This window comes from Rhizobium sp. 768_B6_N1_8 (genome assembly GCF_051811225.1).
Classification (GTDB): domain Bacteria; phylum Pseudomonadota; class Alphaproteobacteria; order Rhizobiales; family Rhizobiaceae; genus Rhizobium.
The window spans coordinates 2009983-2066814 of record NZ_JBPWPV010000001.1 but is presented as its reverse complement, the minus strand read 5'-3'; the positions used below and the strand labels follow the sequence as shown (position 1 = coordinate 2066814).

Sequence of the window (56832 nt, the reverse complement as noted above, 5' to 3'; positions counted from 1 at the left end):
TAGCGCTGCCATCACCGCAGGCGACCCCGCTCATCGGATATCTCACCCGTCCGCCGGGCGACGGGCCGTTTCCGGCCGTGGTGTTGATGCACGGATGCGGCGGCATCCATGCCCATGTGAAAGAGGTCTGGCCGGAGCGGCTGGTCTCCTGGGGTTATGTCACGCTCGTGGTCGACAGTTTCACCACCCGCAACATCGAGAATAGCTGCAAGACCTATCTTCCCGATCGGGTGTTCGATGCCTATGGGGCGCTGGACTTCCTGACGAAGAGCGGCTTCGTCGATGCCAGGCGCGTCGCGCTGATGGGCTTTTCGGCGGGTGGGATTGCGACGCTGGAGGCGACGAAGATCGAGGGCAATGAGCAGCTGATGGACGAGAAATTCAGGGCGGCGGTTGCCTATTATCCGGTCTGTGCACCGCATGAGAGCGACGCGACGGTGCCGACGCTGATCCTGAACGGCGATCTTGATGACTGGAGCCCGGCGGAGCGCTGCCGGCAGCGGGTGTCGCGGCTCAGCGGCAAGGGGCCACCGGTCGAGCTGCATATCTATCCCGGCGCGCGTCACGATTTCGATGATGAGGCCATGATCAAGCCGAAGACGGTGTTCGGGCATGTGGAGGAATATAACGCGGCTGCGGCGGAACAATCGATCGCCAGCATTCGCGGCTTCCTGCAGAAATATCTGGCGAACTGAAGCCAGGGCGCCAACTATTTCTCCCGCAAACCCGCCGACGGCGCAGGAAAAAAGCCCGGCGGGGTTTTCCGGGCCTGAGGTCGAATGTGGGCGTGGCGGATCGTTTCCGCTGCGCCTCTTTATTCGGCCTTTGCCCCTCTGGCCGTTTCGAATGAAGCGGTCACCGGCCGAACCGATTGAAGCTTAAGATGGCGCACGCTCGGAGATTGAAAAGGGGAAGGGAGCGCGGCAGGTGAAAATTGCCGGGAACAATCTCGGCCACGCGCGGTTCCCTAGAGATCAGCAACCGAATGCTCTCAGGAGAAGACCAATGCGCATGAAAATTGTCGCAGCGTCGCTGCTTGCCCTCGGCATGGCCACATCCGCCTTCGCCCAGTCCAACCCGGCCCCGACGGCCCACACGATGGACAAGAGCACCGTCGATTCCGGCGGCGGCGCCGGCACGACGCATACCAAGAAGCCGGTGATGGACAAGACGACCACCGGCAGCACGAAGGCCGGCAGCGCCATGAAGATGAAGAGACCCGACTGCCCCGGCGGAGCCGCCAGCAGCAGCGGCACCGGCCCCGGCAAGTTGCAGACCCAGGGCGGCACCAGCAACGCCACCCCGACGGACGAAGCCTGCGCGGCCCACAATAATTGATCCCCATCGCCTGACACGGCGCGGGTCGAGGATGCCTGGTCATCATGGGTGGCCGGGAGTTTTCTCGTGGGGGTGGTTTGCCAGGATGGTAGTCGCAGCGGAGCTGATGGGTGGCGCGCGAGCAATCCTCTCCTCTGTCATTCCTGTGCTTGTCACAGGAATCCAGCCGGCTTGCGTCCGCAAGCCGAAAGGACTCTTATCGGTGCGGCGATCTCATAATCCCATCAAATGCCAGGAAATATCCTCCCATTCCGGATTATTCTCCTCGATGAGATTGAGCTTCCACTGACGTGGCCATTTCTTGATTGTCTTCTCGCGGGTGATCGCGGTCGTGACGAGATCATACTCCTCGAACCAAACGAGCGTCTTGACGCCGTATCGAGAGGTAAAACCCGGCGTCAGCTCGTTTTGATGCTCGTATAGCCGGCCTGGAAGATCACTCGTCACGCCGGTGTACAGCGTGCCGTTTCTCTTAGACGCGAGGATGTAGACGTAGCCCTTCATGGTTGAAGAGTGGACTGTCTCGGCGCTGTTTTTCAAGAGTCTTTTCGGCTTGCAGACGCAAGCCGGCCGGATTCCTGTGACAAGCACAGGAATGACGGAGGAGAGAGAGGCGTCAAGGCCTCAATCGACGCCGATCACCCCAAACCACCCATGGCAACCCGAAAATATCCAGCTATGCTGCTCCCAACACCGAAGCTGACCTGGGAGCAGAACCCGCGTGCCGCATATCTACATCGTCACCGATTGCGAATTCGACGGCCCGATACCGGGTACGCATTCGATGCTGTCCTTCGCCTCCGTCGCCGTTTCCGAGACCGGCCAGGCTCTCGGCGAGTTCGAAGCCGTGCTGCAGCCGCTCGAGGGTGCCGGGCGCGACCCCGTGACGACGGCCTTCTGGCAGGCCCATCCGCAAGCCTTTGCGGCAGCGACTGAAAACCCCGAGCCGGCTGCCGAGGTCATGGCCCGCTTCATCGCCTGGGTGAAAGCCTTCAAGGCGGAGCCGATCTTTGCCGCTCATCCCGTGGCGCTCGATGGTCCCTGGCTCGATCACTACCTGAAGCGGTTCAGCGGCCGGCCGCTGTTCCAGGGGCCGTGGATTGCCGATCGCCTGTTTCGCCATCCGCCGCTCTGCATCCTGTCGCTGGTGGCGGGTGCGACGGGCCGCAAGCCGTGGGAATGCGATATCGCCCATTATCCGCGCGAATGGCTGGGCAATGTGCCCCACACGCATCGCGCCATCGACGATGCGCGCGGCTATGCCAACCTGCTGCATTTCTTCCTGACCCGGCGCGAGCCCGGCGGCGGCTACCGGCCGCTTCTGTCGTAGCCCAGGTCTAGGTCAGCTGTACCAGGCCGGCCTCCGTCGGCCTGAAGCCGCAGGCGCGGTAAAAGCCATCAGATGCGGCTCGAAATCGACATGCAGCCATTCGGCCCCGCGCTCCCGGGCAATCCGCACCGCCCCCCATGAAAAGATCAGTGGCAATATGGGCCGCACACATGGCGCACATAACCGTTGCTTCCGAGGGCATAGGCGGAGTTAAGGTCGTTGCCTACGCTTTCGTCGCGTCTTCTTCCGTGGCGTGGATGGGTTGCGGGACTGCTGCGTCGGTGTTCACCGGCTTGGGCTTGTCCAACAACGGAGGCAAGACGGGCGTGGCGGCAACGTCGATCAGAATTGGCTGGTTGCTGTCAAGGACTGCTGGAGCTTCCGGTCGAGGCGGCTCGACAGCTGTTACACGTGCTTCAAGCCCTTCAAGCCTGCGCTCCAGTGCCTGCCGCTCTTCGTCGGCCCTGTCGGCTTTCCTGGCATCAGTCCACCAATCCACGACGCTTATCGCGAAAGTCAGCACAACTGCGGCCAACGCGATCTGTTGCGACAAATGCTGCGGGAAGGTGATGGTGGGCATTTGGTCGTAGACTGGCAGCAGGAGGACGACAGTCGCGAGCACCTGCAGAACCGGAATATAGAGTCTGAGCGTTTTCGGCCATGCGAATTTCTTGGGTACACGTATAGGCATCTGGGTCTCCTTTTTCTCGTTACGGCTGTAGCGATCTCGCGTTACAATCGTCTTAAGAGATATGGAAAAGGAGACGTATCGAATTGAGTCGGGATTTGGATCGATCAGCACTTGCGCCATTGATCGGCGTTGCCGGGTAGCGCCCCGTGCTCTCCGCCCTGGCGGCGGTGGCTCATTCGCAGTTCTTCGCCGTGCCGGTCACCGCCTTCCCGCTACCGCGCGAATGGCTAGGCAATGTGCCTCACACGCACCGCGCCATCGATGATGCGCGCGGCTATGCCAATCTCCTGCATTTCTTCCTGACCCGGCGCGAGCCTGGCGGCGGCTACCGGCCTCTGCTGTCTTAAAGCCGGATCAGCCCGGCCTCCGTCGGCCGGAAGCCGCAGGCGCGGTAAAAGCCGGTCAGATGCGGCTCGAAATCGACATGCAGACATTCGGCCCCGCGCTCCCGGGCAATCCGCACCGCCTCCATCACCAGCGCGGTCGCAATACCCTGCCGGCGCAGATCCGGATGCACTGAAGTATCGAGGATGAAGGCGTGGATGCCGCCATCCCAGGCGACATTGACGAATCCGATCAGCCGGCCCTCGTGGTAGGCGCCGAGATGGGCAAGGCTGCGCGGCAGGATGCGGGCCAAATCCGGCGCCTGCGCGCCATCCCAGGCGGCGGCCCAGAGAGCGCCGAATTCATCGGGCGTGGGGAATGGGTCGATGCGGATGTCTGGCATTGCTTGTTGTCCGGGGCTGGTCGGTGGCGTTTTTGTCGATTCACGCTACAGAAAATGCAGCCGCTCGGCCATGCCGGCGCGCATGGTTCGGGCTTTCCGAGCCTGCCTTGCCCAACGAAACCGCCGCGCCCGCACGGCTCAATCCTCCCCATCCGCCTCTCTTCCAGCGATCTTTCTGTTGTGGTCGTCACGGGCCAGTTCCAGCTCTTCCATTGTCGGGAGCGGGCCGCTCGCCGGCGCGTTGTTGTCTGCCTGGCCTTCACCGGGCTTTTCCACTGCAGCCGCCTCATCGCCGTCCGCATCCAGCGTGGCGCGGGCGGTTTCGGCTTCGGCGATCATCTCGCCTGCGGAGGGGCTTCGGGCAGGGCGGTTCTCATTGGCAGTCGCATGCCGGCCTGTGGCGGAAGGGGCCGGTCTGGTGATCTCGTCGATTTTCTTGCGCATGCTTATCCATCGATCGTGTGGGGCCGATCGCAATCGGTCGTGTGTGAGGGAATCGGTTTGGGCTTGCGCCCGGCAACGTGGAACCCGGCGCTGGGGCCGGGCTCCTCGCCTCCGGCCTGCGTTCGAGCGTTGCCGGAGGTCGGCGCGCAGCCGCGCCGAGACGAATGGGTGCGCTAAAGATCCCGCGACAGCTCGTTGTGAACGCTGCGCACGCCGCGTGTCCGCAGGGTCACCTGCTCGGCGAGCGAGATTTCCTCGCTGACGGAAACCCAGCCGGCGAGCGTGACGTCGCTGCCGCGCGCCGTCACGAAAATATAGCTGGGGTCGAGATCGCCCGCATGGGCAAGCGCATCGTAGACAGCCGTTTCGAGATCGACGTCTTCGGGTTGAGCACGCGGGCGTCTGCCCACCACGCTCAGATGTTTTCTGTCGACTGACATGTCTCATCTCCGTGCCCGGTTCATCCCGGGCGTGAAATTGAAGCGTGTCGCGATCTCCAGGATTCGTTTTCCACGCTTTAAGTCTTCGTTTTACGCATGTCGTCGTCGCAAACCGCTGTACACTTTTGCGCGATATGCTTTAGCGGCGGATATCCTTCTCCGTCAGCGTATACCGGTCCTTGCCGCCGCGGCCGTAGACACCGGATGCCGCCTCCAGAATGGCGGGGCGCGCCGCATCGAAGGCGTTGAGGCATTCGGCCTCCGTGCGACCCGTCTGGGCGATGGAGCGCAACGCGCTCGCCTCGATCAGAAACCGCACCTCGAACATGCCGTCATAGCCGGAGAAACGAACCCCATCGCGGCCCTCGTCGAAACTGCGGCTTCTATTGGGGAAGATCAGGGACATCGAAGTTTCTCCAGAAATTGGCGCCTCCGGCTCCTGCCAGGGACTCATAAGCGGCCACGCCTGATACCAGGCGGGGATATGCACGGCTCATCATCGAATGCGTCAGAGGTCTTTTTCAGCGCGGTCTTTTAAGTGTCTGGGCGTATGAGAGACATTGCTCTTTGCCGGCCCTTGCGGGCGCGGCCATGCTGCTCAGGATGCTGCGAAAAAGCTGTTCTGCAGAGTGTCGGAAGACAGCGCGTCTTCCCTTGAGGGCATCGGGTAAACCGATGCAAAAGGCGGTTTTATTCCATATGCCGCCATACTGGGGATATGGGGCGCGGGCCGGCCATTACAATGACCGGGCGCTAATAAACCCGGCTCGTTTCAGAGGGTGCTGCCGCCCAAAGGCAGGTTTGGCGGCAATGACATGCCGCGCGCTCAAGGCCGCCTATTGCGCGTCGCCGAGCAGCCCACTGAGGCTCCACGGCTCTTCGCCCTGCTGGTCGGCAATATCCTCCACCTTCCAGCCGCCGTGTTCCTTTACCAGCGTGTAATAGAGCGTCACCTCTTCGCCATTGCGGAACTGCACCTCCAGCTCCGCCCGGTCATCCAGCAGGATCGGCTGGCCGATGTTCAGGCCGCTCGCCTCGCCATCCTGCCCGGCAATGACGGGATCGAAATCGATGGCCCCGACTTCGCCATCAGGCGTGTTGTCGCGATCCGTCTGGAGCATCTCGTTCAGGTGGTCGGAGAAGAAAGCTGAATAGGGAGAGGGGCTGTCGTCTGAGGCGAGGTCGGTGTTGAAGCTGTAGAGGGCTTGTAGGAGGGCTTTCGGGGTTTTGTAGGTCGCGGCGAGAACGGGAGAGGCGATGAGCGCCGACAGAGCAAGGCCGAGGATGAAGGTGGGCAGGCGCATGTGGGCTCCTTCTCGTGAGGAAGGGATGTGTAGCAAGAGTCGCGGGTGTAGGCAGAGGATATCTTTGGGCTATGTTTAGAGAGGCTGATATCTAATGTTCAATCACTACGGAGCCTAGATTTTAAGGGTAGTACTATGGCTTAAGTAATCAAGCCAGCAAAGCATATCTCCGCTCCCTTCGCACGAACGCATCAGTTCCACCTTCAAGAATTCGGCAGGTTCTTTCGCGAATACCATTGCCATCAGGTAGAGTGTTTTCTAAGGCGCTTGATGAATAGCTGATGCTGGGTAGGCCGTTTTCGCCGAATTTCGCTGATGCGATAATTACCTGTTCGGAATCACCGTTCACGACAAGGTTGGGATTGTGCGTGATCAGGATAATTTGCCGTCGTTTCTTGGCAGATCTGAAGTACTCGGTGAGCAGAGAAAAAATGGATTCATTATCGAGATTTTCGTCTGGTTGGTCGACTATAAGTGGACGGGTATCACGTTCGTCCAGCCCTAAATATAGGATGAGCAATACAATCCCTTTTGTACCAGGTGAAAGTTTTTCAAGGTCTGTACCACGGTATTTCAGGCCATAGCTGAGCTTCACCTGATCAACATCGTATAGCCAAGACAAGAGGTCAGCGAGAGTACTTCCGGTTCTTAAATAGGACGACGGAGATAGGCTTGAGAAGGCCTCAACAAATTGCCCGTGCGCCTCCGCGATCTTATCTGTATCGCCGGACATCCAAGCCGGAAGCAACGAACGACGCGCCTCGTTAGCAATCTCCTGCATCGTGCCATATGGCAAAGTTCTTCTTTGATCGAGGAGCATCCCGCCGCGAGCGAGCCAGCCATTTAGATCGATCTCCCATCTGATCGAAAATTGCAAATCTTGCTCATGTTCCCGATTGGCAAGCTTGTCGTGAACAGGTTGATATAAACTTTCTAAAGCCCTCTGTTCATCACTGAGATTTTCGAAGAATGCTTTATAGGCGTTCACTCGACGCTCTCGGACTTTGTTTAGCTCATTTCTAATGGCAGGTCCTTCATCGATTTCGTCCTGGACTCGCCTAACTTCAACCTCGATCGCGGCTAAGCGGGTCTGAATAGCCTTGATGCGATCATGTCGAGCTTTGTCGACAGACTCCTTTTCTGAAAGAGCTGCAATCTGCTTCTGAACGGAGCTGCATGTGCCATCCTTTGGATTTACCTCATCTCCCTCGAGCTTTTCTATTTCGAGAAGAAGTTCACTGTCCCTACGCGTTAGAACGGTCTCATAGTTATTGTGAAATTTTGGTACGAAGGCTTCCCAATCCGCTTCGACTATTGCTGCTATGCTCAAGAGCGGAGTTAATTCATCCTTGTAACGTTCGATTTCTCGGGAAATTCCTTGAACTTTCCCCCGGATATCAACAATACGTTGCCGTTTTTGCTTCAGTTCCCCTACTGAGTTCTGCAGTCGGCCGAGTTCCATCCGAGCCTTTTGAAGCGCGCCAATAGTCGCTGCCTCCTCATCGGTTGACGGCTTCGGAATCTGGGCCGTTAGGCCAGCGGCCTCAGTGAGCAGTTTGCCTTTGTTCTGTAGTTTCTCGGGAATCTTATTTAACGCCGCTCGTAGTGTGATATCAGCGCGGATTAGTTGATTGATTTCGCCTCGCAATTGGTCGCCGTTGTCAATCATAGATGCAGTTCGAATATGACGCAGTTCCTCAAAATCTGAGGCGTTCAAAGTGTCGGTTGGATCGAGTGCGTCAAAGATCACCGCTTCGATCTCTCTCACGAGGTCGTCGCCAAGACGATCGTCGGCACAAAGCCTTTCAACAAATCTTTGCGATAAGAATCTAACTCTTCCGTTATCCGGAGGAGACTCGCTGAGGGGCGCAACAATTTCTGATCCGTCCGCCCATTGAAGTTCGATGACCAGATCATCGAGGTGTGCACCTGCGCGACGGATGAAGCTCCCTTCTCCCGACTCCCAGCTTCCGGCGGCAAAAGCGATTAATTCCGCGAGGGCGGATTTCCCTGAACCCTTTTGTCCAATTATGGATACCAAGCCCGCATTCAAAGGAATTGGATCGCTTGCGAACCATTCCCCGCCACTCTTCAGTGTAACCTTGTCGATTACGCGGGCCTCATCGTGATACACGGGAGGAGTTGGACCGATAAATACACGCTCACCTGGCTCCAGAATAATCTGCTTTAGGCCTTCAAAGTTAGTGTCGGCCTTAATCCAGCAGAACCGATCATTATCAGGTTTGAAGAGTGATTTTATCTCATGTGCATCTGATCCATGAATACAAGGTTTTGGACCACCCAGCTTCATCATGGTCTCGATCTTTTCTTTGGGTTGGCCACGGCCAAGCCAAAAGTCAATTTCGCCAGGCCGGCCAGAGAAGATAACATCGCTGAGCCTTGTGATTTCTTCTCGCATTGCCGCCCAGCCACCCCCTGTAAGAAAACCGGAAAGGCCGTCCTTGTTTCCTGACACTGCGACCAGCGAATGCGCTCGTAACCAAGTCTCTTGTTGATACCAGTCCCGAAACTTGCTGAAATCGATTTTGAATTGCTCAACTCCCTTATTTCGTGCAGCCCGTTGATCCCGCAAACTTGGATCTATTGCCTGTCCAAGTTCAGCTAATTGGTCAGGTGTGCACGAATAGAGGTGCTTGTTGTACCCCCAATGAAGTCTAGCGAGGGCGTTATTAATTTCTGTGATATGTTTCGGATCGTCAGGCGATACTAATAAATGGATATTTACAGGTGTATCTTTATCGGTCGGCGGAGCTAGGCGAAATTCGATATTTGGAAGAATGAAATCAATGTTTTGGATTCTTCCACCGTCGCGGAACTGTTTTAGCGTCGCGTAATTATCAAGAAGCAAGTAATCGGTAACGCCGAGAACGCGCACATCTGGGTTTGCTTCGATCGCGGCTAGGTAGTCATCCCAGGTATCGAAACGATCTTCCATTGCCGTTTCGGGCGTGTGAACGTGCAAATCCCAGCGACGCCATACCGAACCTCGCTCCAGCATTGAACCTCCCAACTACATCAGTTTTTACACATTGTAGTTGTGCCTTTGTCAAATACGCAAGCGAAAATTTGGCGGCGTAACGAAGCTACTTGGCGAAATACTTTCGGCTGAGGTAGAGTCGCACGCGTGCGGACATTCTACCGCCCCGGCCGCCCCGTCTTGCCCTTCGTCCGGCTTTTGCGTTTCTGCTCGCCCGGATCCTCATAGCTCCCGACACCCGTCTTCCCGCGCACCAGCGGCCGCACATCATCGCGCTCCTGCTGGCCCTCCAGCAACGGTGAAAACCGCTGCGTACCCTTGGCCGCATCCGGCTTCTCCGGCACATGCCCCGTCACCGGCTTTTCCGTCCGGCCCACGGTCATCTCATCCAGCGTGTTGCGGCGGAAAAGGGTCTTGCCGTTGGCGTTGCGGCCGCCCATGTCGTCCAGTTCCGGCTTGGCGAAATAGGAGGGCGTGGCATTCTCATCCGCCCTGCCGTTTGATTTCTCTCCCTTCGAGGGAAGGGACTCGCTGGTGGCCTTGGCGTTGCGGCGGATGCCTTCCATCGACTTGGCTTCCTCGCGGGCCAGCGGGTCGTCCATGGCGGCGAGTTCGACGGCTTTGAGGCGTTTGATTTCGTCGCGCAGGCGGGCGGCCTTTTCGAAGTCGAGGTCGGCGGCGGCGTCGCGCATGCTCTTTTCCAGCGCGTTGAGATGGGTCTGCAGATTGTTGCCCACGAGGTTGCCGCCATCGGCGAAGCCCTTGCCGGAGGCGCCGGAGATATCGGCGCGCACGTGGTCACGCTCGTAGACAGAGTCGAGGATATCGGAGATCTTGGCCTTGACGCTTTCGGGCGTGATGCCGTGCGCCTCATTATAGGCCATCTGCTTTTCGCGACGGCGGGTGGTCTCGTCCATGGCACGCTGCATGGAGCCGGTGATGTTATCGGCATAGAGGATGACCTTGCCGTCGACGTTACGCGCGGCGCGGCCGATCGTCTGCACCAGCGAGGTCTCGGAGCGCAGGAAGCCTTCCTTGTCGGCATCGAGAATGGCGACGAAGCCGCATTCGGGAATATCCAAGCCTTCGCGCAGCAGGTTGATGCCGACGAGCACGTCGAACGCGCCGAGGCGCAGGTCGCGGATGATCTCGATGCGCTCCAGCGTGTCGATATCCGAGTGCATGTAGCGCACGCGCACGCCCTGTTCATGCAGGTATTCGGTCAGGTCCTCGGCCATGCGCTTGGTCAGCACGGTGCACAGCGTGCGGTAGCCCTTGGCCGCCGTCTCGCGGATTTCGCCGAGCACGTCGTCCACCTGGCTGCGGGCGGAGCGCACTTCGACGGGCGGATCGATGAGGCCGGTCGGGCGGATGACCTGTTCGGCAAAGACGCCGCCGGCCTGTTCCATTTCCCAGTTGCCTGGCGTGGCGGACACGGCGATCGTATCCGGGCGCATGGCGTCCCATTCCTCGAAGCGCAGCGGGCGGTTATCCATGCAGGAGGGCAGGCGGAAGCCATATTCGGCCAGCGTCGCCTTGCGCCTGAAGTCGCCCCGATACATGCCGCCGATCTGCGGCACCGTGACATGGCTTTCGTCGATGAAGACGATGGCATTGTCAGGCACATATTCGAAGAGCGTCGGCGGCGGGTCGCCGGGGTCGCGGCCTGTCAGGTAGCGCGAATAGTTCTCGATGCCTTGGCAGGAGCCGGTGGCCTCCAGCATTTCGACATCGTAGCGGGTACGCTGCTCCAGGCGCTGGGCCTCCAGCAGGCGGCCGGCCTTTTCCAGCTCCACCAGGCGGCCCTTCAGCTCTTCCTTGATGGATTTGATCGCGGCATTCAGGGTCGGGCGCGGCGTCACATAGTGCGAATTGGCGTAGATCTTGACCGATTTCAAGTCGCCAGTCTTCTGGCCCGTCAGCGGGTCGAATTCGGTGATGGAGTCGATCTCGTCGCCGAACATGGAGATGCGCCAGGCGGCATCTTCAAGGTGGGCCGGGAAGATTTCGATGGTGTCGCCACGCACGCGGAAGGAACCGCGCTGGAAATCCATGTCGCGGCGCTTGTATTGCTGGGCAACGAGGTCGGCCAGCAGCTGGCGCTGGTCCAGCCTATCGCCGACATTCATCTGGAAGGTCATGGCCGTATAGGTTTCGACCGAGCCGATACCGTAGATGCAGGAGACGGAGGCGACGATGATACAATCGTCGCGTTCGAGCAGCGAGCGCGTCGCCGAGTGGCGCATGCGGTCGATCTGCTCGTTGATGGAGCTTTCCTTCTCGATATAGGTGTCGGAGCGCGGCACATAGGCTTCCGGCTGGTAGTAATCGTAGTAGGAAACGAAATATTCCACCGCATTATCGGGGAAGAAATTCTTGAATTCGGAATAGAGCTGGGCGGCCAGCGTCTTGTTCGGCGCGAGGATCAGGGCCGGACGCTGCGTTTCCTCGATCACCTTGGCCATGGTGAAGGTCTTGCCCGAGCCGGTGACGCCGAGCAGAACCTGGCTGCGCTCGCCGGTCTCCAGCCCGCCCACGAGATCGCGGATCGCCGTCGGCTGGTCGCCGGCGGGGCTGTATTCGGAGGACATGCGGATGGCGATGCCGCCTTCGGATTTGTCCGGCCGGGCAGGGCGGTGCGGCGTCCAGATCTTGCCGTTCTTGTGCAGCGGATTGCCGCTCTCGATCAGCGCCGACAGCGCTTCGACGGTAGCCGTGACGCCGCCGTTGGCGAGACTGCCGGCATCCTCAAGGGAAATATCCAAGCCGGCAACGGGGTTGAGACCGGCCGCCGCACGCGTCTTCGGATCGCTTGACCCACCGATGGAAACGCCACGCGCCGTCTTGCTGACGGTGGCCTTCTTGTTGACGCTGACGGCCTCCGTATGCTTGCGCGCCTCGTTCTCCACCTTCTTGCGGTGCTTGCCCGCCTTGGAGGCGATTTCGCGCTGGCTCTCGACGCCAGCCTGCTCGGCATCCGCCTCGAGCTGCTTCACCCAATCGGAGACGCTGCCGCTGAGCGGGGCGCCTTCGAATGACGATTGGGGGGCTTCCTCGAAACCGGTCGAGGCGGGAGATTTCTTCGGAGATTTTGCCATGCGCGGAATATGGCTGTTGTCATCGTGAAATGGAAGGGGTTGAGAGTACAAAAGGGAAACGAATGAATCGTTCGGATTTTGGAATAGTGGGGGTGTCTCTTAAGGGCTCCACCCTCGCTTTTAAGCGTCGACTTCGCTTTGGGCACCGACGGCAACTCCAACTTCCCTCATTCCTGTGCTTGTCACAGGAATCCAGCAGCCGCGTGTCCACGCGGCGGAGGAATCTTACGACCCTCAGGCTTTTGAAAATGCCCGATGCCGGACACGTTTTCAAAGAGTCCTCTCGGCTTGCAGACGCAAGCCGGCTGGATTCCTGTGACAAGCACAGGAATGAGGGAGAGGAGGAACCGCCGCCGCCCAACTCACCCATTACGCTAGCCGTCCTTCCGCTGCTCTTCCACCAACCAGGCCCGCACACCCATCACGCCGACCGCTGATCCGCCGGCCCTTCCGCCCGCGCCAGGTTCAGGGCGCTATTGATCAACCCGATATGGCTGAACGCCTGCGGAAAATTCCCCAGCATTCGCTTCGCAGCGGGATCATATTCCTCCGCCAGCAACCCGACATCATTGCAGATATCAAGCAGCCGTTCGAACAGCTTCAGCGCATCGTCGCGCCGCCCGATCATGTTGAGGGCGTCGACGAGCCAGAAGCTGCAGGCGAGGAAGGCGCCTTCGCCTGGCGGCAGGCCGTCATCCACTTCCTGTGTCTCGTAGCGCAGCAGCAGGCCATCGCGCAGCAGCTTGCGCTCCACCGCCTCGACGGTCGCGACATAGCGCGGATCGTCAGGCGCAATGAAGCCGACCATGCCGAGATGCAGCAGGCTGGCATCCATCGCCCTGGAGCCGTATGCCTGGGTAAAGCAGCCGAGCTCGGCATTGAACGCCTTTTCGCAGACCTCGGCATGGATGCGATCGGCGAGCGCGCGCCAGCGGGCGGCGCGTTCGGGCTCGCCGTCGGCCTCGGCAATCTGGACGGCGCGGTCGAAGGCCACCCAGGCCATGACCTTGGAATAGGTGAAATGCTGGCGCTGGCCGCGCACCTCCCATATGCCCTCATCGGGCTCGACCCAGACCTTTTTCAGAAAGGGCAGAATGGCCTTGGCCAGTTCGCGCTCGCGCGGATGCGACGGCAGGCCGCCCTTGCGGGCCTGCAGCATGGCATCCGCCACCTCGCCATAGACATCGAGCTGCACCTGTTCGGCGGCGGCGTTGCCGATGCGCACCGGCGCCGAGCCCTCGTAGCCCTGCAGCCAGGGCACCTGCCATTCCAGCAGGTTGCGCTCGCCGGCGACGCCATACATGATCTGCATCTGTGCCGGCGCGCCAGCGACGGCCCGCAGCAGCCAGCGGCGCCAGGCTTGAGCCTCTTCGTAATAGCCGAGCTTCATCAGGGCGAGCAGGGTCAGCGTCGCGTCGCGCAGCCAGCAATAGCGGTAGTCCCAGTTGCGCGGGCCGCCGATCTTTTCGGGCAGGGAGGTCGTGGCGGCCGCGACGATGCCGCCTGTCGGCATGTAGGTCAGCGCCTTCAGCGTGATGAGGGAACGCTTCACCTGATCCGTCCACTTGCCAACCTTGGGGCATTTCGCGGCAAAGGATAACCAGAATTCCTCCGTGTCCGGCAGTGCATATTCCAGCTGCCGCTGGGCCGGCGGCGGCAGATGCGAGGGGGACCAGGTGAGCGTGAAGATCTGCTGCTCGCCAGCCGCGACCTGGAAGGAGCCGACCGTGCTCAACCCGCGGCCTTCGAGCGGCACGGCGCAGTTCAGCGTCAGCCTATCGGGCCCGGCAATGGCAGTGATGCCGCCGTCTTCGCCATGCGTGACCCAGGGAACGGTTCGCCCGTAATCGAAGCGAAGATTGAGCTCCATATCGAAGGCGACAGTGCCGCTCTTGCCCTCGACGATGCGCATCAGATCGCTCGCTCCATCGCGCAGCGGCATGAAGTCGGTGAGAAGGGCGGTGCCGGTCTCGGTCTGAAACTCTGTTTCGAGAATGAGCGTGTCTTCGCGGTAGCGGCGCGAGACGCGGTATTTACCGCCCGAGGGCGAGAGCGACCAGAAACCATTATCCTGAGTGCCGAGCAGGGCGGCGAAGCAGGCGGGAGAGTCGAAACGCGGAAAGCACAACCAGTCGATCGAGCCGTTTCTGGACACGAGTGCCGCGGTCTCGCAATCTCCGATAAGGGCGTAATCCTCGATAGGTGCCGTCACCATAGCCTCCTGCGCATATCAGCTGGGCTTTAGGTAGCGCTCGTATGCAGAGGTCAACTGCGTTGATCAGCCGCTCGCCATCACGGCCTCAACCAGCCGCTTGTACCGCGGGTGATCGCGGATCGGGTCGAGGTCCGGATCGCTGCTCCACCAATAGCGATGCGCGGAGGCGCGGGGGATGACTTTTTCCAAGAGATCGAGCGCCGCTTCATGGTCTCCCATGTTCAGATAGGCGCAGGCGATGTTGTACATGGCGTTGAGATCATCGGGGTCGATGGCGAGCGTGCGCGCCGCCCATTCCCTGGCGCGCTCGCGCTCGCCGAGATAGGCCAGCACCAGTGCTCCCAGCTGGGCCGGACTCGAATTCTCCGGATGCAGGCTGAGCTCGCGTTCGGCCCGCTCCAGGCCCAGCCGGCCGGCCCGCTTCATGTCGGCGTCGCGGCCAAGCTTGAGATAGACGCAGGCCAGCAGGGCGGCGGAACGATAGTCGTCGAACCGCAGCTGGGTGGCCCGTTCGAACAGGAGGGCGGCCCTTTCGAAATCGCCATTTTCGAAGAAGAAGCGCGCGAAGAAATAGTTTGCCTCATGCAGATCGGGATCGAGCTTCAGGGCAAGCTCGAATTCGGCGGCGGCCTGTTCGCGCTGTCCGCCATATTGGAGGGCGAGGCCGCGCGAGGCGTGTGCGTCGGCGAGCTCGGGATCGAGTTCCAGCGCCCTGGCGCTCGTCGCGAGAATGCCTGCTATCGAGATATCGGCATATTGCCAGGAGCGGAGAACGGAATCGCAGAGCGCGATGCCGGCATAGGCGCGCGCATATTCTGGGTCGATCTCGGCTGCCTTCGCGAACATGCGCCGCGCCAAAAGCATGTAGGATCTTGAGCACATGTGCAGGAATTGCCGGCCCCGGAGGTAATAGGTGTAAGCCTCGACATCTTCCGTCGGCGCGGTGTTGATCGCCGCTTTCTCGCCCGGTAGCAGCCTGACCTTCAGCTGTTCGATAATAGCGTGGGCGATCTCGTCCTGTATGGCGAAGATATCGGTCAGTTCGCGGTCGTAGCGCTCCGCCCAGAGATGGCTGCCATCCCTGCCGTCGACAAGCTGGCCGGTGATGCGGACGCGGGCGCCGGCCTTGCGCACGCTGCCTTCCAGCAGGAAGGCGACGCCGAGTTCGTGGGCCACCTGCTCGATCTTCACAGCCCGGCCCTTATAGGTGAAGCTCGTATTGCGGGCGACGACATGCAGGTCGGAGATTTTCGCGAGGTCGGTGATAATGTCTTCGGTGATGCCGTCGGAGAAATATTCCTGCTCCGGGTCGCCGCTCATGTTGCTGAAGGGCAGGACGGCGATCGATATTTTCTTCGGTGCTCGCGGCTCGGTGCGGAAAGACATGCCCTGATCGAAATTCACGCGGTAGCAGGCGATTGGTTCGGCGATATTCTTGACCCGCTGCTCGCCCATCGGCTCGAAGGCAAAGGCGAGCTTGCCGGAAACCTCCTTCGAAACCTTGCCCGACACGCAGATGCCGCCGGGCTCGGCAAGAGCCTGCAGGCGGGCGGCGATGTTCACGCCCTCGCCATAACGATCCTCACCCTCGACGATCACCTCGCCGAGATTGATGCCAATTCGGATTTTCAGTGGGGTGCTTTCCGAAGCGCCGGCATTGCGCCTGACCATGCCGCGCTGCAGGGCGGCGGCGCATTCCACCGCATCGACGACGCTGCCGAATTCGGCCAGCAATCCATCGCCCATCAGCTTGAAAATGCGGCCATTATGTTTGCGGATTTCCGGCTCCAGCAGCTCTTTGTGATCCGCCCTCAGCCGCTGGAACGTGCCGGCCTCATCCTGCTCCATCAGCGCCGAATAACCGGCGACATCGGCGGCGAGAATAGCGGCGAGCTTGCGTTCCATGCCGGTCCCCTCGATGAGCATGCTCTCGAGCGGAGTGTAGCATAGGCGCGAAAGGCAGTCTGCCCGCTGCAGATATCGTGGGCAGCCCCGAACATGACGAAAGAGCCGCTGGCAGCTAGAGGGCCGCACGGCGCACACCCTCCGCAATGCGCGTCTCCTGACCTACAGCAACAGGCGCTCCAGACTCCCCTGGTCCTTCACCCCATGCTGATAGAAATGCAGGATCTGGATGGCCAGTTCCTCGCGCTCGTCATTGCTGGCGATATGCCTTGCCATGCAGATATGCTCAAAGACGCGCTGGCAAAGAGCGACGTCCTCTTCCTGCATCGGCGTCTGGCTCGCCGACATTTTATCTCTGATCATAGACATTCCCTCAAACGTCCCCCGGGAACGTTCTAGGGCGCAGATTGTGTTCTTCAATAAACAAGGAGATCACGTCATCGTGCAGCCCCCGGTCCGTCCTGGGGATTTCTTCAATGCCTGTTCACGATGTTACGCACGTAATAGCAACATATCGGCGCTTGCGGTATGGAAGGAGAAGGGAGGCCCGATTTAGAGCTGTGGGCAACCCTTCTCCACTGGGTTTGCAGCATCCAGCGTGGAGCATTGTAGGCTGGAATAATGGAACCGCAATTTCACTTTTTAAATCTCGGGGAAATTATTTCAGCTATTGCTTAATAAATGCCCGGCGGTACTTTCCGCCGGGCATTTACGCAATCTTTGCACAGTAAAAACGGCGATTTGTGTGACTTTTTGACTGCTCAAACCGCAATGCGCGTCCACGATTCGTATATCTGACCCGCGCACCGAGGCGATTATCGCCAGCTCCGTTTCCAACGATGCGGCAAAGCCGCTCTATTCGCAGGGCCGGCGGGGGCCGAAGCCTATATCCGCACCGTGCCGCAGCCTATCTGACTTGAAAGGCAGCGACCTGACCTAAAAGGCAGGGACCTGACCTGAGAGGCAGGGACTTACGTAAGGGAAAGGCTACATCGCCTTACGGCAGCTACTAATATTAGGCGAGGGGCGGGCCATGCGGTTCGTCCCTGTCGCTCCTTCCGCTTTCTCCGGCGCAATATTATGATCTGCTGATAGGTCCGATGCAGTTCGCAGCCCAGGTCCGGGACGACCAAGCCAGCAACGGAGTGGACAGATGATTTTCCGACAGCTTTTCGACAGTGTTTCCGGCACCTACACCTATCTCATCGCCTCCAGGCGCGGCGGCGAGGCGCTGATCATCGATCCCGTGCTGGAAAAAGTGGACCGCTACATGCAGCTCATTCGCGAGCTGGACCTGAAGCTGGTCAAGGCGGTGGATACGCACCTGCATGCCGACCACATTACCGGGCTCGGCGCGCTGCGCGACCAGACGCATTGCATCACTGTGATGGGCGAGCAGACCAAGGCGGACGTCGTGGCCATGCGGGTTTCCGAAGGCGACCGCGTCGGCATCGAGGGCCTCAGCCTCGACGTGCTCTATACGCCCGGCCATACGGACGATTCCTATTCCTACCTGATGGGCGACCGCATCTTCACCGGCGACACGCTGCTCATCCGCGGCACCGGCCGCACCGATTTCCAGAACGGTGATCCCCGCGCCCAGTATGACTCGATCTTCAACAAGCTGCTCCGCCTGCCGGAGGAAACGCTGCTCTTCCCGGCCCATGACTACAAGGGCGACACGGTTTCCACCATCGGCGAGGAAAAACGCTTCAACCCGCGCCTGCAGGTGAAATCGGTCGAGGAATATGCCGAGCTGATGAACAACCTGCACCTGCCCAACCCCAAGATGATGGACGTCGCCGTCCCCGCCAACATCCACATCGGCCTCCACCAGGACGAAATCGCCCGCAAGGGCTGGGCGGTATCTGCCAAGGATGCGCTTGTTCTCCGCGGCCGCCCGGATGTCGTTATCGTCGACCTGCGCGAGAGGAGCGAGCGGGAGCGGCATGGGGTGATCCCGGGCGCGCTGCATGCGCCCTATGCGGATCTGCAGGAGAACCTGTCAGCCGGCGGGATGCTGCATGAGCTGGCGGTGGCGACGGGCAAGAGGGTGGTGTTTTACTGCGCGTTTGGGGAGAGGTCGGCGATGGCCGTGCAGGCGGCGCAGGATGCCGGCGTGGGGAGTGCGTGTCATATTGAGGGTGGGATTGATGCCTGGAAGAAGGCTGGGGGTGCGGTGGGGGAGTGAGGCGCCACTCAACGGATTGGCCGGTCCGAATTCCCGAGAGTTTGTGGCATCCAAAGATCATACCGAGTAGACGCCAGAGCTAGAGTGATGCGTAAGGCTGTCTATTAGTGCGAAACATCTCCCTGTCTCGGGGCCACTGGAGCCCGCTTTGAGACATCAAAGACAATGACATCAATTCTTGATTGCTCTCCTTCTCCCAAGCCTTCAAAGAGTATTGTCTGGAGTTCAGACGGGCTCGTTGGAAGGGGCTTTCCGTCTGGCCTGCGCGTTAAGTTTTTATCTTTGACATTTCCGAACCAGAAGACGAGATAAACGCCACGTCCACTTGTGCGCCAGTCTCGAGCATATTTCTCATCCAATTGAGTTTTGGATGCGTTCCACAGCTCTGGATGCCACTGCCCTTTAATCTCAATTGGCAATCCTTGTCCGAGTATAGTTGCGTAAATATCAACGCGATTCTGGTCTGGCATAGGAAGCTCTGGAAACAACTCGACCGCGCCAGAAAGACGAGGGCGCAGTAAATCAAGTAGCCGGTCACGGCAGGTATTCTCGACTTTGGGCCGATTTATCTCCCAGAATATTTCCCATCCTCTGGTGTCAGCGTTTACGACGTATTGCTGTAGATCAGCTAGATGATCTAAAATTACGGCTTGCAAGTCACTTACGCTTGAGGGTTCGGCGTTCGAAAGAATTTTCGCGATGGCTTGGATCGTGGGTGGTATGTATTCTTGATCCCTTCGGTTTCTCCGTTGGTTTGAAATGACGTGCTTTACCTGGTGTGCATAGTTGGTGTGGCCAATTGACAAGGATAATCGTTCAAGCGCTTCCGTGCCTGCCGCTGTACGATCTGAGCCAAGAGCGTTGATGCAATATAAAATAAAATCACTTGCATCCCATGGGTTCTGAGCTCCTCCCCAACCGCTCGCTGGATACCCGACAGATGGCCATAGCGGAGCAAAGCACTCGATAATTACCTCGTAACGGTCAATAGGAAGTACCAAAGGTACCCCCTCGGTTCTGTCCGGCAAGACGATATGTTTAATTGGCCAGATCATATCTTTTGAGAGAGCACCACTTTCAAGTCTAGCCGGAGTGATGAAGGGAGAAATACAGAATTCTGTGGCCATCCAGAGCTGCTGACAATCCTTATCTAGCAAATCTAGCCGCTCAGTACGTTCACGAGCTAGCGCTACCAACTCAGTTTTGTCATTCCTATGAAGTAAAAACTGAAGCAATTCCAATTGATCGCTATGCGATGCTTGTGGGAAATCCTTCAGCCACTTAATCGCAAGCCTGGGTGAAAACGTCAAAAATCGTTGGTCTCGCAAAAAGCGATATAGTCCTGAGATATTTGGTTTCCCATTCTCGAACTGGGTCTCGATTACGGTTGTGACAAAATTTTCCGCACGTTGAGCATCTTCAAACACAACGTTCTCCAACGCCTTTTCAATCTCTTCGCCGAGCTTCGACGCGTGAAATTCTGGCATATCCCACCAGATGCCTAAAACGGCATCCACAACGCTATCTGGGATGCCGTCAAGGGGTTGCGCGGTTCTTATTCTCTCGGTGACGCCCGCTAGCATAACAGGCTCGATCGTCCAGTGCTTGTTTTCGTGGCGAATCGACCAAATACTGCCTAAATCAGGAAGATCCTCTCGGTGTAATGCAGCATCAAATCCTTGTGCCGCGCTTCGCGCGATTTCTTCGCCAACCCACTCCTTGAGCCTGGTAATGGGGTCTGCGTTGTTATCAAGATCGGAATATCGGTTGAGATAGGCGTTTGCCAAAGAAACTAAGGCGCCGATGTGTTGACCGCTGGATATCTTCTCTAAATCTTTTGCAAATTCGGCGCGGTGCCGCCGAAAATCTGCTTGCCGTTCCGTTTCGTGTTCTTCCCGACGTTTGTTCTCCTCAGCTTCATAGTCGCGAGGCGGCGGCCTCGTGATTTCCTCGTATAACGCAGCAAGCTCCGGATGCTTCTCAGTGCCTGCAGCTACTATATGCCCCAATGCTTCGTCATGCCGATGTGCCCGTCCCGTAGCTCGGACTAAGTCGCCCCAAAGTGTTATCTGGTGATCATCAAGGACTGCTGACTGCATAATTTCGCTTAGGAAAAATATAGCGTCTTCATGTGTTATATTGAGGCCCGGAAGTGCACGCGGCAATTCATGCACGATGGCCATCCATGGGCCGCCGTCTATCGAAGTGTCGTAAAGCGCTACGCGCTGTACCTCACGCCGAAGGTCATTGTTTTCCTGGAGATACGCTTTGATGCGATCAAGCGCGTCTTCAGGGATGCTACGCTGGCTCTCAATGTGCGAAATCCAGGACCAAAAACGCTCCGCAGCAATTGAAGGCCCATCGAGTGCGGAAGCCAAAAGCCGCAACACGGCTGAGGTCAGGCTTCGCCCCGGATGCCAATGTTGGCCTGTCCTCTTCGACGCAATCTTTACTGCAATTATGTCAAGAACTTCCTGACTCAAATCAGAAGGAGTTCGCTTGATCAATATGCAATCTACACCAGCGACTCGTGCTTCGCGGCGCTCGGATTCGTTCATTCCATTCAAGTTTACTACAGTACTCGCAATAATATCCGCAGAGAACGCGGTTGGTCCTATGGACGATACCGCTTCGGCGGCTAAGCGACTACTGTCGGACTTACCCTGAGCAAGTAAGATTTTAATTAAGCCTTGCCAGTCAATATTGACATCAGACTTTGCTAGAGCTTCTGCCGCTGCGCTGCGCTCCACAAAAGGGGCTTTGGAATCTTGGATCGACCCAAGCAGCTCAGGCACAATGTCATTGGTCAAGGACGACCCGGACAGAGATGTAAGAATGAGTGCTGAGAGTTGCACATGCCGCTGTGGGCTGCTGATCAGACCGACAATTTCGGGTTTTAGCTCAGTCCTTGCTAATCCTGCTATGGACCGAACGCCCCAATCTTCGCTTCGAAAATAGGGATCATCCTCAGCTAGTTTTGTCAGAGCCTTTAGCAGATGGCGAGCACTTTGCGCACCGAGACTTGCTGTATCCCCGTATCGAAGGAAACCATAGGGATCGGTATCAATGCATCGCTCACGAACCTTTGGTGAAAAATAGCCGAGCCACGCGTGAAGACCTCTTAGCGCTGATGGTATTCCTCCATTCACTTCGATCAATCGAAAAAGTCGACGCTCAGAGAGCTTGGAATCGAGTTTCTGGCTAAGCCATTGTGCAGCAAGGTACTCGGCAATAACCCTGTGAACTGGAACTAACTGATCTTCAGTTTCAGATCTAAATAGGCGCGTTTTGATAGCCGTCTCGACGTCGTTGCCCGAATTTAGATGGTTTAATTCAGCCGTAGGCACAAAACCTTCAGGAGTTCTCCTGCGGCTGCCGGTAGCAACCCCAACTGCTCCTGCCAAAAGCAAATGTGAAAATATACCACCTGCGATCTCTAGGATTTTTTCCGTGGAAAGCTGCGCTTGACGCGACAGATCATGCGCTGGGTTTTCCTCGTCAGTAAGCAACTCTGTTGCGCGCCGCAACAGCTCAGTTTTTGTCGTAGGAAGGCCATCATCCTTAAGCCAGACTTCGGCTATTAGCCGCAATGTCAGCGGATTTCCAACGAGATCGTCGAGGCTTTGCGATCGAATTGCATTCAATAGTTGATCGGCTGCTATTTTAGCATCAAAACCAATGAGAAATGCGGTTGCTTGCTCATGGCTGAATGGCTGTATGTGCACTGAAACGGGCGTGACCCCATAGTCTTGCCGGAACTTTTGCCGATTACTAGCGCCGGTCCAGTCAGCTGCGCGGCAGGAAATGATAACGTTCGGATTTTTGAGCTTGCTCAGTGACGTGAGAATGCGGTCAAGCGATGGCTCTGCATTTGAGGTTGGAACTTCGTCTAGCCCGTCAATGATAAGCGGAGCACCAGTCATCACGTGATAAACGGAAGGGTCAGCAGACCTGTAGAATGTGCCGGCAGCAACTCGCTTCGCGCCAAGCGTAGTCTCAAGCTGTTTTGTTAGTTCGGTTTTGCCAATGCCAGGCTCTCCAAGAAGAACGACAACGCGTCCCATCGAGCCAATATCGCCTTCCTCAACGATCCTCTCTTCCTTTGTTCCTTTCGCGACTATTAGAGTTCGTGGGATGTACATCTTCCGAATATCCGATTTCCATGGTCGTCAGATCGACGTGCTGCGATCATTAGTTGCCGATGAAGAGATGGCGCAACGATGTTGGATGTATTCATTGCACTTATCCACCGGTAGTAGTGCTTGTGAGGCCAAAACATGCATGCAAAGCTTATCAACGTTGCTGAACCTACCGCCAGTTACACACACAGGTTTGACCGCCTCTGGTAATCCTTCAGAACACCATACGAAACGCCAAAACCCCATGCCCGAAAAATCCACCCCCGAAGCCCTGAGCCAGCGTATCCACGCCCGCCTTCTCGCCCGGAGCCACGGCCCGGCATGGAGCACGATCTCCGTCCATCTGCTCTCCCACCAGCCGCTGGAAACCAACCTCCTTGTCCCCGCCGTCGCAGAGCCGCTCGTGGTCTGGATCGTCTCCGGCTCCGCGCGCATCGAGGAGCGCGATATCGGCGGGGAGTGGATGTCGGTGGAGGTTTCGGCGGGGGATTTTTATCTGACGCAGAGTGAGACGCCCTATGAGTTGCGGTGGGAGACGAGCGAGGGCGAGCCGCTTTGCGTCATGCATCTCTATCTCGGGCTGCCGATCTACCAGCAGGCTATATCTGAGGTTTTTGGCGCCGATGGCGGCGAGGGGTTTCGGCTGGCGGATGTTTCGGGGGAGCGGGACGAGGCGATTTCGGGGCTGATGGGGATGATCCTGAAAGAGTTGACTGACGCGGCCGCGCCCAGCGAAATGGTCGTGCAGGGCATTGCGCAGGCGCTCGCCGTCCATCTCGTGCGGCAATACGGAACGCGGGATAGCACCTTGCCCGCCCGGCGCGGGGCGCTGCCGGCCTTCAAGCTGCAGAAGGTGGTGCGGATGATGGAGGCGGGGCTCCATCAGGCCTTCAATCTCGAAAGCCTCGCTGCCGAGGCCGAACTCAGCGCCTTTCATTTTTCCCGCGTCTTCAAGCAATCGACCGGCTCGTCGCCCTCGGATTATTTCATTCAGCTGAAGATGGCCGAGGCGCGCCGGCTGCTGCGGGAGACGGATGAGAGCATTATTCAGATCGCGCTCGACCTCGGCTATTCCAGTCCCAGCCATTTCGCGCAGGTGTTCCGGCGGGTGGTCGGTGTCAGCCCGCGTGATTACCGCGGGTAGCGCTTTTGTCCTGCGCATTTCCGGGCGCAAAACCGCTGCGCACTTTTGCTGAAATTGCTCTTGTTCGCAGCAAATCCCCGATAGTTGCAGCAAGTGGCCGAGCGAAAGCGGGCGTCGGATTTTCTAGTTTGTTCCCATCGCAACCGACCGTCTGAACGACGGCAACGAAAGGGAATGAAACAATGTCAATCCAGGGAAAAGTCGCTCTCATCACAGGTGCATCCAGCGGTATCGGCGCTGCCACGGTGCTGAAGCTTGCCGCCAATGGCGCGAAGGTCGGCCTTGCCGCACGCCGCGCCGATCGGCTGACGCAACTGGTCTCCGAGATCGAGAAAGCCGGCGGTCAGGCCATCGCACTGGAGATGGATGTCGTCGACAACGCCTCCGTCACTGCGGGTGTTGCAAAGCTCGTCGAGGCATTCGGCACGGTCGATATCCTCTTCAACAATGCCGGCCTCATGCCGCTTTCCGATATCGACATGCTGAAGACGGATGAGTGGCACCGGATGGTGGACGTCAATATCAAGGGCGTGCTCAACACGACCGCCGCCGTGCTGCCGCACATGATCGGCCGGAAATCCGGCCATATCGTCAATACCTCGTCGATTGCCGGCCGCAAGGTCTTTGCGGGCCTGTCGGTCTATTGCGCGACGAAACATGCGATCACGGCGCTGTCTGACGGCATGCGCATCGAGCTTTCGAAGAAGCACAATATCCGGGTGACCTGCGTGCAGCCGGGTGCTGTCGAGACCGAGCTCTACGACCAGATCTCGGACCCGGCGGCGCGCCAGCAGATGGATGATCTGAAGACGCAAATGGAGTTTCTGAAGGCCGAGGACATTGCCGAGACGGTGCTGTTTGCGCTGCAGTCGCCGCGGCATATGGATATTGCCGAGGTGTTTGTGATGCCGACGCAGCAGGCTTGGTGAGGTTCAACCGTATTCCGAACCCTCTCACAAAGTCGATGTCGCGGGTGTGCGGCATCGGCTGTGGATGGCCGTGTATTGCGGATATTATTCTCGTAATATTTGTAGGAAATATTGTACGCCTTTACTCTACCTTCTGGGAGATTGAACTGAATGAGGACGACTCTACTTCTCTGTGCCGCCGCGATAACACTGGCCGGCTGCCAGACTCCGGCACCACAATCTGTTTTGGATTCGCAGCGTCCTCCGCCCAACTCGGTTAAACGCGAGTATGTGGACGCCCTGCGCGGAACCATCAAACCGGGGATTTTCGAGAAGGCCGAGATTTCGAGCGTGGTACTGCTCGATCCTGAAAAGCAGATCTACGCTTATTGCACGCGGACGGCGGAACGTGCCTACCCGAACTGGTCTTATTTCGACCTTACGTTAAAACAGAACATGATCATGGGTGTCTCCAAGAATGACTACCGCTGCCGCGACAAGCGGCTACGTTACTATGATTTTCCTGAACTGCGGAACATGACATACTGACGGAGCCGGGTTCAGCCACCAATACGGGCAGGCGGCGCTAAGCTCTTCTTACGCGCTGCCTCGCACCGCCCAGGCCACGCTCTCGAACCCGCGCGGCCCATCCTCTGACCTGTCATCGAGATAGGCTGCCTTCAGCGCCTCCCGCAGCCGCTCGCGTCTTGCCTCCGGCAATGCCTCGAAGAAGGCCGAAAACCGTCCCTGTCCATAGACTTTCGGCAGGTAGAAATCGTCGAAATCGGCGTAGTTCATCGTGATCGTCAGCCTTGTCTCGGTGACATCGGCAAAGCCTGCGCTTTCAAACAGCGCCCGCAATTCACCCTCTGCCGTCATCGGCCGCGGGCCTGATGGAATGCCGTTGCCTTCGGCTTCGGGTTCGACGGCGCGGATCGTGTTCCAGAAGAGGCGCCAGCTCGGCATGCCGTCATGGGACCAGACGGCGGCGGCAGCGGTGGCGCCCGGCTTGAGGACGCGGCGCATTTCGGTGATGGCCTTGTCGGCGTCCGAGACGAAATGCAGGACGAGCAGGGAATAGACGGCGTCGAAGCTCTTGTCGTCATAGGGCAGGGCGCAGACGTCGCCCTGGTGGGCCGATATCCTTGAATCATCCGTCCGGGCGCTGAGGGCGTCGACGAAATTTTGCTCGAAATCGATGGCTTCGATGGTGGTCAGTTCGGGATGGGTTGCGAGTTCAAGCGTCAGGCTGCCGGTGCCGCAGCCGGCGTCGAGCACGCGACCATGCGAGGGCACGCCGGCGAAGGTGAGGAAAGGGTCTGCGAGCTTGCGGCTCCAGCGGCCCATGCTGGCTTCATAGGCGTCTGCGCCCTTGGCGATGAAGGTGGATGGCATCGGCTTCCCCGGTTGCTGTGGTCTTGGGCGGTGAGGGTTGAGCGCAGATATAGCACATTGGAGGCGGGGGCATGTATTGATGGGGCGAGCCTGAGAGATGGCGCACTGGCATGATTTTGTTCGCGACTACCCTAATGAAACAATTTTATATATGTAAATATAAGTGCAACAATCGTTAGTATCGTTCCGACAGAAAACTGCACCAATTTTCTCTCGCCAAAGTCTTTCAACAACCAATTCCTCTGAGGCCTCGTCGCTAACTGCACTTTGGTTGCGTAATCCAAGCTTTCGTAGTCCGATGGAGGCAATTGAACGTAGTACTTTTCTCGGAATTTAATGTCGTCAACATGCACGTCTTCCAGGACCGAAACTGTCCGTTCAAGGGAAAATTCCTCTGCCAGAATCCTCCAGGTTTTGGATCCCGTAACTGTTTGCGGAAGGTTTGCTTTTTCGCTCAAGAATGGTAACGAAAGAAAAAGTAAGAAAATCGCCTTCTCTCTATTGTTTGACCGAATTTCTTGGTATTTTTCAGTAAATTTTTGCAGCGCAAGAGCATATTCCAAGAATCTAAATCGAAGCCTGTGCACTCTTCGTAAGTCACGAGATAAATCATTGCTTTTTTTAGGGAATGCAGTCAAAACTCCTTGCTTGCTAACAAGAGAGAAGCCAGATTTGGCGTATTTTAGATCGAGCTCTTTATTGTTGCTCATCACCTTTTCGGTAAGTTCATTATTAGAATTTCTAAAGTGTTTGTTGTTTATTAAAAGACCTACTAGTTCATGTTGATGTTGCTGCTTCCACTTCTCGAAATCTTTTTCGTCGATATCCACGGGCAGCATCATTGCTGCTCTGGCGGAATATGAATTACCTGTGGGATAATTAGCTAGCTGACCACATGATATAATCCCAATTAGCCAATCCACCACTGAAGAGGCTAAAGGGTGTCCGTCTAGATTGCGGTCGCGAAAGTAGTCGTCCACAGAAGAGCCAAGCGCCTCCAATAGACTAACTTCGATGCAGAGAGTGCCAGGTCGGTAGTGTCTAACCGTAAAGTTATAATGCAGCGGTGTAGCCTCACTGCTTTCTCTCAGCGAAAGTTGCGAGTTCCTACCTTCCGCAAGGCCAAGGCCTTCCTTATTAATTCTACGGACTACTTCCTGCCAAACTTCGATTTTGGGTTTGATGACCCAAGGTCGGTACGAACGATCGGAGGTGATGCCCATAGTCTTCAAGAAACCGGGATTAGTCTCCACTGAAATCAGATCGCTTTGAAGAAGTCTTTCTTCAAGAGTTGGTCCGAGCCAAGCAATCACAACCCAAGAGTGTTCCATTGTATGCCTCACGTGGGTGTGGGCGACGGGCATCGAACCCGCTGCGAAAGCATAGCCTCCGCTCCTACCCCTAGGCGCCCCCACAAGGTCTTGGTCAGTGTGGTTGTCGTAGTGAAATCTAGATGACTAGGCAACAAGCTAGGCCATAAGTTCTCTTCTCGTCGCAGGGGCTTTCAGATTTTTCAACAAAAATTCTGAGCATTTCATCGGATTTTAGAAGGTCACGTTTCTCCCAATAATCTGTCTATCAGTAGCTGCAGGTTAGAACGACGAAGGGGGAACATATCGCGCCTTTATCCGTCGGTTGCTCGAAAAATTATGAGACTTCACTCGCAGAAGCCGAGGAGGTTTCATACCTGGGGCCGGTGTTTATAACTGCTCCAGTTTGTCCTCGCCAAAAGACTCCCGGGCTCCTTTCGAAGCCCGGGAGGCATTCGCGCAGCGGTCAGGAGTGGATGGCCGATGCGGTTGGCGGGGTTTCTGTGGCAGGCGTCGTTTCCTCCTCGATGACCGGGCGCCTCGTGCGCATCAGCTTCAGCACGAAGACGAAGAAGGCCGGAACGAAGAAGATGGCGAGCACGGTGGCTGATATCATGCCGCCGAGCACACCGGTGCCGATGGCGTTCTGGCTGGCGGCGCTCGGGCCGGTGGCGATCGCCAGCGGCACGACGCCGAGGGTGAAGGCGAGCGAGGTCATGATGATCGGGCGGAAGCGGACGCGGGCGGCTTCTATCGCCGAATCCAGCAGCGACTTGCCTTCGGCGTAATAATCCTTGGCGAATTCGACGATCAGGATGGCGTTCTTGGCCGAGAGGCCGATGATGGCGATGAGGCCCACCTTGAAATAGATGTCGTTGGGCATATCGCGCAGCATCACCGCCGCGACCGAGCCGATGACGCCGAGCGGCACGACCAGCATGACCGCAAGCGGGATCGACCAGCTTTCGTAGAGGCCTGCCAGAAGCAGGAAGACGAAAAGGATCGACAGGCTGAAGAGGATCGGGGCCTGGCTGCCGGAGGTGATTTCCTCCGCCGACTGGCCGGACCATTCGAAGCCGAAGCCCTCGGGAAGCTGCGAAGCGAGACGTTCCATTTCGGCGATCGCCGCACCCGAGGATTGGCCGGGGGCCGGCGCGCCGGAGATGCGCACGGTCGGATAGCCGTTATAGCCGACGATCTGCGGTGCGCCCTTCTGCCATTGGGCAATGGCGAAGGAGGAGAGCGGCACCATGCCGCCGCTCGCATTGCGCACGTTGATCTTCATCACGTCGTCGATCTGCAGGCGGGCGCGATCATCCGCCTGGACGATGACGCGCTGCATGCGGCCGGTATTCGGATAGTCGTTGATATAGGACGAGCCGAGATTGGCGGTGATCGCGTTGTTGATATCCGCAAAGGAGATGCCGAAGGTGTTGGCCTTTTCGCGGTCGATCACCATCAGCACCTGGGCGGCATCCGGCATGCCTTCCACGCGCATGCCCGTCAGAACCGGGCTTTTGCCCGCCATCTGCATCAGCTGTCCGGCCGCTTCGGAGAGGGCGACCTGGCCCTTGCCGCCGCGGTCCTGCAGGCGGAAGGAGAAGCCGCCGGTGGCGCCGAAGCCTTCGATCGGCGGCGGCGACAGCGCGAAGGTGGTAGCGTCCTTGAGCGCAAAGAGCTGGCCGTTCACGCGATTGGCGATTTCCTGCACGGTGTTGCCGGGGCCGCGGTCCGCCCAGTCCTTCAGGGTGACGAAGGCCAGCGCCGCATTGGCGCCGTTGCCCGAGAAGGAGAAGCCCTGGATCGCCACGATGTTCTCGACGGCGGATTCGGAGCGGAAGATCTTTTCCACCTGCTTGATGGATTCGATCGTGCGGTTGGCGCTCGCTTCCGGCGGGCCCTGGATATCGACGATCATGAAGCCCTGGTCTTCATCCGGGACGAAGGCCGTCGGCAGGTTGATGAAGAGGTAGCCGAGGCCGATGACGAGGGCGAGGTAGACGATCATCATGCGCCCGGCGCGGCGCGCCATGCCGGTGACCGTCTTCGAGTACCCTGACGTGATGCGCTCGAAATTGCGGTTGAACCAGCCGCCGATGCCGCGCTTGTGGTGATGGCCCTGCTTGATGGGCTTCAGGAAGGTAGCGCAGAGCGCCGGTGTGAGCGACAACGCCAGGAAGGCCGAAAACAGGATCGAGACGACCATGGTCAGCGAGAACTGGCGGTAGATGATACCTGTTGATCCCGGGAAGAAGGCCATGGGAATGAAGACGCAGGAGAGGACCAGCGTGATGCCGAGGATGGCGCCGGTGATCTGGCTCATCGCCTTCTGCGCGGCCGCCTTTGGCGAGAGCCCTTCCTCGGCCATGATGCGCTCGACATTTTCGACGACGACGATCGCGTCATCGACGAGAATGCCAATCGCCAAGACCATCGCGAACATGGTGAGCACGTTGATGGAAAAGCCGGTCGCATACATGACCGCGCAGGTTCCAAGCAGCGCCACCGGCACGACGAGGGTCGGGATGACCGTGTAGCGGAAATTCTGCAGGAAGATGAACATCACCACGAAGACGAGGGCGACGGCCTCGACCAGCGTGTGGATGACCTTTTCGATCGAGGCCGAGACGAAGGGGCTGGTATCGTAGGGAACGGAATATTCGATGCCTGAGGGGAAGAAGCGCGAGAGCTCCTTCATCTTCTCGTTGACCGCATTGGAGACGGCGACGGCATTGCCGGTCGACGAGAGCTGGATGGCGATGGCCGCACTCGGCTGGCCGTTCAGGCGGCTGGTGAAATTGTAGGATTCCGCACCCTGTTCGACGCGGGCGACATCTTTCAGGCGCACGGTGGAGCCATCGGGATTGGCGCGCAGGATGATCTCGCCGAATTGCTGAGGCGTCTGCAATTGCCCCTGCATGAGCACTGTTGCCGTCAGGTCCTGGGTGACCGGGTTCGGCGCGGCGCCGATCTGGCCGGCGGCCACCTGGGCATTCTGGGCGGTGATGGCGGCGTTGATGTCGTCCGTGGTCAGGTTCAGGCCGACCATCTTGTCCGGGTCGATCCAGACACGCAGTGCCCGCTGGGCAGCAAAGAGCTGGGCGCGGCCGACACCATCGATGCGGCGCAACTCGCCGATGATGTTGCGGGTGATGTAATCGCCGAGCGCCACTTCATCACGCGTGCCATCGGTGGAGGTCAGCGCGATGAACATCAGGAAGCCGGAGCTTGCCTCTTCGACGTTGATGCCCTGCGAACGCACGGTGGCGGGCAGGCGGGCTTCGACGCGGCGAATGGCGTTCTGAACGTCGACCGAGGCCTGGTCGATATCGGTGCCTGCGCGGAATGTGGCGTTGATGCTGACCGAGCCGGAATTGTCCGAGGTCGATTCGAAATACATCAGTCCTTCGACGCCGTTCAGCTCATCTTCGATCTGGCGCGTGACGCCCTGATAGATTTCCTGTGGGGAAGCGCCCGGATAGGAGGTTGAGATCGAAAGCTGCGGCGGCGCGACCTTCGGATATTGCGAGACCGGCAGGAAGGGGATCGCGATGATGCCGGCAATCGAAATGAACAGCGCGAAGACCCAGGCCAGGATCGGCCTGCGAATGAAGAATTGTGCCATGGGGTTACTCCGCCTTTGCCGGGGCGGGCGCCGAAGCATCCGCTGCCGCGTCCGGCTTCCAGGGTTCGGGCGCGACCGTTGCGCCGGGCTGCACTTTCTGCACGCCATCGGCGATGACGGTTTCGCCTGCCTTCAGGCCGGATTCCACGACCCACTCGGAGCCGAGAACCTGGCCGAGCGTGACAGGGCGAAGCTCCGCCTTGTTGCCTTCGGCGAGCACATAGACCTGCGCCTGACCGGCTTCGTTTCGGGTCACCGCGCGCTGCGGCACGGTCAGCGCATCCTGGCGCACGGCCTGTTCGATGCGCACGCGCACATACATGCCGGGCAGGAGATCGCCGTTCTTGTTGGGGAATTCGGCGCGCAGCGTCACCTGTCCGGTGTTGGGGTCGACATTGGCGCTGGCAAAGAGCAGCCGGCCGGGCTCGGCATAGAGGCTGCCATCGTCGAAGACGAGCTCGACGCGGGCTTCGCCGGGTGCGGTGCTCGCCAGCTTGCCGTCGGCCACGGCCCGCTTGAGGTTCAGGAGATCCTGGGCGGACTGGGTGAAGTCGGCATAAACAGGGTCGACCTGTTGGATGAGCGCCAGATTGGAGGTGCCGTCGGCGGTCACGAGCGCGCCCTCGGTCACCAGCGCGCCGCCGATAATGCCTGAAATCGGCGCGCGGACGTCGGTGTAGTCGAGATTGATCTTGGCTTCATCGAGGCCGGCTTCGGCACTTGCCACATCGGCATCGGCCTGGGCGACGGCGACGGCTGCCGTATCGTAATCGATGCCGGTCGCGATATTGCGCTCCTTCAAGTTCTGCTGGCGCTCCAGCTGCAGGCGGGCATTCTGCTGTGTCGCCTTGGCGCGCTGCAATGTGGCTTCGGCGCTTGCGACCCTGACCCGGAAGAGGCGCGGATCGATGCGGTACAGCACGTCGCCCTGCTTGACGAAGGTGCCCTGTTCGAAGACGCGCTCCTGCAGGATGCCGGAGACGCGGGCGCGCACTTCCGAAACGCGGGTGGCGGCAATGCGGCCCGGCAGTTCGTTGACCACGGGCACGGCATGGCTCTTCATCTCGACCACGCCGACGGCCGCCGGCGGCATCTGCATTCCGCCCTCTCGAGCGAATGTGTGCCCTGCTGTCAGTACGAGAAGGGTCGTGGCTGCCATCATCGCTTTCAGGCGCGGCAGTCTGGTATTGCGCAACATCGAACGTATCCCTTTTTGGCCGCCCCGGCGGCTTGCTAGGTTATTACTTTGGTTTCTTCATTTTCACGCAATTCCGGACGGAAAACCGTTTCACACTTTTCCTGGAATTGCTTAAGTTATTGTGGTTTCGAGTTTTTCAAGTCTTCGTTTCAGGCGGCTCGAGGAAGGTCGTGTAGACCTTGCGGATATCCTCGAGCAGCTCCTGCCGTTCCGCACCGCTCCAGCGGTGGAAATCGAAGAGTTCGGTACAGTAAAAGCCGGTCAGCGCCAGATAGGCCATCAGGGCTGCCCGCGGCTTCGGCCCGGCGGCCATCGCCGCCAGATCGGTCACCACCCATTTGCGGATGATCTGCTGCAGATTTTCCTCGCTCGACATGGAGGCGCTGATCGCCATCGCCACGGCGCGGTCGGTATCATCAAGCGTCTTGTCGGCAGCCGCGATACGGCCGTAAAGCTCCGGGTGAGGGGTATCCGAACTCGCCTTCACGCATTCTTCCATATGGGCGATATCGGCGCCGACACGGCGATCGACCAGCGCTTCCAGAAGGGCGCTCTTGGTCTTGTGGTCATAGACGACACGCGACTTGCTGACGCCTGCCTCCTTGGCCACCGCATCGATCGAAAGCCCGGTCGCACCGGCGCGCACGACGACGCGCTCGGCAGCATCCAGAATATCGTCAGTGGTGATCTTGCGCGTTCGCGTCACGAATAGGGTTCCCGGTCTTCGCGGATAAAAATACGAACGTTCGGATTTAAATGCAAGCGCTTTTGTTTTTATGGAATGACAGGGCGGCGAAAGGGGCTGGAGCCACAGCGCTGAAAAGCCTGGGAAATATGGGGTTTCGGCTCAATCCACCCGCAATACCCGCGCCTCCACAGGCTGCTCTATGCCCTTCAGCGACAGTGACCGTGCTTCCGTGCCGCCCATCAGTTCGGGCGCTTGCAGCGTCGTCTCCAGCGACACGAGGATTTCGCCCGGTGCGGCCTGTGATTCCAGCCTTGCAGCCTGGTTGACCACGCCGCCGATTGCGGTGAAATCGCTGCGGAAGCTGGAGAATTCGCCGATCTGCACATCGCCCGTGTGAATGCCGACGCCGATGCCGAGGGTGTAGCCGGTGTCGAGCTCGGCGAGCGCTTCCGTGCAGGAGCGCTGGATCTCCAGCGCGGCCCTGATGGCGGCTGCGGCATGGTCCTTGCGGGTGATCGGGAAGTTGAAGATCGCCATCAGCCCGTCGCCCATCTGCTTGTTGACGATGCCGTCATTTTCCCAGATCGCCTGTGCGGCGCGATCATGAAACAGGCTGACGATGCGGCTGAGGTCGATGGCGCCGATGCGCTGCGAAAGGCCGGTGTAACCTCTGATATCGGCAAAGAGGATGGTGGCGCCTGCAGTGATGTGGCGCTGCTTCTTCACATATTGGAAGGAGCGCTCGCAGATCGTGCAGATATCGGGGTTCATCTTGCTGCGCGTAATGCCAAACGCGCGGAAGGGCAGCGAAAGCGGGCCGCGGATCGGGATCGGCATATGCATCTGGTCCCAGCAGCCGCGGCAGATGCTCGCGCTGCCGGATTTTGGCGGATGCCCTGATATGGCTGATATCGTCATGTGCCGCATTCCCCCAATCACAGAAAACGAGCTTCTGCCTATCGGGCGGCTTTGGCAACCATTCAGGCTGAAGCGCGCTCCCCCTATGCGCTATCTGGTAGGACGTTTCGCGCATCGGCCGCATGCAGCCGCTTTTCCGCGAGCGCGATGAAGGCGCGCACCAGCGGCGAGAGGTGCTTGCTGCTGGGATAAACGACGTACAGGCCGCCCGATGCCGTCGTGTAGTCGTCGAGCACGCGCTGCAGCCGCCCGTCTGCGATACAGGCGAAGGCGACGCCATAAGGCAGCTGCGCGACGCCATAGCCGGCAATGGCCGCCTCCATCACTGCCTGCATTTCATTGGCGGCGAAGCGTCCTGATACTGAGACCGTTTCCGGTCCAGCCAAGCCTTCCAGCACCCATTGCGCATGGGCGGCCGATGGTCCGGCGATGACGCAGTCATGGTTTGCGAGATCATCAGGCGTGGAGGGTCGGCCTGCGCGGGCAAGATAGGCGGGGCTGGCGCAGAGCAGGCGATAGGTCGGGCCGAGCTTGCGGGCGATCAGGGTGGAATCCTCCAGCGATCCGGTGCGGAAGGCGAGGTCTATGCCGTTGTCGACGAGGTTCAGCCGCTCGTCGGTCAGCCGCAGCTCGACCTTGGCCTTCGGATAGGTCGCCATGAATTCGAAAGTCGCCTCCTGCAGGAAATGGCCGCTGAAGCCGACGGGAGCTGATATGCGGATCGTGCCAGAGGGCTCGGCCTGCGCTTCGGCAAGCCTGCTATTGGCGCCTTCGATCTTCCTGAGTGCCTCGCTTGCCTCCTCATAATAGAGCCGCCCGGCCTCGGTCATGCCGAGGCTGCGGGTCGTGCGCTGCAGGAGGCGCACGCCGAGGTCGCGCTCGAGGGCCGCAACCCGGCGGCTGACCGTCGTCTTGGGCATGCCGAGCAGCCGCGCGGCTGCGGTGAAGCTGCCGGTTTCGATGACGCGGGAGAAGATCACGATATCGTTGAGATCGATCATTGTTGCTCTCAATGGGACGATGTTTGGCATTTTTAGGCCATTATGAACCAATGCAGCAATCCTAAATCTGCTCCATCAGCAACTGCCATCGGCAAAAGAAGGAGCAGAGACATGAGCAACAGCAGAAGCATTCTCGTATCGGGCGCAACCGGCCAGCAGGGCGGCGCCGTCGCCCGCGCGCTCGCCGCACGCGGCCATCACGTCAAGGGGCTGACGCGCCGGCCGGACGGCGACAGCGCCAAGCGGCTTGCCGTATCCGGCATCGAGGTTGTCGTAGGCGATCTCGACGACAAGGCGTCGATCGTCAAGGCTGCCAGGGGCGTCGATACGATGTACCTGATGGGCAACAGCTATGAGGCCGGCGTCGAGGCGGAAACCCGCCAGGGCATTGCGGCTGCCGATGCGGCGAGAGAGGCCGGTATCGGCCATCTCATCTACGGCTCGGTCGGAGATGCTGACAGGAAGACGGGCATTCCGCATTTCGACAGCAAGTATCTGGTCGAACAGCATATCGGCGGGCTCGGCATTCCCTATACGATCAGCGCGCCCGTCGCCTTCATGGAAAATACCGTGGCTCCCTGGGCGATCGGCGGCCTGAAACAGGGCGTCTATGCCGCGGCCCTGCCGCCGGCCCGCAAGCTGCAGCAGATCGCCATCGACGATATCGGCCATTTCGTCGCCGCCCTTGCGGAACGGCGCGAGCAAGTCTTCGGCAAGCGTTTCGATATTGCCGGCGACGAACTCTCGGGCGAGGAGCAGGCGAAGATTCTCACCGAGGCGCTCGGCCGGCCGATCCGTTTCCAGGAGTTGCCGATTGCGGCCATGCGCCAGCAGAGCGAGGATGCGGCGCTGATGTTCGAATGGTTCGACCGTACCGGCTATTCCGCCGATATCGCCGCCCTGCGCCGCGATTTCCCCGATGTCGCCTGGCACAGCTATGCCGACTGGGCAAAGGGTTTTGACTGGAGTGTTCTCGACAAGGCCTGATGAACGGCCGCATTGGGCAAAGCGGACCGGCGATCGGCTGGTCCGCTTCATGCCGTGTTCACGCCTGCGCGGTCGGCCGGATGACGATATCGCTGACATCGACATCGTCAGGCTGTTCGATCGCAAAGGCGATGGCGCGGCCGATTGCATCCGGCGTGATCGCCATTTCCTCCATGCTTTTCGTGATGCCGGCTTTCACGGCCGGGCTGGTCATGGAGTCGGCGAAATTGGTTCTGATGATGCCCGGCGATACATTGGTGACGCGCAGATGCGGGCCGGCCTCCTGCCGCAGGCCCTCGGCAATGGTGCGCATGGCATTCTTGGTGCCGGCATAGACGGCCATGGTCGGCTTGATGGTGATGCCGGCGGTCGAGAGCGTGTTGACGACATGGCCGAAACCCTGGCGGCGGAAGACGGGCAGGGCGGCGGCAATGCCATAGAGCGGCCCCTTGATATTGACGTCGATCATCTCCTCCCAATCCTCGACGCGCAATTCATCCATCGGCGAAATCGGTCCGATGCCGGCATTGTTGATCAGCACATCGAGTTTTCCATAGGTGTCGCAGGCAAGCGCCACGAGCGCTTCGAGATCCGCGCGCTTCTTGACGTCGGTGACGCGGTAGATGGCCTCGCCGCCGGCCTTGGTGATGCGCTGAGCCAACGCCTCCAACTTCTCGCTGCGCCGGGCGCCGAGCGTGATCCTGGCGCCGCGCTCGGCTAGGATGAGGGCGGTCGCTTCGCCGATGCCGCTGCTGGCGCCGGTAATGGCAATGACCTTGTCCTTGATCGGTGACATCGTCTCTCTCCTTGATGGTGACCTCAAGGATTGCAGCGGTTGGCTGGAGAATCTATGCTCTATGCTCTGTCATTTCGTCGAGATCGTCCGGAATTCATGATCGATCCCCTGTCCGATGTGTTTTCGCTTGTTGATATCGAGAGCGCCCGCTGCACGCGTTTCGAGGTGGGCGGGCAATGGGCCTTCCGCTTTCCGCCGAAGCCGGCGCTGAAATTCGTCGCGGTCATCAGAGGCGGCTGCTGGATCATCCTGCCGGGCGAGCCGCCCTTTACGCTTGAAGCGGGCGATACGTTCCTGCTTGCCAATGCGCCCGCCTATGTGATCGCCAATGATCTGGCGAGCGAGCCGGAAGACGGTATCGCCTTCTTCGATTGGGACCATTCCAATATTGCCCGGCATGGCGGCGACGAGACGGTGCTGATCGGTGGCAGTCTCGTCATATCCGGCGGCAATGCGCAACTTCTGCTCGATGCGCTGCCGCCCTTCATCCATATACCGGCAAGCGACCGCGCTGCTGCCGTTCTGCACGCTACACTTGCGACCCTTAACGACGAACTCGGAGCCGGCGAAATGGGCTCGACGCTTATGACACGGCGGATGGGCGATATCCTGCTCGTGCAGGCGCTGCGCGCCCATGTCGCCCGTGCCGGCGCAGACAATGCCGGCTGGATCGGCGCGCTCGGCAATCCCGGCATTGGCAAGGCGATCAGCCTGATCCACAACGAGCCTGGCTATCGCTGGACGGTGGGTGAGCTCGCAAGCCGCACCGGCATGTCGCGCTCCGCCTTTGCGCAGCGGTTCCGCGATCTGGTCGGCGTTGCGCCGCTCGATTACGTCACCCGCTGGCGCATGCATCGCGCCCGCGAGGCGCTGCGCCGCAAGGAGGCGACGGTGGCAGGCCTTGCCGCCAGCCTCGGCTATTCCTCCGAAAGCGCCTTCGGCAATGCCTTCAAGCGCGTCTTCGGCCGTGCGCCGAAACGCTACTGGCGAGACGCCTGATCGAGCCGGGAAGAGGCCGCTCTTGACGGCGCGCCCGCGGACGCCACTTCAATCGTCACTTACGCGGGGGTTCCGTTGCACCGGTTTGATCATTATCTCGTTTTCATTCTGCTCACGCTCGGCGGCGGGCTTCTCATCGGTCTCATCAATCTGCCGGATGAATGGTACCAGTCGCTCGCCAAGCCCTGGTTTACGCCGCCGAACTGGCTGTTCGGCCCGGCCTGGACCGTCCTTTACATCCTTGTTGGTATTGCAGGCGCGCGGACCTATGCGCGCAGCAGGCGTTCACCCATCATGACCACCTGGATCGCCCAGCTCGTGTTGAATTTCGCCTGGTCGCCGGCTTTCTTCGGCCTAAAATCCCCGAACCTGGGGTTGATGATCATCATCCCGCTGCTCCTGTTGATCCTTGCCTTCATCGCGCTGTCGTGGAAACGCGATCGGCTATCATCGGTCCTGTTCATGCCCTACGGCGTTTGGGTCGCCTATGCCACGGCGCTCAATGCTGCCATCGCCTCGTTGAACTAGACAGAAAACCACGAGATACGGTCAGTTGAATTCCCCCTTCGCTTTGTCTGCAATTGCAGCGCCGGAAATCAGGCGGTTGCGATCGGAAGCCCATGCGGCGACGAATTCCTTGCGCACAGCATCGGGGAAAGCCTTGCCCGCCAAGTCAGCCTCGCTTGGGGCGCCGGGCGCGAGCGCCAACTCTGCCCGGGTGGTCGACGCAATCCGCGCATAGGTGAAGGCGCGCGTGATCGGATCATTTTCCGCACTTTGCGGCGCGCATTTGCCGCCTTGCGGCACGCGTGACGTGACCGCCGCCGTCCTTACCGTCACGCCGTCGCGGAACAGAAAACAGTAGGCTTCGTTCGACGCGCCCCCGAGTACCGAATGCGGTTCGATCACATAGCCGCGTACCGGAAACTGGGCATTCGAAGCCGACCAGATGCGCTTCTCGATGTGGCGCGCGCAGGCCCTCATGTCGGTTGCCCCAGCATCGCGACAGGCGGAGACTGTCCAGCGTGCCAGCTGTGCGGCGCTCGGCAAGGCGAGCGTCACCGTCGCCTCGGTGTTCAGTTCCCTGTATGTGCAGCGCAGGAGTTCGACGCCTGGCCAGTCGTCAGCCGCCGTCGGCGAGCACGATGACCTCATATACTGGCCGCCACTAATCCGCGTCTCGAAGCGATGTTTCGCTTCAGCTATCAGCGCCGCTGGATCTATCTCTGCCGCCTGCGTGATGCGCGTGACACACGCGGCGACCAGAATGGCAAGCCCAACGTTTCTCAAAGTCATAAGAAGCAGCCGCTGCATTTTCACCGTCCGTGCGAAATCTTTATAGGAAATACTTTCAACCTGCGGAGACATTGGCGTTTTTATTGTCGTTAATATTGCACAATCTACGATTAAATGGAATAGTCACTTGGGTCGCACACGTTGCACAGGAGCGAGCAGGAGGAGCCGCAGACCATGTCTCTCTACATGCTTCAACTATCTCGCGTTTTAGTGACGCTTGGCATTGCAATGCTCGCTATTCACGCTCACGCTGCGGAACCGCCGGCGAGCTCCGCCGACCTCCTCAAAGCCGTCGAATTCTCCGCTTCGACGCCGCTCGACGAGTCCTACCGGGGAGAATTTGTCGGTTGCGACGGCGCGGCCGGACAGAGCAGGAAGGACAAGTTTCTCGGTTTTAACCTGAGGCTTCCTGGTGTCGCAGAATCGAAACAGTACTATCTGTGCAGTCGCGACCCCAGCAATGTGAAGGCGCTGCTGCGCCTCAAGGACGGCGCGATCTACTGGCGCAGCAAGATGGCGCTCGATGTCGATGGATCCTGGGCGGCATGGAACGGTCTGCCTGGCGCTACCGATCTGAAGGAGACGTCCTATAAGTGGCCAGGTTCACCTAATTCTTCCGCGCAGTCCGCGCAAATCGATCCTGACCGCATTCCTTTCATCGTGATGCCGACGGCCGGCCTTTCCAAGATAACCGGCAGCAAGAGCGGCGAAATGGGCCGCATGTTCGCGGACAAGACCGGGCTGCGGCTAGGTGATATGGGCGTCGTCGTCTACAAGGACCGATGGACGCCGGTTCTGATCGCGGATGGCGGTCCTTTCATGCGGCTCGGCGAGGGATCGAGCAGGGTCTTCGAGGCAATCGGCGAAAGTCGCTGCAAGAAGTGGAACAGCGATGGAACGGCCTGCGTCGGGCTGGGACACGTTTATCCCTACAAGAATTTCGGGCTCGGCCACGATGTGATTTTCATCGTCTACCCAGACAGCCGGAGCTCCGATCTGAAGCCGGAGAACGCCATCTCGAAATTGTGTGCCTTTGCGAAGGAGAAGCTCAACCTGACGGGCGGCGCAATGTGCCCGTGATGTTTCCACGCAAGCAGGAGAGGAGTTTGCGATGCGTTACCTTTTGACCCTAGGCATTCTGATAGTTGCCGGCGCGGCCAGCCAGACGAGTGCGGCGACCTTTGGAAAATGCAAGTTCAACACAGAGACCATGGCCTTTGCGGGAACTCCCGGCGAACAGGCGTCCTGTCTGCTGCGCAAGGTGAAAATACTGGGAAATGTGGACGCCACGCCCGCGCAGCTGCCGTCCAATCTCGCAGGCTTCATCGGCAAACCGGTGGAGATCTCCAGGCCCAAGCTGCAGCAGGCAATCTCTGCCACCGGGCTGACCGAAGCCGCGCTCGGAGGCAGTCTTGACGCCCCGGTATCCCGTGGCAACTCGAACAATCCGCATGCGCCGGAGGCGCGTTATTTCGTCATTCACGACACGAGTTCGCCGAATTTCGGGAACGTGGCGCAGTTTCCCGCCGACATCGATACAAGCAACCAGGTCAATCGGCTCGACGGCTTCAAGAGCGCGTCGAACGCCAAGGCGCATATATTTCTCAACCGCCGGGGCGAGATTTATGTCGGCCATGATTTTGGCGTGCCCTGGCGCGCAACCAAGCTGGAACTGCAGATCGGAACCCTGGCGCGTGGCATGTTCCTTCACATCGAGAACGTCCAGCCGCGCCGGAAGCACCCGAGCCAGCCCGACGGTAATGCGCCAATGCCCGGTTTCTCGCCAGCCCAGTATGACCGCCTCGCGCTCCTTTACCTCATGGCGAGCGTGCGTGCCCACACTGGCCTGGTTCCAGCATTTCATGCGGCAATTGATCAGGGCTTGAGCGACGGGCATGACGACCCGCAGAATTTCAGCCTGGAGGATTTCGACGCCGCATTCGGACGCCTGCTCGCCAGCGTGAAATAGTATGCCGCATCTCGATCATGTGGCGCAAACCGAAGTCTGCTGATGTCTAGAAAACTGTGCCGCGGTCTTGCGGCCAAAGTTGCGTGAAACATAGAGAGCCGATTTGCTTGCGGCGTGGCTCGCGCAGTTCTAATGTTGGTGCGGACATTGTCCCGCTTGCTTGCCTCTTTTTTGGGGGGAGACTGCGATGCCGTCGAGTTTCAATGTCGAAAGTGCCGATGGTTACGAGCAACTGATGGGGCGCTGGAGCAGAAGGCTCGCGCCCGGGCTCATCGATTTTGCCGGGTTTGAGGATGGGGAAAGCATTCTCGATGTCGGCTGCGGCACGGGAAGCCTCACCTTCACGCTGGCGGAAAATCCCGGTCTGAAGGCGATCTCGGCCATCGATTTTTCGCCCGTCTTCGTGGAGGCGGCAAACCGGCGCAGTACCGATCCCCGTATCAGCATTCGAGAAGCGGATGCCTGCGCGCTGCCATTCGAGGATAACAGCTTCGACCGGGCGATCTCGATGCTCGTGCTGCATTTCGTGCCGGAGGCCGGAAGGGCGGTGGCCGAGATGCGGCGCGTCGTGCGCCCGGGCGGTGTCGTTGCCGCCGCCGTCTGGGATCATTATGGCGGCATGTCCGGCATGCGCATGATGTGGGATACGGTTGCCATGATCGACGCGAATTCGCGAGCGATGCGCCATCGCTATTCTTTCCAGCCGATGACGCGGCCGGGGGAAATGAAGGCGAGCTTTGTCAGCAACGGCCTTGCCGATGTGGAGGAGACCTCGCTCACGATCCGCATGGATTACGGTTCGTTTGCCGACTACTGGGACCCGATTGCATCAGGCGAAGGCCCTCTCGGCAAGTATGTGGCGGGACTGGATGCGTATACGCGTGCGAGGGTCGATACCGCGGTGCGGGGTGCCTATGAGGCCGGAGAGCCAGACGGGCCGCGGTCGTTTGCCTCTGTTGCCTGGGCCTGCCGGGGCAGGGTGCCGGGGTAGGCTGACGTTGGCTGCGATTCATCCGAGATGGCGCCGACCGTAGAGACGCGCACCGGATTATCAGGCACCGGATTTCCGCCGGTCGCGGTAAAAGCCAAGGTGGACGACATTCGGCCCAAGGTCTTTTTCCTGCGGCATCCCGCCCGGCCGTTCGGCGGCCTGCGGAGCTTTCTTCACCGGCGCATCGGCCTGCGCCCTCAAATCCCGCACATTGCCATAGAGCCGCGCCACCAGCTTCCGGTAATAATCGACGATCCGCTGATGCTCTTCGCGCGTGATATAACGCTCCTGAAACGACTGAACCATGTCACTCTCACTTCATCGATTGCAGCAGGGAAACTTCCCGCCATGGAAGACGGTTCCGGAGCTGTCTTTGTATGGTTAAGTTTCCGTTTCTCCGGGGCTTCGCGAGCACTACTTGCCTCTGGCGTGGTCTTCCCTCTTTATTCTTCTCCGCTACTTCGTCCCTGTATCGAAAATCTTAAAGCCATCGCCAATCGCCGATGCTGTCGCCCGCATGACAGCGGCTCCCAGGTTTCAGTCGTGATCAATGCAGCCCCAAGCCAATCACGGAAGGATAGGTACTATGAAAGTTCTGCTCGTACTGACTTCACATGACCAGCTCGGCAATACCGGCAAGAAGACGGGTTTCTGGCTGGAAGAGCTCGCCGCTCCTTACTATACGTTCAAGGATGCGGGTGCGGAGATGACGCTCGCTTCGCCCAAGGGCGGCCAGCCGCCGCTCGACCCCAAGAGCGACGAGCCGATGTTTCAGACCGACCTCACGCGACGCTTCAATGCCGACGAGGCCGCCAAGGCGCGGCTTGCGAATACGGTGCGGCTGGATAGCGTCAACCAGGCTGACTACGACACGGTTTTCTATCCCGGCGGGCATGGCCCGATGTGGGATCTGGCCGAAGACCCCAACTCCATCAAGCTGATCGAGTCCTTCATCGCGGCCGGCAAGACCATCGCGCTCGTCTGCCATGCGCCGGGCGTGTTGCATCGGGTCAAGAACGCCGACGGCACGCCCTTCGTCGCCGGACGGAAGGTGACCGGCTTCACCAATGGCGAAGAGGAAGCAGTCGGGCTGACGAAGGTGGTGCCTTTCCTGGTGGAAGACGAATTGCTGAGCCTCGGGGCGATCTTTTCCAAGGTCAAGGATTGGGGTGTCTATACCGTCACAGACGGGCAGTTGATCACCGGGCAGAACCCGGCATCGTCAGGTCCGGCAGCGCATGTGCTGATCGAGGCGCTGCGCAAGAAGGGTAAGTAAGCAGGGCGAGCGGATCGGCAGCCCCAGCAATTGTGCTGCACCATGGACATCCCAGCCCGGCCCAACCTTATCGCGGCCGGCGGACCGCCCGTACCTTGCCGCTGCCGCCGCCACCAGCATAGAACAGGTCCGCGCCATCGGCCTCGAGCCCGGAAACGCCGGTGCCCTCGGGCATATCGAGCCGTTCCAGCACCTCGCCGGAGTCAGGGTCGATGCGCCTGATGTCGCTCTTGTCGTCCTGCCAGGTGGCATGCCAGAGCTCGCCATCGACCCAGGTCACGCCCGTCACATGGCGTTTGGATTCGATCGTGCGCAGGATCGTCCCCGTCTCAGGGTCGATCTGGTGAATGCAGTTTTCGCGGTACTGGCCGACCCAAAGACTGCCCTCGCACCAGGCCATGCCGGAATCGGCGCCCTTGCCGGGGGCGGGTATGGTGGCGACCACGGTGCCGGTTTCGGGATCGATCTTGCGGATTTTGTCCTCGGCGATCTGGAAGATAAAACGCCCGTCGAAAGCGGTGCCGGCATGGGCGGCGACATCGATGGTCTTGAGCTCGGTCCCGGTTTCGGGGTCCAAAGCCCGCAGGTTTTCGCCGGCGGCAAACCAGACCCGGCGGCCATCATAGGTGACGCCACCTATATTGCGCGTGCCCTCGAAGGGGCCGTATTCCCTGACGATTTCTGCCTGTGATGTCTTCATGGTGCTCCATCCTCCTTCTTTTTTCGCAATACCGGACGCAGAACCGCTCCGCACTTTGCTGCCGTTTATTTCTAATCGCTCGGTAGCGGACCCGGGAGTAACAATGTTGTCGGGAAGCCGACGACCGGCGGCATCATCCAGCGGCGCGCTCGTCCATTGCCGAAAAACTGTACCTTGCCGGCCGCTTCCAGCGCGTCGAGCGCCCGCTGCACCGTACGCGGGCTCAGACTCAGGGCGATTGCGAGCGCCGTGCTGGACCAGGATTCACCATCGGCGAGAAGTGCCAGCAGGAAGGCATGCTCCTCCTCGACCGGCGGGGCGAGCACTACGACGGCGCGCCCATCATGCGGCATCAGCGCAAAGCCGTGGGTCGTCGCCTTGACCTCCGCAATATTGGCAAGTGCTGCGCGCAACCGGCCGATTTCGACACGTAGCCGCGCCCGGTGGGATTCATCGGCATGGCGGGCGCGGAAGGCGCGGGCAAGCAGGATCGAACGAATTACATCTGATGGTGCAGCCTCGGCGAGCGTGCGGGCGAGCGCAAACAGCACCGGGCGGCTTGCGAGTGGCACGATCTCGCTGCCCACGCGCGCCACGTTGCGGCAGGCATCGATGACCAGCGTATCGGAGGCAAGCAGCGCCTCAACCTCCTGAAGCTGCAGCAGGCGTTGCGTGCCGCCATCGATCAGCCGGGCGGCGGGCGCTTTCAGAACCTTTGCCGCATCGCGCACCTCGACCGCGAGCGCCGGAATATTGGCCTCGAGCGCCGCCTCCGCTGCCCTAGCCAGTGCCTGGCGCGCCGGCTCCGTGCGCAGCCGGCGGATTGCGACACCGGCGACAGCAAGTTCATGGCCGGCGCGGGCGGCCGGCGGCAGCGGCGAGGGGTCGAGATCGGCGAGCAGCTTTTCGGCGGCATCGAGATGGCCGATCAGGAGCAGGCGGCGGATCTGAAGGTTGCGGGCATGGGCGGCGTTGACGCGGTCGCCGCGCCTTTCGAGCGTCAGGCGCGCGCCTTCCAGCGCCTTTTCCGGCCAGGTGAGATCGCGCGAGACGAGGGCAATCTCGGCCTCGGCCACAATGCAGCGGGCGCGGGCCACAGCCTCGCGCGGGCCGAAGGCATGAGCAGCGCTCTTCAGCAGTGCCTTGGCGCGGATGAGATCGCCGAGCTGGGCCATGGCGATGCCGCGAAGGGCGAGAGCCGGCGGGTCGTCGCGCAGCGCCACGCGCTTCATCGCGCCCAGCGCATCGCCCACGGCCAGCGCCTGTGCAGCAGCTGTTATCAGCGAGTCCATCGGAATCCCGTCACACTTGTAACTCCCACCCCTCGGGCATTCAGACCTAGTTTATTCCCCATCGGCAGGCAACGGCCCGCCGGCTTAGACCCTTCAATGCAAATGAGGAGAAGACCAATGATGATGCACAAAACCGGAACACGGGCGGAATGGCTGCAGGCGCGGCTGGCGCTCTTGGACGAGGAAAAGGATCTGACGCGCCGCAGCGATGCACTGGCCGAGCGTCGCCAGGAGCTGCCCTGGGTGAAGATCGACAAGGACTACCGGTTCGAGACCGAAGCCGGCATCGTCCCGCTGTCGGCACTCTTCAAGGGCCGCTCGCAGCTGCTCGTCTATCACTTCATGTTCGGGCCGGACTATACGGCCGGCTGCCCATCCTGCTCGGCGATCGCCGATGGCTTCAACGGCGTCACCGTGCATCTGGAAAACCACGATGTCGCCTTTACCGCCATCTCCCGCGCGCCACTGGCCAAGCTTTTGGAATACAAGCGCCGCATGGGCTGGACCTTCGACTGGGCGTCGTCGGCCGGCAGCGATTTCAACCATGATTTCAATGTGGTGTTCACGCTGCAGGAACAGCGCGACGGCAGCATCGACTATAACTACCGGCGCGAACCGCCGATGCCGGATGCGCAGGCCGGCAAGAGGGTACAGCAATGGGAGCTGCGCGGCGGCGAAGGTCCGGTGGCGCAGATGGCCGCAACGACGGGCACCGATATCTCCACCTACACCCGCGACCGCCCTGGCCTCAGCGCCTTCGTCCTGCAGGACGGAGAAATCTACCACAGCTACTCCTCCTATGCCCGCGGGCTGGACGGGATCTGGGGCATGTACCAGCTGCTCGACCGCGCACCGCTGGGTCGCAACGAAACGGGCGTATGGTGGCGTCACCACGACCGGTACGGGGCAGAGCAATGAGCACGCCTTCGAAGATGGGGGCCGGCAATAGCGCCGGCCCGCTTCTGCCCGGTCTCGCGCGCGGGCTATCGCTTGCCGCAGCACCCACCTTTGCCGTGATGGCCGCGCTCTCGGCAAGCGACCCGGCGGCGGATATGATCTGCTCGATGGGCGGGATGCCGATGCATGGCGCATCGGCCTTCAGCGGCATGGCGGCCATGTATGGACTGATGAGCCTGTTCCATGTCGGGCCGTGGCTGAGGCTGATGGGCGGCGAGGGAGGCTTTCACCGCTCGTAAGGTGATCAGCCCTATCATCTCCCTTGGTTGAATTTGACCAACCGTTGCATATTGCCTGGGTGCTCGAACAGGTCGTATGAAGTCGCGGTCGATTTTGGCGTTATCGGGAGGGACGGGACTTGCGGATATTTGCTGCTGGGTGCGGGCTGGTGATGGTCTTAATCGCCGTCCAAGCCTTCGGGCAGGAGATTAAGGAAGATCCGTCCTGTGCCGAAGTAAACTACGCTTTTGTCGTCACGCGATCGAGGCCGATTTACGGCGAGAAATTCTACGACGTATTGCCGGACGCTCCTCCAGAGCATTTCGCGGACCAGTATGTCGATCAAGACACTGCGTTCTATAAGACGGTTGGTGACCTGACATGGAGTGAGGGTGATCGGGCAGGCTGGTCCATTCTTGACCGTTTTGGTCCGAAGTTCAGAACCTGCGTGCTGGTTGGTGAGGAGGGTGAGCAAGATAATAGGATCAGGCGCTTCACGGCCACATGGCATCAGTTTCCATACTCTGCTTATGCCAATATCTGGATATCGGTGGCCGAGAAGTGGTTTGTTCGGGTGGAGCGGCGATCGATGCATCCAAGTGCGTTCAAATTCGGAACGACATCAGGAACGGTTTTGGGGGTCTTCGACTACGATCGCACACGTGTAAACGCAGCCTATATGCTTGGCACGAGGCTCAGAAGCGAAGATCCATCCTGCGCCGACGTAAATTATGCCTATGCAGCGACACGATCGAGTTGGTTCTATAGTGAAAAGCTCTACGACGTTCGCAGGGACGGTGCTGGCAAGCAATATGCGGAAATGCGTGTAGATCAGAAGACTGTTTACTACAGACCACTTCAGAAGTCGGAATGGACACGCATTTCGCGCGAGAATTGGTCGCCGAAGGACGAATACGGTCCAAAGTTCCAATCATGCAGCTTCGTTGGCGAACGCGAGGAAGGTGGAAGGAAAGTCCGACAGTACACCGGCATATGGCAACAAAACGGGAATGTCGCCGACATGAAGGTCTGGTTTTCGTCAAAGGGCAAACGGTTCATCCGGCTGGAGCGGCGCTTCAAAGATCCAGAATACGCAAACAAGACGTTTGGGACTACCGAAGGCACAGCTCTAGAGGTCTTCGACTACAATCCGAAGACTGGTGTTGCCCCCAAGGGACCTTTTGAGAATTGAATTTGGTCTGTCGGTGAATCGATAAGGCAGACAATTCGTTCCTGCCATGCGTTCTTTAAAATCCCCCAATCGCGTCGATGTGATGGAACCCGGTCAGCAATCCTGACGTTTCCGCCTGGCTGTCTCCCGGCAGCGTGCCCACCCTTACCACCCCTTCCGACGGCATCCGGAATTGCCCGCCTCGCCGCCGCTTTCGGACGGAGGAAACACATATGTCCGCATTGGCAAGCCTGCGTGCGCTCACGCCGCAGCAGCGCAACACTGTCGTCGCCAGCTATCTCGGCTGGACGCTCGACGCCTTCGATTTCTTCATTCTCGTTTTCGTTCTCAAATATATCGCCGAGGAGTTCCATACCGACGTTCCCGCGGTGTCCGTGGCGATTTTCCTGACGCTTGCCATGCGGGCGCTCGGTGCCCTGATCTTCGGGCTTGCGGCAGACCGTTACGGGCGGCGCATCACGCTGATGGTGGATGTGCTGCTCTATTCACTCTTCGACTTCCTCACCGGTTTGTCGACCGGGCTCACCATGTTCCTGGTACTGCGCGCGCTTTACGGCATCGCCATGGGTGGGGAGTGGGGTGTCGGCGCCTCGCTCGTCATGGAGACGGTGCCGGAGGAAAGCCGCGGCATCGTTTCGGGCATCCTGCAGGCGGGTTATCCCTCCGGCTATCTGATCGCCTCGCTGCTGTTCTTCCTGCTCTTTCCTGTCATCGGATGGCGCGGCATGTTCTTCGTCGGCGTGGCTCCGGCGCTGCTCGTGCTCTATATCCGCCGCAATGTGCAGGAGAGCCCGGCCTTCCTGAAACGCCAGCAGCAGGGACGCCGTTCGTTCCTCACCGTGCTGCGCGAAAACATTCCGCTCTTCATATGGGCGGTGCTCTTGATGACCGCTTTCAACTTCTTCAGCCACGGCACGCAGGATATCTACCCGACCTTCCTCGAAAGCCAGCGCAACTATTCGAGCTATACGGTCGGCGCGATCGCCATCGTCTACAATATCGGCGCGATCGTCGGCGGGCTGTTCTTCGGAGCGCTGTCGCAGCGCATCGGCCGCAAGCGGGCGATCGTCATCGCCGCACTGATCGCCGTGCCTGTCGCACCCCTCTGGGCCTATGCGCCGGGGCCGGTGCTGCTCGCGATCGGCGCCTTCCTGATGCAGTTTTTCGTGCAGGGCGCCTGGGGCATCGTGCCCGTGCATCTGAACGAACTTTCGCCTGACGAGGTGCGCGGCACATTCCCCGGCTTCGCCTACCAGCTCGGCAATCTGCTGGCCTCAGGCAATGCAACGATGCAGGCTGACCTCGCCGCCCATTGGAACGGTGACTACGCCTATGCGTTGGTCATAGTGGCCGTGATCGTCGCTGTCGTCGTGGCAGTGCTTACGGGCCTCGGTTACGAGAAGAAGGATGTGCGCTTCGGCACGGAGGAGGCCGAGGAGCCGCGTGGCGCGATGCGAATATAGCGATGCCTGCGGCTTGAAGGCCGGCGGCGAAAGCTGCCGGCCTTTCCTTGTGGTCACACCACTTTGCGGGCACCCCGGTCGCTTCGTAATGCCTAGTTCTGGTGCGAATTTCTGGTGCCGGCCGGTTTCTCCTTTTTTAAGATCATTGTCCTAGCGTGTCCGAGCGCCGGTTCTGTATTGCGTCCCGCCGCGAGGGGTCATGGATAGTAATTTCGCCTTCCTGCTGCCGGTCATGATGCTGATTTTCGGCTGCACTTTCCTGATCGTCGCCCGGTTCGGGTCGCGGGAAGCGAAGCTTTGGGGGCCGGGTTATCTTTTTTCTGCGGCCGCGTTTTCCGTTCCGCTTTTCGATAGCCTGCTTGAAGAGCGCACCGCCTCGGCCATTGCCGATGCCTTGTTCCTTCTCGCGTTCCTTTTCTATTCAGGCGCCGTGCTCGCCCGTTTCAAACGGCCTTCCTATTTCCGGCTGCGTCTTGCCTTTGCCGGGGCGATGTATGCGGGCATGCTCTATGCGGCGCTGGTCGCCGTCAGCATTCCGGCAGAGTTCCTGCTGAATGATCTTGCCTGCGTGGCTCTGCTCGGCTTTGCCGTCGCCGCCAGTCTGCGGCACATGCGGCATGCAGCCGACAAGCTGTTGCTTGCCGTCTCCGGCCTCGTCATTGCCGATATCGTCATCCGCAATGTGGTCTTCGTCTTCATCGTGCCATCCTATGGCGGCCACGAGGATTTTATCTCGTCGCAATACGCCTTCACCATGCAGGCGGCGGCTTCCATCCTGGTGCTGATGTTTGCGCTGTCGGCACTTGCGGCAACGACGCTCGATACGATCGCCGCGCATCGCGATGCCGCAGAGCGCGATCCGATGACCGGCATGCTGAACCGGCGCGGCTTTGACCGCATGGTCGGGGAGCGCGGCAGGGCGGAAGGCGCCGTCATCATCTGCGACATCGACAATTTCAAATGGGTGAACGACACGTTTGGCCACGGACCCGGCGACGAGGTGATCCGCGCCTTTGCCGAGATGCTGCAGGCGCGGATGCCGGAGGGCGGCTTTGCGGCGCGGTTCTGCGGCGAGGAATTCGTGATCTTCCTGCCGGCAACACCGCTGGCTTCGGCTGCCGATTTCGCCAACCGGGTGCGGCTTGCCTTTGCTGCCGTCGACCGCAAGCCGATCGGTTTCGACGGCGAGCCGGTCGGCTCCGACGGCAAGATCACCGCAAGCTTCGGTGTCGCCGGCGCCAATTCGGCCGATCATTCCCTCTATGAGCAGATCGCGCGGGCCGACAAGGCGCTCTATGCCGCCAAGGAGGCCGGGCGCAACAAGGTGATGGTCGAGGGCGAGCCGGCGCGCGACATGTCCAGCCCGCGGGTGGTCTCGGCCGCGCGGGGCTGCTGAGCCAACTCACAAATTCGATCAATGGCGCCGTTCGACGGGGCAATTGACAAACCCGCCCACAAGTAGCGGCGTAGACCAACCGGCACCTCGAATCCAACGATTTCAATAGATTACAAATCGTCCATGTCGGAAAATCGCCGCATTTCCTACACCTTGCCGTCGCAATTGACTGAGACCTTGTCACCATCAGGTGATGAGGAGGTGAGCGGTCATGAGCCTGTCTTTTCCGACGATGGCGGCGATCCGTTTCGGTTACGGGCTGCGGCCGGGCGAGGCCTTGCCACAGACCAAGGATGATCTGATCGGGCAGGTGACGCGCGGCGCGAATGGCGTGCCGGACTTTCCCGTGGGCGGCGTCGAGGCGCGGCATACTGCGATCCTCGACCTGCAAGACAGGCTGAAGCAGATCCGGCAGGCCGATGGCGACGATCTCGATCGCCGGCAGCAGCGTCGGCTTCTCCAGCGCCGGGCGCAGGTGCTCTTCCAGATGGATGCCAATGCGCGGCTGATGCAGGCGGTGCTTTCGCCCGATGGATTCAACGAGCGGCTGGCCGCTTTCTGGACTAATCATTTCTCCACGAGTGCTGCTAAAAGCCTGCCGATGCGGCTGATTGTGCCGCTCTACGAGGCCGAGGCGATCCGGCCTTACATGGGAGCCAAGTTTGCGACGCTGCTGCGCAGCGCCACCGAGCATCCCTCCATGCTGATCTATCTCGATCAGGCGCAGTCGCTGGGCCCGGATTCCAAAGGCGGCATGCAACGCAACAAAGGGCTCAACGAAAATCTCGGCCGTGAGCTCCTGGAGCTGCATACGCTCGGCGCGGGCAGCGGCTATACGCAGGCCGATGTGCGCTCGGCGGCGATGGTGCTGACCGGACTGACCGTCGACCAGCAGGCGATGGAGACGGCTTTTCGTCCGCAGATCTCGGAGCCCGGCGCACATGAGGTGCTCGGCGTCAGCTATGGCGGGGCCAAGCGCACGCGCAAGGATTATCTCGCGATGCTCGACGATCTCGCAGTCAATCCGAAGACGGCCGAGCATATCTGCCGCAAACTTGCGGTGCATTTCATCTCTGACCAGCCGCCGCAGGAGATGATCCGGGCCATGAGCGAGGCGTGGAAGAAGACGGATGGGGAACTGCCCGCCGTCTACCGCGCCATGCTCGACCATCCGGCCGCTTGGGCGTACGAGGGCGCCAAGGCGCGCCAGCCTTTCGATTTTATCGTCACGGGCCTGCGGGCGCTGAACAGCGGCGCGGGGGCGGGCGATGTTGCGGCCTTCATGCAGGCCTATCAGCAGGACGATGCCGACAACGACGAGATGACGGCGATGCCGAAGAAGGATGCAGCGCCCGCTACCGACGGGCAAGCGATGATGCAGGCGCCGCCGAGCCCTGAAGACGAGGTGCGTATCAAGCGGCGCAAGGCGTTCCAGATGGCGCGCGCGCTCGGGCAGGGCGCTCTTCGCCGCATGGGCCAGCCGACATGGCTGCCGCCGAGCCCGGCCGGCTTCGAGGAGAGTTTTTCCGCCTGGATTACCGCAAGCCAGCTTTCCGAGCGGCTGTCCTGGGCGCGGCGCGCCAGCGCCCAGTTCGGCAAGGATGTCGATCCGCGCGAATTTCTGAAGGCGACGCTTGCGGACGCCGCCCGCGACGAGACGATCCGCGTTGTCTCGCAGGCGCCGAACAGGGTGAGCGGCCTGACTTTGGTTCTTGCTTCCCCCGAATTCAACCGGCGATAGGAGCCTGTCATGACAGAGTTTACGCTTTCGCGCCGCGGCTTTCTCACTTCCGCGTGCTGTCTCGCCGCAGCCCCGATCTTCACACCGGTCACTTTTGCGGCCATGCCCGGCGACAAGCGCTTCGTGACGATCGTGCTGCGCGGGGCGATGGACGGGCTCGATCTGGTGCAGCCCTATGCCGAGCCCGGCTTTGCGGCTCTGCGGCCGACCTTGGCGCTGACGCCGGACAAGGGGCTCATCGATCTCGACGGGCATTTCGGGCTCAATCCGGCGGCCGCCGATCTCATGCCGCTGTGGAGGGCGAAAGAGCTTGCCTTCGTGCATGCGGTCTCCACGCCCTATCGCGACCAGCGCAGCCATTTCGATGGGCAGGACATGCTGGAATCCGGCGGCGAACATGTGGCGGAGGAAAAGACCGGCTGGCTGAACCGGGCGCTTGCCGTCATCCCGCGCTCGGATGCGAGGAAGGCGATCGACGTCAACACCTCCACCGAGCTGATCCTGACCGGGCCGAACAATGTCGATGTCTGGGCGTCGGATTCCAATCTCGGGCCGGCCAAGGACGAGATGCAGTTCCTGATGCGGCTTTACGCCGGCGATCCGGCTTTCGCGAAAGCAATGGACGAGGCGATGCGGGCAAATAGCGCCTCCATGATGGCCGAACCCTCCGGGCAGCGCGGCGAGAAGATCACCGATGTGGCGGCTCTTGCCGGCAATATGCTGAAGGGCGATTACCGCATCGCCAGCTTCTCGATTACCGGCTGGGATACGCATGTCGGCCAGCTCGGTCAGTTCAAGCGGCCGGTGCAGGATCTGGCGCAGGCGATCACGACGCTGAAAGCCACGATGGGTGCCGATCTCTGGTCGAAGACGGTGGTGCTTGCGATGACGGAATTCGGCCGCACCGTGCGTGAAAACGGCTCGGGCGGGACGGATCACGGCACGGGTGGCTGTGCGGTGCTTGCGGGCGGGGCAGTCGATGGCGGGCGTATTCTCGGCAGATGGCCAGGGCTTGCCGATGGTGCGCTGCTTGATGACCGGGACCTGATGCCGACGGCGGATGTGCGGGAGCTGGCGGCGGCGATGCTCTACCGGCAGTTCGATGTATCGGCGGAGGATCTGACGGGGAAGATCTTTCCGGGGCTGAGTTTTGACAAGGGGTCGCAGTTTTTGCGGGCTTGATGGGGCCTTCTATTCAGAGGGCTCAACACCTCAAATGAAATCATACAGCCGGAAGATCCACGTGATCTGGTAGATGAGGCCAGCGCTGACGAACACCGCATGAAACCGCCGGTTCGCCGTCCAGGCCGCCACGATGCACAGCACGATATAGACGGCATTGCGCGCCGGATATTCCCATCCGAGTGCTGCCAGATACGGCTTGCCCTTCAGCAGCGTATCGAGAAAATCCACCACATAGGTCACGGCCAGCATGCCGAAGAACCATCTGCGCCGCGAGATGAAATATTCCTCGTAGCCACCGTAATCCTCGATCGTCGTCGGGAAGATCAGCACGCAGAGGAAGAAGAACAGGCAGCAGAAACTGATGAGGAACAGGTAGACGCCGAAGGAGATGACGGCGAGCGACTGCAGGCGATATTCCCACCACCAGAAATGGATGATGAAGAGGAACATCGAGGCGACCCAGCCGAGATGCACCCAGTAGACCCTGAACTTGCCGGGCGACTGCACGATGCCGCCGAGGCCAGTCAGCAGGCGGGCGAGCGAGAGGCCGATCACCATCGACATCACGGTCCGGATGTAGACGTAGACTTCCGGTGTCGCGGCCGCCTGCATCATCTCACTCCTGCGGAACGACCTTGGGTTTGCCGTCTTCGTCGAGCGCCACCATGATGAAGGTGCCGGCGGTGACCTTTTCCTGCTGATTGTAGCGCGAGCGGTGCGCCCAGGCTTCCACGCGCAGCGTGATCGAAGTGCGCCCGACCCGCTCCACCTCGGTATAGATGGACAGCGTATCGCCGATCTTGACCGGCAGTTCGAAGGCCATTTCTTTCACCGCCGCGGTGACCACGCGGCCCCTGGCGCGCTCGGCGGCGCGGATGCCGCTTGCCAGGTCCATCTGCGCCATGACCCAGCCGCCGAAGATATCGCCGGCCGGATTGGCGTCCCCGGGCATGGCGAGCGTACGTAGCGTCAGTTCGCCTGTCGGCTTGGCGGCATCGGTCATCAGGGGCTCTCCGTTTGGCCGGTGATTCATCTGGAATCACCCTAATGCAAAGGCCAGCCGGTGGGAAAGGGCGCAAAAATACAGGTTTGCGCAACGCCTGTAAAAAATATCAGGCGGCTGCAGAAGAATCTCAACCGTTAAAATTCGGTTCGAATTCAAATGCTTGATCTTGCAGCGGGGCTGCGCCCGATTGCCTCACGTAGCGTTATTTGATCACATTCTAATCAAGTTTTACCGTCCGGTAAGCGGCTCATATCAGTATCTGATGATTGTCACACATGAGAGCTGCCGGAACCCCATGCGCAACATCAGGATTTCAACCCGCCTCTACAGCCTCGTCGCCTTCGCGCTTGCCGTGCTTGCCGCGACGATGATCTTCTTCCTCAACTATTCCTATCGGGAGCTGGAAGCCGAGCGTAAAGCCGGGCTGGCGCAGATGGATGCGACGGCGCTTGCCATCTTCGACAAATATTACAAGCTGGAGCAGGCGGGCACGATGACCCGCGAGCAGGCGCAGACGGCGGCCAAGGAAGTGATCGCTTCCATGCGCTATGGCGGCGGCACCGGCTATTTCTGGATCAATGACATGCATCCGACGATGGTGATGCATCCGGTCAAGCCCGAGCTCAACGGCACGGACCTGACGCAGAACAAGGATCCGAACGGCAAGTTCCTGTTCGTCGAATTCGTCAATACGGTGAAGGCGAGCGGGCAGGGTTTCGTGGATTACTACTGGCCGAAGCCGGGCGCCGACCAGCCGGTACTGAAATACTCGCATGTGGCGGGCTTTCAGCCCTGGGGTTGGATCGTCGGCACCGGCGTCTATTCGGATGACCTTGCAGCGCTCTATCGCCAGAACGCGATCTGGACGGCCGTGGTCGGTCTCATCGGCGCGCTCGTTACCCTTGCCATCGCCTATGCGATCGTGCGCAGCGTGACGGCGCCGGTTGCGCGCCTGAAGGCGGCGATGAATGCGATTGCCGATGAGAATGCTTCGGTCGATATCACGGATGCCGACCGGCGCGACGAGATCGGCCAGATGGCGAAATCGCTGATTGTGCTGCGCGACTCCGTTGCCGAGCGCGCCGAACTGCGCGTTCGTGAAGACGAGCGCCAGCGGGAGATCGAAAGCGAACGGCGCGGCAACGAGGCGAGCCTGCGCTCGTCTTCAGAACGCCAGACGGCGGCGATGCACGCGCTCGGCGCCGGCCTGGAGCGGCTTGCGGCCGGCGACCTGACGGTCGCGATCGACGATCTCGGCCATGATTATGCGAAGCTCCGCTCCGATTTCAACGCGGCGGTAGATGCGCTCAACGGCGTCATCCATGCGATCGCGGAATCCAGCCATATCGTCAATGACAGCGCCCGGGACATCAGCGATGCGACCGGTAATCTTTCCAAGCGCACTGAGCAGCAGGCCGCAGCGCTCGAGGAAACCGCCGCAGCGCTCGACGAGATCACCGCGACGGTCCGCACCGCCTCCGAGCGCGCCAACGAGGCGCGCAGCATGGTGGCGGAGACGAAGACGAGCGCCGGCAAATCCGGCGAGATCGTTCGCAATGCCGTCTCGGCCATGAGCCGCATCGAGGATAGTTCGAGCCGCATCAACCAGATCATCGGCGTGATCGACGAGATCGCCTTCCAGACGAACCTGCTGGCGCTTAACGCCGGCGTAGAAGCAGCGCGTGCAGGCGAAGCCGGCCGCGGTTTTGCCGTCGTGGCGCAGGAAGTGCGCGAGCTTGCCCAACGCTCGGCCAATGCGGCCAAGGAGATCAAGACGCTGATTTCAAGCTCGGCAGCCGAAGTCGAGGGTGGCGTGGCGCTGGTGCGCTCCACGGGTGACGCGCTGGTCGAGATCGTGGCGCTGGTCAACCGCGTCAACGCCCATGTCGACTCCATCGCGACTGCCGCCCGCGAACAGGCAACCGGGCTGCATGAGATCAACACCTCCGTCAACCACATGGACCAGATGACCCAGCAGAACGCCGCGATGGTCGAGGAAACGACAGCCGCGAGCCAGACGCTCGCGGAGGAAAGCCAGCAGCTGCGGGCGCTATTGTCGAAATTCCGCCTGCGCGACCAGACGGGGCAGGGTGCGCGATACGGCCGGGCTGCTTGATAGGCTGGTGACGATCTGACGAGAAAGGGCCGCGGCATTGCGCGGCCCTTTGTTTTTCCTCCGAAGGCAGATCAGGCCTGGCACCAGGCGTCAGCCAATACCGTGTTGCTTCAAGAGCGCCTGTTCATCGCCTGAAACCCAGCCGAAGACTTTCGCCTCTCCATGCAGAAGCTGCACGAGGTAGTGCACATCAAAGTCGATTTTCGCGTCCGGCTGGTTCTTTCGGGCGTAAGTCGCCCTCCAG

The 56832-nt window shown here is 60.0% G+C and carries 51 protein-coding genes and 1 pseudogene (2 of these 52 cut by a window edge); 23 read left to right on the top strand and 29 right to left on the bottom strand.

Annotated features, from left to right (window positions below; all coding sequences use genetic code 11):
- Positions 1–695: the 3' portion of a dienelactone hydrolase family protein gene (locus tag AB8B33_RS10565; RefSeq protein WP_439015324.1), read on the top strand. Its footprint begins 142 nt before the window's first position; only the last 695 of its 837 coding nucleotides appear in the window; its start codon lies off the left edge, out of view; its stop codon occupies positions 693–695.
- Positions 696–1005: 310 nt separating this feature from the next.
- Positions 1006–1338, top strand: a complete 333-nt coding sequence (locus tag AB8B33_RS10560; protein ID WP_007818479.1) for a hypothetical protein — start codon at positions 1006–1008, stop codon at positions 1336–1338.
- 213 nt (positions 1339–1551) lie between these two features.
- On the opposite strand, the gene AB8B33_RS10555 is transcribed toward AB8B33_RS10560, so the two are convergent.
- Positions 1552–1842 carry a GIY-YIG nuclease family protein gene (locus tag AB8B33_RS10555; RefSeq protein ID WP_439017226.1) on the bottom strand — a complete coding sequence of 97 codons (291 nt, stop codon included), beginning with the start codon at positions 1840–1842 and terminating at the stop codon, positions 1552–1554.
- 217 nt (positions 1843–2059) lie between these two features.
- On the opposite strand from AB8B33_RS10555, the gene AB8B33_RS10550 reads away from it, so the two are divergent.
- Positions 2060–2668 (top strand): exonuclease domain-containing protein, encoded by a 609-nt coding sequence (locus tag AB8B33_RS10550; RefSeq protein ID WP_439015323.1) that lies wholly within the window; start codon positions 2060–2062, stop codon positions 2666–2668.
- Between the two features lie 7 nt (positions 2669–2675).
- Here the strand turns inward: AB8B33_RS10550 and AB8B33_RS10545 are convergent.
- Both AB8B33_RS10545 and AB8B33_RS10540 read right to left on the bottom strand, forming a co-directional pair.
- Positions 2676–2800: pseudogene (locus AB8B33_RS10545) on the bottom strand (GNAT family N-acetyltransferase); the annotation flags it as partial.
- Between the two features lie 91 nt (positions 2801–2891).
- Positions 2892–3479 (bottom strand): hypothetical protein, encoded by a 588-nt coding sequence (locus AB8B33_RS10540; RefSeq protein ID WP_439015322.1) that lies wholly within the window; start codon positions 3477–3479, stop codon positions 2892–2894.
- 26 nt (positions 3480–3505) lie between these two features.
- Between AB8B33_RS10540 and AB8B33_RS10535 the strand changes: the two genes are divergently transcribed.
- Positions 3506–3706 carry a hypothetical protein gene (locus AB8B33_RS10535; RefSeq protein WP_439015321.1) on the top strand — a complete coding sequence of 67 codons (201 nt, stop codon included), beginning with the start codon at positions 3506–3508 and terminating at the stop codon, positions 3704–3706.
- Here AB8B33_RS10535 and AB8B33_RS10530 read toward each other — a convergent pair.
- From AB8B33_RS10530 to AB8B33_RS10485, 10 genes are all read right to left on the bottom strand, one after another.
- Positions 3703–4086, bottom strand: coding sequence for a GNAT family N-acetyltransferase (locus AB8B33_RS10530; RefSeq protein ID WP_439015320.1), 384 nt, complete (start codon positions 4084–4086; stop codon positions 3703–3705). The two genes, AB8B33_RS10535 and AB8B33_RS10530, sit on opposite strands and share 4 nt — an antisense overlap.
- A gap of 138 nt (positions 4087–4224) precedes the next feature.
- Complete coding sequence (locus AB8B33_RS10525) at positions 4225–4530, bottom strand: hypothetical protein (protein WP_439015319.1); 306 nt, start codon at positions 4528–4530, stop codon at positions 4225–4227.
- A gap of 173 nt (positions 4531–4703) precedes the next feature.
- Positions 4704–4970 (bottom strand): BON domain-containing protein, encoded by a 267-nt coding sequence (locus AB8B33_RS10520; RefSeq protein WP_439015318.1) that lies wholly within the window; start codon positions 4968–4970, stop codon positions 4704–4706.
- Between the two features lie 139 nt (positions 4971–5109).
- Positions 5110–5376 carry a DUF1488 domain-containing protein gene (locus tag AB8B33_RS10515; RefSeq protein WP_007818474.1) on the bottom strand — a complete coding sequence of 89 codons (267 nt, stop codon included), beginning with the start codon at positions 5374–5376 and terminating at the stop codon, positions 5110–5112.
- Between the two features lie 430 nt (positions 5377–5806).
- Entirely contained in the window at positions 5807–6274 is a 468-nt protein-coding gene (locus AB8B33_RS10510) for a DUF3828 domain-containing protein (RefSeq protein ID WP_439015317.1), read from the bottom strand.
- Between the two features lie 148 nt (positions 6275–6422).
- Positions 6423–9293 (bottom strand): TrlF family AAA-like ATPase, encoded by a 2871-nt coding sequence (locus AB8B33_RS10505; protein ID WP_439015316.1) that lies wholly within the window; start codon positions 9291–9293, stop codon positions 6423–6425.
- Positions 9294–9430: 137 nt separating this feature from the next.
- Positions 9431–12370 (bottom strand): excinuclease ABC subunit UvrB, encoded by a 2940-nt coding sequence (uvrB, locus tag AB8B33_RS10500; protein WP_439015315.1) that lies wholly within the window; start codon positions 12368–12370, stop codon positions 9431–9433.
- A 421-nt stretch (positions 12371–12791) separates the two neighbouring features.
- Positions 12792–14582: a glycoside hydrolase family 15 protein gene (locus AB8B33_RS10495; protein ID WP_439015314.1), complete on the bottom strand. Its 1791-nt coding sequence runs from the start codon at positions 14580–14582 to the stop codon at positions 12792–12794.
- A 66-nt stretch (positions 14583–14648) separates the two neighbouring features.
- Positions 14649–16490: a TPR end-of-group domain-containing protein gene (locus AB8B33_RS10490; protein WP_439015313.1), complete on the bottom strand. Its 1842-nt coding sequence runs from the start codon at positions 16488–16490 to the stop codon at positions 14649–14651.
- Positions 16491–16652: 162 nt separating this feature from the next.
- Positions 16653–16853: a hypothetical protein gene (locus AB8B33_RS10485; RefSeq protein ID WP_113323600.1), complete on the bottom strand. Its 201-nt coding sequence runs from the start codon at positions 16851–16853 to the stop codon at positions 16653–16655.
- A 790-nt stretch (positions 16854–17643) separates the two neighbouring features.
- Between AB8B33_RS10485 and AB8B33_RS10480 the strand changes: the two genes are divergently transcribed.
- On the top strand, positions 17644–18681 hold the full coding sequence (locus tag AB8B33_RS10480) for an MBL fold metallo-hydrolase (protein WP_310387994.1): 1038 nt from the start codon (positions 17644–17646) through the stop codon (positions 18679–18681).
- A 104-nt stretch (positions 18682–18785) separates the two neighbouring features.
- Here the strand turns inward: AB8B33_RS10480 and AB8B33_RS10475 are convergent, their stop codons facing one another.
- On the bottom strand, positions 18786–22823 hold the full coding sequence (locus AB8B33_RS10475) for an NACHT domain-containing protein (RefSeq protein ID WP_439015312.1): 4038 nt from the start codon (positions 22821–22823) through the stop codon (positions 18786–18788).
- A 241-nt stretch (positions 22824–23064) separates the two neighbouring features.
- Between AB8B33_RS10475 and AB8B33_RS10470 the strand changes: the two genes are divergently transcribed.
- From AB8B33_RS10470 to AB8B33_RS10460, 3 genes are all read left to right on the top strand, one after another.
- Positions 23065–23964, top strand: a complete 900-nt coding sequence (locus AB8B33_RS10470; RefSeq protein ID WP_439015311.1) for a helix-turn-helix domain-containing protein — start codon at positions 23065–23067, stop codon at positions 23962–23964.
- Positions 23965–24146: 182 nt separating this feature from the next.
- Complete coding sequence (locus AB8B33_RS10465) at positions 24147–24893, top strand: SDR family oxidoreductase (protein ID WP_439015310.1); 747 nt, start codon at positions 24147–24149, stop codon at positions 24891–24893.
- A gap of 150 nt (positions 24894–25043) precedes the next feature.
- A complete protein-coding gene (locus AB8B33_RS10460; protein ID WP_439015309.1) occupies positions 25044–25421 on the top strand; it encodes a hypothetical protein in 378 nt (125 codons plus the stop codon).
- 48 nt (positions 25422–25469) lie between these two features.
- On the opposite strand, the gene AB8B33_RS10455 is transcribed toward AB8B33_RS10460, so the two are convergent.
- The 7 genes from AB8B33_RS10455 to AB8B33_RS10425 form a co-directional block, all read right to left on the bottom strand.
- The gene (locus AB8B33_RS10455) at positions 25470–26267 is read right to left on the bottom strand and encodes a methyltransferase domain-containing protein (protein ID WP_439015308.1); all 798 of its coding nucleotides are present in this window, start codon (positions 26265–26267) and stop codon (positions 25470–25472) included.
- Between the two features lie 131 nt (positions 26268–26398).
- Positions 26399–27598, bottom strand: a complete 1200-nt coding sequence (locus AB8B33_RS10450) for a hypothetical protein (RefSeq protein ID WP_439015307.1) — start codon at positions 27596–27598, stop codon at positions 26399–26401.
- Between the two features lie 445 nt (positions 27599–28043).
- Entirely contained in the window at positions 28044–31202 is a 3159-nt protein-coding gene (locus tag AB8B33_RS10445; RefSeq protein WP_439015306.1) for a multidrug efflux RND transporter permease subunit, read from the bottom strand.
- A gap of 4 nt (positions 31203–31206) precedes the next feature.
- Entirely contained in the window at positions 31207–32400 is a 1194-nt protein-coding gene (locus tag AB8B33_RS10440) for an efflux RND transporter periplasmic adaptor subunit (RefSeq protein WP_439015305.1), read from the bottom strand.
- Between the two features lie 136 nt (positions 32401–32536).
- A complete protein-coding gene (locus AB8B33_RS10435; protein WP_439015304.1) occupies positions 32537–33106 on the bottom strand; it encodes a TetR/AcrR family transcriptional regulator in 570 nt (189 codons plus the stop codon).
- 141 nt (positions 33107–33247) lie between these two features.
- On the bottom strand, positions 33248–34015 hold the full coding sequence (locus tag AB8B33_RS10430; RefSeq protein WP_310387970.1) for an adenylate/guanylate cyclase domain-containing protein: 768 nt from the start codon (positions 34013–34015) through the stop codon (positions 33248–33250).
- Positions 34016–34089: 74 nt separating this feature from the next.
- The gene (locus AB8B33_RS10425; RefSeq protein WP_439015303.1) at positions 34090–35007 is read right to left on the bottom strand and encodes a LysR substrate-binding domain-containing protein; all 918 of its coding nucleotides are present in this window, start codon (positions 35005–35007) and stop codon (positions 34090–34092) included.
- 111 nt (positions 35008–35118) lie between these two features.
- Between AB8B33_RS10425 and AB8B33_RS10420 the strand changes: the two genes are divergently transcribed.
- Positions 35119–35994 (top strand): NmrA/HSCARG family protein, encoded by an 876-nt coding sequence (locus AB8B33_RS10420; RefSeq protein ID WP_439015302.1) that lies wholly within the window; start codon positions 35119–35121, stop codon positions 35992–35994.
- Positions 35995–36052: 58 nt separating this feature from the next.
- On the opposite strand, the gene AB8B33_RS10415 is transcribed toward AB8B33_RS10420, so the two are convergent.
- The gene (locus AB8B33_RS10415; protein ID WP_439015301.1) at positions 36053–36790 is read right to left on the bottom strand and encodes an SDR family oxidoreductase; all 738 of its coding nucleotides are present in this window, start codon (positions 36788–36790) and stop codon (positions 36053–36055) included.
- A gap of 96 nt (positions 36791–36886) precedes the next feature.
- On the opposite strand from AB8B33_RS10415, the gene AB8B33_RS10410 reads away from it, so the two are divergent.
- Positions 36887–37789, top strand: a complete 903-nt coding sequence (locus tag AB8B33_RS10410; protein ID WP_439017225.1) for an AraC family transcriptional regulator — start codon at positions 36887–36889, stop codon at positions 37787–37789.
- A 75-nt stretch (positions 37790–37864) separates the two neighbouring features.
- On the top strand, positions 37865–38317 hold the full coding sequence (locus AB8B33_RS10405) for a TspO/MBR family protein (RefSeq protein WP_439015300.1): 453 nt from the start codon (positions 37865–37867) through the stop codon (positions 38315–38317).
- 21 nt (positions 38318–38338) lie between these two features.
- On the opposite strand, the gene AB8B33_RS10400 is transcribed toward AB8B33_RS10405, so the two are convergent.
- Positions 38339–39085: a hypothetical protein gene (locus AB8B33_RS10400; protein ID WP_439015299.1), complete on the bottom strand. Its 747-nt coding sequence runs from the start codon at positions 39083–39085 to the stop codon at positions 38339–38341.
- Positions 39086–39259: 174 nt separating this feature from the next.
- On the opposite strand from AB8B33_RS10400, the gene AB8B33_RS10395 reads away from it, so the two are divergent.
- The 3 genes from AB8B33_RS10395 to AB8B33_RS10385 all read left to right on the top strand — a co-directional run bounded on the left by AB8B33_RS10395 (position 39260) and on the right by AB8B33_RS10385 (position 42045).
- Positions 39260–40165, top strand: coding sequence for a hypothetical protein (locus AB8B33_RS10395; protein ID WP_439015298.1), 906 nt, complete (start codon positions 39260–39262; stop codon positions 40163–40165).
- A 130-nt stretch (positions 40166–40295) separates the two neighbouring features.
- On the top strand, positions 40296–41054 hold the full coding sequence (locus AB8B33_RS10390; protein WP_162748044.1) for an N-acetylmuramoyl-L-alanine amidase: 759 nt from the start codon (positions 40296–40298) through the stop codon (positions 41052–41054).
- 187 nt (positions 41055–41241) lie between these two features.
- Positions 41242–42045 carry a class I SAM-dependent methyltransferase gene (locus tag AB8B33_RS10385; RefSeq protein ID WP_439015297.1) on the top strand — a complete coding sequence of 268 codons (804 nt, stop codon included), beginning with the start codon at positions 41242–41244 and terminating at the stop codon, positions 42043–42045.
- 60 nt (positions 42046–42105) lie between these two features.
- Here AB8B33_RS10385 and AB8B33_RS10380 read toward each other — a convergent pair whose 3' ends face one another.
- Positions 42106–42351 (bottom strand): hypothetical protein, encoded by a 246-nt coding sequence (locus AB8B33_RS10380; RefSeq protein WP_439015296.1) that lies wholly within the window; start codon positions 42349–42351, stop codon positions 42106–42108.
- Positions 42352–42631: 280 nt separating this feature from the next.
- Between AB8B33_RS10380 and AB8B33_RS10375 the strand changes: the two genes are divergently transcribed.
- Positions 42632–43321 carry a type 1 glutamine amidotransferase domain-containing protein gene (locus AB8B33_RS10375; protein ID WP_439015295.1) on the top strand — a complete coding sequence of 230 codons (690 nt, stop codon included), beginning with the start codon at positions 42632–42634 and terminating at the stop codon, positions 43319–43321.
- A 67-nt stretch (positions 43322–43388) separates the two neighbouring features.
- Here the strand turns inward: AB8B33_RS10375 and AB8B33_RS10370 are convergent, their stop codons facing one another.
- Together AB8B33_RS10370 and AB8B33_RS10365 are read right to left on the bottom strand one after the other, a co-directional pair.
- Positions 43389–44021, bottom strand: a complete 633-nt coding sequence (locus tag AB8B33_RS10370; protein ID WP_439015294.1) for a Vgb family protein — start codon at positions 44019–44021, stop codon at positions 43389–43391.
- Positions 44022–44092: 71 nt separating this feature from the next.
- Positions 44093–45313: a helix-turn-helix domain-containing protein gene (locus tag AB8B33_RS10365; protein ID WP_439015292.1), complete on the bottom strand. Its 1221-nt coding sequence runs from the start codon at positions 45311–45313 to the stop codon at positions 44093–44095.
- Between the two features lie 117 nt (positions 45314–45430).
- On the opposite strand from AB8B33_RS10365, the gene AB8B33_RS10360 reads away from it, so the two are divergent.
- From AB8B33_RS10360 to AB8B33_RS10330, 7 genes are all read left to right on the top strand, one after another.
- On the top strand, positions 45431–46231 hold the full coding sequence (locus AB8B33_RS10360) for a DUF899 domain-containing protein (protein WP_439015290.1): 801 nt from the start codon (positions 45431–45433) through the stop codon (positions 46229–46231).
- Positions 46228–46509, top strand: coding sequence for a hypothetical protein (locus AB8B33_RS10355; RefSeq protein WP_439015288.1), 282 nt, complete (start codon positions 46228–46230; stop codon positions 46507–46509). The genes AB8B33_RS10360 and AB8B33_RS10355 overlap by 4 nt, the downstream gene beginning before the upstream one ends.
- Positions 46510–46628: 119 nt before the next feature.
- Positions 46629–47681 (top strand): hypothetical protein, encoded by a 1053-nt coding sequence (locus AB8B33_RS10350; protein WP_439015286.1) that lies wholly within the window; start codon positions 46629–46631, stop codon positions 47679–47681.
- 212 nt (positions 47682–47893) lie between these two features.
- Positions 47894–49144, top strand: coding sequence for an MFS transporter (locus tag AB8B33_RS10345; protein WP_439015285.1), 1251 nt, complete (start codon positions 47894–47896; stop codon positions 49142–49144).
- A 199-nt stretch (positions 49145–49343) separates the two neighbouring features.
- Positions 49344–50540: a GGDEF domain-containing protein gene (locus AB8B33_RS10340; RefSeq protein WP_439015284.1), complete on the top strand. Its 1197-nt coding sequence runs from the start codon at positions 49344–49346 to the stop codon at positions 50538–50540.
- Between the two features lie 211 nt (positions 50541–50751).
- Entirely contained in the window at positions 50752–52281 is a 1530-nt protein-coding gene (locus AB8B33_RS10335) for a DUF1800 domain-containing protein (protein WP_439015283.1), read from the top strand.
- A 9-nt stretch (positions 52282–52290) separates the two neighbouring features.
- Complete coding sequence (locus AB8B33_RS10330; RefSeq protein WP_113321576.1) at positions 52291–53463, top strand: DUF1501 domain-containing protein; 1173 nt, start codon at positions 52291–52293, stop codon at positions 53461–53463.
- A 30-nt stretch (positions 53464–53493) separates the two neighbouring features.
- Here AB8B33_RS10330 and AB8B33_RS10325 read toward each other — a convergent pair whose 3' ends face one another.
- On the bottom strand, positions 53494–54078 hold the full coding sequence (locus AB8B33_RS10325) for a hypothetical protein (protein ID WP_113321586.1): 585 nt from the start codon (positions 54076–54078) through the stop codon (positions 53494–53496).
- Between the two features lie 4 nt (positions 54079–54082).
- Positions 54083–54469 (bottom strand): acyl-CoA thioesterase, encoded by a 387-nt coding sequence (locus tag AB8B33_RS10320; protein WP_007816464.1) that lies wholly within the window; start codon positions 54467–54469, stop codon positions 54083–54085.
- A gap of 298 nt (positions 54470–54767) precedes the next feature.
- Here AB8B33_RS10320 and AB8B33_RS10315 point away from each other — a divergent pair, with 298 nt between their 5' ends.
- Complete coding sequence (locus AB8B33_RS10315; RefSeq protein WP_439015282.1) at positions 54768–56588, top strand: methyl-accepting chemotaxis protein; 1821 nt, start codon at positions 54768–54770, stop codon at positions 56586–56588.
- Positions 56589–56678: 90 nt separating this feature from the next.
- Here AB8B33_RS10315 and AB8B33_RS10310 read toward each other — a convergent pair whose 3' ends face one another.
- Positions 56679–56832, bottom strand: the 3' portion of a protein-coding gene (locus tag AB8B33_RS10310) for a nuclear transport factor 2 family protein (RefSeq protein ID WP_439015281.1). It continues 278 nt past the right edge of the window; only the last 154 of its 432 coding nucleotides appear in the window; its start codon lies beyond the right edge, outside the window; the stop codon is at positions 56679–56681.

Coding starts and splice junctions, on each gene's coding strand:
- AB8B33_RS10365 (WP_439015292.1), bottom strand. CDS start 45,313: ATGGACTCGCTGATAACAGCTGCTGCACAGGCGCTGGCCGTGGGCGAT.
- AB8B33_RS10455 (WP_439015308.1), bottom strand. CDS start 26,267: ATGCCATCCACCTTCATCGCCAAGGGCGCAGACGCCTATGAAGCCAGC.
- AB8B33_RS10375 (WP_439015295.1), top strand. CDS start 42,632: ATGAAAGTTCTGCTCGTACTGACTTCACATGACCAGCTCGGCAATACC.
- AB8B33_RS10320 (WP_007816464.1), bottom strand. CDS start 54,469: ATGACCGATGCCGCCAAGCCGACAGGCGAACTGACGCTACGTACGCTC.
- AB8B33_RS10325 (WP_113321586.1), bottom strand. CDS start 54,078: ATGCAGGCGGCCGCGACACCGGAAGTCTACGTCTACATCCGGACCGTG.
- AB8B33_RS10430 (WP_310387970.1), bottom strand. CDS start 34,015: ATGCGGCACATGACGATATCAGCCATATCAGGGCATCCGCCAAAATCC.
- AB8B33_RS10345 (WP_439015285.1), top strand. CDS start 47,894: ATGTCCGCATTGGCAAGCCTGCGTGCGCTCACGCCGCAGCAGCGCAAC.
- AB8B33_RS10560 (WP_007818479.1), top strand. CDS start 1,006: ATGCGCATGAAAATTGTCGCAGCGTCGCTGCTTGCCCTCGGCATGGCC.
- AB8B33_RS10555 (WP_439017226.1), bottom strand. CDS start 1,842: ATGAAGGGCTACGTCTACATCCTCGCGTCTAAGAGAAACGGCACGCTG.
- AB8B33_RS10485 (WP_113323600.1), bottom strand. CDS start 16,853: ATGATCAGAGATAAAATGTCGGCGAGCCAGACGCCGATGCAGGAAGAG.
- AB8B33_RS10460 (WP_439015309.1), top strand. CDS start 25,044: ATGAGGACGACTCTACTTCTCTGTGCCGCCGCGATAACACTGGCCGGC.
- AB8B33_RS10410 (WP_439017225.1), top strand. CDS start 36,887: ATGATCGATCCCCTGTCCGATGTGTTTTCGCTTGTTGATATCGAGAGC.
- AB8B33_RS10470 (WP_439015311.1), top strand. CDS start 23,065: ATGCCCGAAAAATCCACCCCCGAAGCCCTGAGCCAGCGTATCCACGCC.
- AB8B33_RS10490 (WP_439015313.1), bottom strand. CDS start 16,490: ATGGAACGCAAGCTCGCCGCTATTCTCGCCGCCGATGTCGCCGGTTAT.
- AB8B33_RS10505 (WP_439015316.1), bottom strand. CDS start 9,293: ATGCTGGAGCGAGGTTCGGTATGGCGTCGCTGGGATTTGCACGTTCAC.
- AB8B33_RS10440 (WP_439015305.1), bottom strand. CDS start 32,400: ATGTTGCGCAATACCAGACTGCCGCGCCTGAAAGCGATGATGGCAGCC.
- uvrB (WP_439015315.1), bottom strand. CDS start 12,370: ATGGCAAAATCTCCGAAGAAATCTCCCGCCTCGACCGGTTTCGAGGAA.
- AB8B33_RS10315 (WP_439015282.1), top strand. CDS start 54,768: ATGCGCAACATCAGGATTTCAACCCGCCTCTACAGCCTCGTCGCCTTC.
- AB8B33_RS10420 (WP_439015302.1), top strand. CDS start 35,119: ATGAGCAACAGCAGAAGCATTCTCGTATCGGGCGCAACCGGCCAGCAG.
- AB8B33_RS10360 (WP_439015290.1), top strand. CDS start 45,431: ATGATGATGCACAAAACCGGAACACGGGCGGAATGGCTGCAGGCGCGG.
- AB8B33_RS10335 (WP_439015283.1), top strand. CDS start 50,752: ATGAGCCTGTCTTTTCCGACGATGGCGGCGATCCGTTTCGGTTACGGG.
- AB8B33_RS10370 (WP_439015294.1), bottom strand. CDS start 44,021: ATGAAGACATCACAGGCAGAAATCGTCAGGGAATACGGCCCCTTCGAG.
- AB8B33_RS10340 (WP_439015284.1), top strand. CDS start 49,344: ATGGATAGTAATTTCGCCTTCCTGCTGCCGGTCATGATGCTGATTTTC.
- AB8B33_RS10400 (WP_439015299.1), bottom strand. CDS start 39,085: ATGACTTTGAGAAACGTTGGGCTTGCCATTCTGGTCGCCGCGTGTGTC.
- AB8B33_RS10465 (WP_439015310.1), top strand. CDS start 24,147: ATGTCAATCCAGGGAAAAGTCGCTCTCATCACAGGTGCATCCAGCGGT.
- AB8B33_RS10330 (WP_113321576.1), top strand. CDS start 52,291: ATGACAGAGTTTACGCTTTCGCGCCGCGGCTTTCTCACTTCCGCGTGC.
- AB8B33_RS10355 (WP_439015288.1), top strand. CDS start 46,228: ATGAGCACGCCTTCGAAGATGGGGGCCGGCAATAGCGCCGGCCCGCTT.
- AB8B33_RS10475 (WP_439015312.1), bottom strand. CDS start 22,823: ATGTACATCCCACGAACTCTAATAGTCGCGAAAGGAACAAAGGAAGAG.
- AB8B33_RS10480 (WP_310387994.1), top strand. CDS start 17,644: ATGATTTTCCGACAGCTTTTCGACAGTGTTTCCGGCACCTACACCTAT.
- AB8B33_RS10530 (WP_439015320.1), bottom strand. CDS start 4,086: ATGCCAGACATCCGCATCGACCCATTCCCCACGCCCGATGAATTCGGC.
- AB8B33_RS10540 (WP_439015322.1), bottom strand. CDS start 3,479: ATGGCGCAAGTGCTGATCGATCCAAATCCCGACTCAATTCGATACGTC.
- AB8B33_RS10525 (WP_439015319.1), bottom strand. CDS start 4,530: ATGCGCAAGAAAATCGACGAGATCACCAGACCGGCCCCTTCCGCCACA.
- AB8B33_RS10520 (WP_439015318.1), bottom strand. CDS start 4,970: ATGTCAGTCGACAGAAAACATCTGAGCGTGGTGGGCAGACGCCCGCGT.
- AB8B33_RS10415 (WP_439015301.1), bottom strand. CDS start 36,790: ATGTCACCGATCAAGGACAAGGTCATTGCCATTACCGGCGCCAGCAGC.
- AB8B33_RS10510 (WP_439015317.1), bottom strand. CDS start 6,274: ATGCGCCTGCCCACCTTCATCCTCGGCCTTGCTCTGTCGGCGCTCATC.
- AB8B33_RS10380 (WP_439015296.1), bottom strand. CDS start 42,351: ATGGTTCAGTCGTTTCAGGAGCGTTATATCACGCGCGAAGAGCATCAG.
- AB8B33_RS10385 (WP_439015297.1), top strand. CDS start 41,242: ATGCCGTCGAGTTTCAATGTCGAAAGTGCCGATGGTTACGAGCAACTG.
- AB8B33_RS10445 (WP_439015306.1), bottom strand. CDS start 31,202: ATGGCACAATTCTTCATTCGCAGGCCGATCCTGGCCTGGGTCTTCGCG.
- AB8B33_RS10390 (WP_162748044.1), top strand. CDS start 40,296: ATGGCCTTTGCGGGAACTCCCGGCGAACAGGCGTCCTGTCTGCTGCGC.
- AB8B33_RS10425 (WP_439015303.1), bottom strand. CDS start 35,007: ATGATCGATCTCAACGATATCGTGATCTTCTCCCGCGTCATCGAAACC.
- AB8B33_RS10395 (WP_439015298.1), top strand. CDS start 39,260: ATGTCTCTCTACATGCTTCAACTATCTCGCGTTTTAGTGACGCTTGGC.
- AB8B33_RS10515 (WP_007818474.1), bottom strand. CDS start 5,376: ATGTCCCTGATCTTCCCCAATAGAAGCCGCAGTTTCGACGAGGGCCGC.
- AB8B33_RS10450 (WP_439015307.1), bottom strand. CDS start 27,598: ATGGAACACTCTTGGGTTGTGATTGCTTGGCTCGGACCAACTCTTGAA.